Source organism: Haloarcula halophila (assembly GCF_029278565.1).
GTDB lineage: Archaea > Halobacteriota > Halobacteria > Halobacteriales > Haloarculaceae > Haloarcula > Haloarcula halophila.
The window spans coordinates 1-56,530 of the sequence record NZ_CP119559.1 but is presented as its reverse complement, the minus strand read 5'-3'; the positions used below and the strand labels follow the sequence as shown (position 1 = coordinate 56,530).

51 protein-coding genes, 1 tRNA gene and 7 pseudogenes (1 of these 59 cut by a window edge) are annotated in these 56,530 nt (G+C 64.2%); 24 read left to right on the top strand and 35 right to left on the bottom strand.

All coding sequences use genetic code 11. The features are described 5' to 3' along the window. Positions 1–2,676 carry the 3' portion of an adenosylcobalamin-dependent ribonucleoside-diphosphate reductase gene (locus P0204_RS00290; RefSeq protein WP_276220809.1) on the top strand. The gene continues 471 nt to the left of window position 1, outside the view, so the window shows 2,676 of its 3,147 coding nt (coding positions 472–3,147); its start codon lies beyond the left edge, outside the window; the stop codon is at positions 2,674–2,676. Between the two features lie 75 nt (positions 2,677–2,751). Here the strand turns inward: P0204_RS00290 and P0204_RS00285 are convergent, their stop codons facing one another. Both P0204_RS00285 and P0204_RS00280 read right to left on the bottom strand, forming a co-directional pair. Further along, positions 2,752–2,892: a hypothetical protein gene (locus tag P0204_RS00285; RefSeq protein ID WP_276220806.1), complete on the bottom strand. Its 141-nt coding sequence runs from the start codon at positions 2,890–2,892 to the stop codon at positions 2,752–2,754. 112 nt (positions 2,893–3,004) lie between these two features. Then, positions 3,005–4,504 carry a sulfite oxidase gene (locus P0204_RS00280; RefSeq protein ID WP_276220804.1) on the bottom strand — a complete coding sequence of 500 codons (1,500 nt, stop codon included), beginning with the start codon at positions 4,502–4,504 and terminating at the stop codon, positions 3,005–3,007. Positions 4,505–4,589: 85 nt separating this feature from the next. Between P0204_RS00280 and P0204_RS00275 the strand changes: the two genes are divergently transcribed. Both P0204_RS00275 and P0204_RS00270 read left to right on the top strand, forming a co-directional pair. Beyond that, the gene (locus P0204_RS00275) at positions 4,590–4,718 is read left to right on the top strand and encodes an HVO_2523 family zinc finger protein (protein WP_276220789.1); all 129 of its coding nucleotides are present in this window, start codon (positions 4,590–4,592) and stop codon (positions 4,716–4,718) included. 57 nt (positions 4,719–4,775) lie between these two features. Further along, a complete protein-coding gene (locus P0204_RS00270) occupies positions 4,776–7,760 on the top strand; it encodes a hybrid sensor histidine kinase/response regulator (RefSeq protein ID WP_276220802.1) in 2,985 nt (994 codons plus the stop codon). On the opposite strand, the gene P0204_RS20975 is transcribed toward P0204_RS00270, so the two are convergent. Next, positions 7,735–7,992, bottom strand: coding sequence for a TVP38/TMEM64 family protein (locus P0204_RS20975; RefSeq protein ID WP_336406462.1), 258 nt, complete (start codon positions 7,990–7,992; stop codon positions 7,735–7,737). The genes P0204_RS00270 and P0204_RS20975 overlap by 26 nt on opposite strands. Continuing rightward, positions 7,884–8,396 carry a TVP38/TMEM64 family protein gene (locus P0204_RS20970; RefSeq protein WP_336406461.1) on the bottom strand — a complete coding sequence of 171 codons (513 nt, stop codon included), beginning with the start codon at positions 8,394–8,396 and terminating at the stop codon, positions 7,884–7,886. The genes P0204_RS20975 and P0204_RS20970 overlap by 109 nt, the downstream gene beginning before the upstream one ends. A gap of 75 nt (positions 8,397–8,471) precedes the next feature. On the opposite strand from P0204_RS20970, the gene P0204_RS00255 reads away from it, so the two are divergent. Next, complete coding sequence (locus P0204_RS00255; RefSeq protein WP_276220780.1) at positions 8,472–8,843, top strand: DUF5830 family protein; 372 nt, start codon at positions 8,472–8,474, stop codon at positions 8,841–8,843. A gap of 8 nt (positions 8,844–8,851) precedes the next feature. Here P0204_RS00255 and P0204_RS00250 read toward each other — a convergent pair whose 3' ends face one another. Then, a complete protein-coding gene (locus tag P0204_RS00250) occupies positions 8,852–9,787 on the bottom strand; it encodes a DUF7115 domain-containing protein (RefSeq protein ID WP_276220779.1) in 936 nt (311 codons plus the stop codon). 112 nt (positions 9,788–9,899) lie between these two features. Here P0204_RS00250 and P0204_RS00245 point away from each other — a divergent pair. Both P0204_RS00245 and P0204_RS00240 read left to right on the top strand, forming a co-directional pair. Beyond that, positions 9,900–10,043: transfer RNA gene (locus P0204_RS00245), tRNA-Met, on the top strand. A 152-nt stretch (positions 10,044–10,195) separates the two neighbouring features. Then, positions 10,196–10,492: a hypothetical protein gene (locus P0204_RS00240; RefSeq protein ID WP_276220778.1), complete on the top strand. Its 297-nt coding sequence runs from the start codon at positions 10,196–10,198 to the stop codon at positions 10,490–10,492. 472 nt (positions 10,493–10,964) lie between these two features. Here the strand turns inward: P0204_RS00240 and P0204_RS00235 are convergent, their stop codons facing one another. Beyond that, positions 10,965–11,159, bottom strand: a complete 195-nt coding sequence (locus P0204_RS00235) for a hypothetical protein (RefSeq protein ID WP_276220777.1) — start codon at positions 11,157–11,159, stop codon at positions 10,965–10,967. A 154-nt stretch (positions 11,160–11,313) separates the two neighbouring features. On the opposite strand from P0204_RS00235, the gene P0204_RS00230 reads away from it, so the two are divergent. Next, positions 11,314–11,568 carry a hypothetical protein gene (locus tag P0204_RS00230; RefSeq protein ID WP_276220776.1) on the top strand — a complete coding sequence of 85 codons (255 nt, stop codon included), beginning with the start codon at positions 11,314–11,316 and terminating at the stop codon, positions 11,566–11,568. 463 nt (positions 11,569–12,031) lie between these two features. Here the strand turns inward: P0204_RS00230 and P0204_RS00225 are convergent, their stop codons facing one another. The 3 genes and pseudogenes from P0204_RS00225 to P0204_RS00215 form a co-directional block, all read right to left on the bottom strand. Further along, positions 12,032–13,576: a methyl-accepting chemotaxis protein gene (locus P0204_RS00225; protein WP_276220775.1), complete on the bottom strand. Its 1,545-nt coding sequence runs from the start codon at positions 13,574–13,576 to the stop codon at positions 12,032–12,034. Between the two features lie 238 nt (positions 13,577–13,814). Next, a complete protein-coding gene (locus P0204_RS00220) occupies positions 13,815–14,354 on the bottom strand; it encodes a type IV pilin N-terminal domain-containing protein (RefSeq protein WP_276220774.1) in 540 nt (179 codons plus the stop codon). 102 nt (positions 14,355–14,456) lie between these two features. Next, a pseudogene (locus P0204_RS00215) lies at positions 14,457–14,736 on the bottom strand (toxin-antitoxin system TumE family protein). A 177-nt stretch (positions 14,737–14,913) separates the two neighbouring features. Here P0204_RS00215 and P0204_RS00210 point away from each other — a divergent pair. Together P0204_RS00210 and P0204_RS21035 are read left to right on the top strand one after the other, a co-directional pair. After that, positions 14,914–15,672 carry a creatininase family protein gene (locus P0204_RS00210; protein WP_276220772.1) on the top strand — a complete coding sequence of 253 codons (759 nt, stop codon included), beginning with the start codon at positions 14,914–14,916 and terminating at the stop codon, positions 15,670–15,672. A 401-nt stretch (positions 15,673–16,073) separates the two neighbouring features. Next, positions 16,074–16,250, top strand: a pseudogene (locus P0204_RS21035) (DUF7692 domain-containing protein); the annotation flags it as partial. Between the two features lie 183 nt (positions 16,251–16,433). Here the strand turns inward: P0204_RS21035 and P0204_RS21030 are convergent. The 3 genes and pseudogenes from P0204_RS21030 to thsA form a co-directional block, all read right to left on the bottom strand. After that, complete coding sequence (locus P0204_RS21030; protein WP_379801861.1) at positions 16,434–16,679, bottom strand: DUF7861 family protein; 246 nt, start codon at positions 16,677–16,679, stop codon at positions 16,434–16,436. A gap of 275 nt (positions 16,680–16,954) precedes the next feature. Further along, the gene (locus P0204_RS00200) at positions 16,955–17,860 is read right to left on the bottom strand and encodes a hypothetical protein (RefSeq protein ID WP_276220770.1); all 906 of its coding nucleotides are present in this window, start codon (positions 17,858–17,860) and stop codon (positions 16,955–16,957) included. After that, positions 17,860–20,525: pseudogene (gene thsA / locus P0204_RS00195) on the bottom strand (thermosome subunit alpha). The gene P0204_RS00200 and the pseudogene thsA overlap by 1 nt, the downstream one beginning before the upstream one ends. A gap of 289 nt (positions 20,526–20,814) precedes the next feature. Here thsA and P0204_RS00190 point away from each other — a divergent pair. Beyond that, positions 20,815–21,399: a Cdc6/Cdc18 family protein gene (locus P0204_RS00190; RefSeq protein WP_276220767.1), complete on the top strand. Its 585-nt coding sequence runs from the start codon at positions 20,815–20,817 to the stop codon at positions 21,397–21,399. Between the two features lie 247 nt (positions 21,400–21,646). Here P0204_RS00190 and P0204_RS00185 read toward each other — a convergent pair whose 3' ends face one another. Both P0204_RS00185 and P0204_RS00180 read right to left on the bottom strand, forming a co-directional pair. Continuing rightward, positions 21,647–22,870, bottom strand: coding sequence for an ABC transporter substrate-binding protein (locus P0204_RS00185; protein ID WP_276220766.1), 1,224 nt, complete (start codon positions 22,868–22,870; stop codon positions 21,647–21,649). Between the two features lie 79 nt (positions 22,871–22,949). Then, on the bottom strand, positions 22,950–24,188 hold the full coding sequence (locus tag P0204_RS00180; RefSeq protein WP_276220764.1) for an ABC transporter substrate-binding protein: 1,239 nt from the start codon (positions 24,186–24,188) through the stop codon (positions 22,950–22,952). A 277-nt stretch (positions 24,189–24,465) separates the two neighbouring features. Between P0204_RS00180 and P0204_RS00175 the strand changes: the two genes are divergently transcribed. Beyond that, positions 24,466–25,017, top strand: a complete 552-nt coding sequence (locus P0204_RS00175; RefSeq protein WP_276220763.1) for a hypothetical protein — start codon at positions 24,466–24,468, stop codon at positions 25,015–25,017. Between the two features lie 206 nt (positions 25,018–25,223). Continuing rightward, positions 25,224–25,699: pseudogene (locus P0204_RS00170) on the top strand (FKBP-type peptidyl-prolyl cis-trans isomerase). Here P0204_RS00170 and P0204_RS00160 read toward each other — a convergent pair. Next, positions 25,696–26,277 (bottom strand): GNAT family N-acetyltransferase, encoded by a 582-nt coding sequence (locus P0204_RS00160; RefSeq protein WP_276220759.1) that lies wholly within the window; start codon positions 26,275–26,277, stop codon positions 25,696–25,698. The pseudogene P0204_RS00170 and the gene P0204_RS00160 sit on opposite strands and share 4 nt — an antisense overlap. Before the next feature lie 105 nt (positions 26,278–26,382). Here P0204_RS00160 and P0204_RS00155 point away from each other — a divergent pair, with 105 nt between their 5' ends. Continuing rightward, positions 26,383–28,425: an AMP-binding protein gene (locus P0204_RS00155; RefSeq protein WP_276220757.1), complete on the top strand. Its 2,043-nt coding sequence runs from the start codon at positions 26,383–26,385 to the stop codon at positions 28,423–28,425. A gap of 16 nt (positions 28,426–28,441) precedes the next feature. Here the strand turns inward: P0204_RS00155 and P0204_RS00150 are convergent. Beyond that, positions 28,442–29,607: pseudogene (locus P0204_RS00150) on the bottom strand (MFS transporter). A gap of 114 nt (positions 29,608–29,721) precedes the next feature. On the opposite strand from P0204_RS00150, the gene P0204_RS00145 reads away from it, so the two are divergent. Then, complete coding sequence (locus P0204_RS00145; protein WP_276220799.1) at positions 29,722–30,174, top strand: type IV pilin domain-containing protein; 453 nt, start codon at positions 29,722–29,724, stop codon at positions 30,172–30,174. An 89-nt stretch (positions 30,175–30,263) separates the two neighbouring features. Here the strand turns inward: P0204_RS00145 and P0204_RS00140 are convergent, their stop codons facing one another. Next, complete coding sequence (locus P0204_RS00140; protein WP_276220753.1) at positions 30,264–30,869, bottom strand: PH domain-containing protein; 606 nt, start codon at positions 30,867–30,869, stop codon at positions 30,264–30,266. Further along, positions 30,866–31,417: a PH domain-containing protein gene (locus P0204_RS00135; protein ID WP_276220752.1), complete on the bottom strand. Its 552-nt coding sequence runs from the start codon at positions 31,415–31,417 to the stop codon at positions 30,866–30,868. The genes P0204_RS00140 and P0204_RS00135 overlap by 4 nt, the downstream gene beginning before the upstream one ends. Positions 31,418–31,567: 150 nt before the next feature. On the opposite strand from P0204_RS00135, the gene P0204_RS00130 reads away from it, so the two are divergent. The 3 genes from P0204_RS00130 to P0204_RS00120 all read left to right on the top strand — a co-directional run bounded on the left by P0204_RS00130 (position 31,568) and on the right by P0204_RS00120 (position 33,982). Then, complete coding sequence (locus P0204_RS00130; protein WP_276220751.1) at positions 31,568–31,705, top strand: hypothetical protein; 138 nt, start codon at positions 31,568–31,570, stop codon at positions 31,703–31,705. Positions 31,706–32,018: 313 nt separating this feature from the next. Next, on the top strand, positions 32,019–33,164 hold the full coding sequence (locus P0204_RS00125; protein ID WP_276220750.1) for a glutamate-cysteine ligase family protein: 1,146 nt from the start codon (positions 32,019–32,021) through the stop codon (positions 33,162–33,164). A gap of 98 nt (positions 33,165–33,262) precedes the next feature. After that, entirely contained in the window at positions 33,263–33,982 is a 720-nt protein-coding gene (locus P0204_RS00120) for a type 1 glutamine amidotransferase (RefSeq protein WP_276220749.1), read from the top strand. A 33-nt stretch (positions 33,983–34,015) separates the two neighbouring features. Here P0204_RS00120 and P0204_RS00115 read toward each other — a convergent pair whose 3' ends face one another. Then, complete coding sequence (locus tag P0204_RS00115) at positions 34,016–34,993, bottom strand: phosphoadenosine phosphosulfate reductase family protein (RefSeq protein WP_276220748.1); 978 nt, start codon at positions 34,991–34,993, stop codon at positions 34,016–34,018. Positions 34,994–35,124: 131 nt separating this feature from the next. Here P0204_RS00115 and P0204_RS00110 point away from each other — a divergent pair, with 131 nt between their 5' ends. Continuing rightward, on the top strand, positions 35,125–35,742 hold the full coding sequence (locus tag P0204_RS00110; RefSeq protein WP_276220747.1) for a stage II sporulation protein M: 618 nt from the start codon (positions 35,125–35,127) through the stop codon (positions 35,740–35,742). A 93-nt stretch (positions 35,743–35,835) separates the two neighbouring features. On the opposite strand, the gene P0204_RS00105 is transcribed toward P0204_RS00110, so the two are convergent. The 10 genes from P0204_RS00105 to glmS form a co-directional block, all read right to left on the bottom strand. Further along, complete coding sequence (locus tag P0204_RS00105; protein WP_276220744.1) at positions 35,836–36,438, bottom strand: DUF7110 family protein; 603 nt, start codon at positions 36,436–36,438, stop codon at positions 35,836–35,838. Positions 36,439–36,636: 198 nt separating this feature from the next. Then, positions 36,637–36,969 (bottom strand): 2Fe-2S iron-sulfur cluster-binding protein, encoded by a 333-nt coding sequence (locus P0204_RS00100; protein WP_276220743.1) that lies wholly within the window; start codon positions 36,967–36,969, stop codon positions 36,637–36,639. A gap of 209 nt (positions 36,970–37,178) precedes the next feature. Beyond that, positions 37,179–37,964, bottom strand: coding sequence for an ABC transporter permease (locus tag P0204_RS00095; RefSeq protein WP_276220740.1), 786 nt, complete (start codon positions 37,962–37,964; stop codon positions 37,179–37,181). After that, a complete protein-coding gene (locus tag P0204_RS00090; protein ID WP_276220798.1) occupies positions 37,957–38,529 on the bottom strand; it encodes a DrrA family ABC transporter ATP-binding protein in 573 nt (190 codons plus the stop codon). Before P0204_RS00090 ends, P0204_RS00095 begins: the two co-directional genes overlap by 8 nt. Beyond that, positions 38,420–38,941 carry an ABC transporter ATP-binding protein gene (locus P0204_RS00085; protein WP_276220797.1) on the bottom strand — a complete coding sequence of 174 codons (522 nt, stop codon included), beginning with the start codon at positions 38,939–38,941 and terminating at the stop codon, positions 38,420–38,422. Before P0204_RS00085 ends, P0204_RS00090 begins: the two co-directional genes overlap by 110 nt. 41 nt (positions 38,942–38,982) lie before the next feature. Beyond that, positions 38,983–40,029: an L-malyl-CoA/beta-methylmalyl-CoA lyase gene (gene citE / locus P0204_RS00080; RefSeq protein WP_276220795.1), complete on the bottom strand. Its 1,047-nt coding sequence runs from the start codon at positions 40,027–40,029 to the stop codon at positions 38,983–38,985. Beyond that, complete coding sequence (mch, locus tag P0204_RS00075) at positions 40,026–41,126, bottom strand: 2-methylfumaryl-CoA hydratase (protein ID WP_276220737.1); 1,101 nt, start codon at positions 41,124–41,126, stop codon at positions 40,026–40,028. The genes citE and mch overlap by 4 nt, the downstream gene beginning before the upstream one ends. After that, on the bottom strand, positions 41,123–42,445 hold the full coding sequence (locus P0204_RS00070) for a methylaspartate ammonia-lyase (protein ID WP_276220736.1): 1,323 nt from the start codon (positions 42,443–42,445) through the stop codon (positions 41,123–41,125). The genes mch and P0204_RS00070 overlap by 4 nt, the downstream gene beginning before the upstream one ends. After that, on the bottom strand, positions 42,435–43,880 hold the full coding sequence (locus P0204_RS00065) for a methylaspartate mutase subunit E (RefSeq protein WP_276220733.1): 1,446 nt from the start codon (positions 43,878–43,880) through the stop codon (positions 42,435–42,437). Before P0204_RS00065 ends, P0204_RS00070 begins: the two co-directional genes overlap by 11 nt. A gap of 3 nt (positions 43,881–43,883) precedes the next feature. Continuing rightward, positions 43,884–44,324, bottom strand: a complete 441-nt coding sequence (gene glmS, locus P0204_RS00060) for a methylaspartate mutase subunit S (RefSeq protein ID WP_276220731.1) — start codon at positions 44,322–44,324, stop codon at positions 43,884–43,886. 120 nt (positions 44,325–44,444) lie between these two features. On the opposite strand from glmS, the gene mct reads away from it, so the two are divergent. From mct to P0204_RS00040, 4 genes and pseudogenes are all read left to right on the top strand, one after another. Then, a complete protein-coding gene (mct, locus tag P0204_RS00055) occupies positions 44,445–45,635 on the top strand; it encodes a succinyl-CoA:mesaconate CoA-transferase (RefSeq protein ID WP_276220793.1) in 1,191 nt (396 codons plus the stop codon). 49 nt (positions 45,636–45,684) lie between these two features. Continuing rightward, positions 45,685–48,118, top strand: a pseudogene (locus P0204_RS00050) (ATP-dependent DNA helicase). 86 nt (positions 48,119–48,204) lie between these two features. Next, positions 48,205–48,366 carry a DUF7563 family protein gene (locus P0204_RS00045; protein ID WP_276220728.1) on the top strand — a complete coding sequence of 54 codons (162 nt, stop codon included), beginning with the start codon at positions 48,205–48,207 and terminating at the stop codon, positions 48,364–48,366. A gap of 50 nt (positions 48,367–48,416) precedes the next feature. Continuing rightward, on the top strand, positions 48,417–49,508 hold the full coding sequence (locus P0204_RS00040; protein ID WP_276220726.1) for an ArsA family ATPase: 1,092 nt from the start codon (positions 48,417–48,419) through the stop codon (positions 49,506–49,508). Here P0204_RS00040 and P0204_RS00035 read toward each other — a convergent pair. The 3 genes and pseudogenes from P0204_RS00035 to P0204_RS00025 all read right to left on the bottom strand — a co-directional run bounded on the left by P0204_RS00035 (position 49,505) and on the right by P0204_RS00025 (position 52,129). Next, positions 49,505–50,320 carry an SDR family NAD(P)-dependent oxidoreductase gene (locus P0204_RS00035; RefSeq protein WP_276220791.1) on the bottom strand — a complete coding sequence of 272 codons (816 nt, stop codon included), beginning with the start codon at positions 50,318–50,320 and terminating at the stop codon, positions 49,505–49,507. The two genes, P0204_RS00040 and P0204_RS00035, sit on opposite strands and share 4 nt — an antisense overlap. Positions 50,321–50,374: 54 nt before the next feature. Then, positions 50,375–51,160 carry an endonuclease V gene (locus tag P0204_RS00030; RefSeq protein WP_276223294.1) on the bottom strand — a complete coding sequence of 262 codons (786 nt, stop codon included), beginning with the start codon at positions 51,158–51,160 and terminating at the stop codon, positions 50,375–50,377. 2 nt (positions 51,161–51,162) lie between these two features. Continuing rightward, positions 51,163–52,129 (bottom strand): annotated as a pseudogene (locus tag P0204_RS00025) (rhomboid family intramembrane serine protease). Between the two features lie 107 nt (positions 52,130–52,236). Here P0204_RS00025 and P0204_RS00020 point away from each other — a divergent pair. Continuing rightward, complete coding sequence (locus P0204_RS00020; RefSeq protein ID WP_276220722.1) at positions 52,237–53,277, top strand: zinc-dependent alcohol dehydrogenase family protein; 1,041 nt, start codon at positions 52,237–52,239, stop codon at positions 53,275–53,277. Between the two features lie 2 nt (positions 53,278–53,279). Here the strand turns inward: P0204_RS00020 and P0204_RS00015 are convergent, their stop codons facing one another. Beyond that, positions 53,280–54,188 (bottom strand): response regulator, encoded by a 909-nt coding sequence (locus P0204_RS00015; RefSeq protein WP_276220720.1) that lies wholly within the window; start codon positions 54,186–54,188, stop codon positions 53,280–53,282. A gap of 391 nt (positions 54,189–54,579) precedes the next feature. On the opposite strand from P0204_RS00015, the gene P0204_RS00010 reads away from it, so the two are divergent. Beyond that, positions 54,580–54,714 (top strand): DUF7503 family protein, encoded by a 135-nt coding sequence (locus P0204_RS00010; protein WP_276220718.1) that lies wholly within the window; start codon positions 54,580–54,582, stop codon positions 54,712–54,714. 350 nt (positions 54,715–55,064) lie between these two features. Here P0204_RS00010 and P0204_RS20965 read toward each other — a convergent pair whose 3' ends face one another. Further along, entirely contained in the window at positions 55,065–55,940 is an 876-nt protein-coding gene (locus tag P0204_RS20965) for a hypothetical protein (RefSeq protein ID WP_336406460.1), read from the bottom strand. After that, on the bottom strand, positions 55,877–56,506 hold the full coding sequence (locus P0204_RS20960) for a hypothetical protein (RefSeq protein ID WP_336406459.1): 630 nt from the start codon (positions 56,504–56,506) through the stop codon (positions 55,877–55,879). The genes P0204_RS20965 and P0204_RS20960 overlap by 64 nt, the downstream gene beginning before the upstream one ends. Between the last annotated feature and the right edge of the window lie 24 nt (positions 56,507–56,530).

Sequence of the window (56,530 nt, the reverse complement as noted above, 5' to 3'; positions counted from 1 at the left end):
ATGCCGAATTCGCCGACACTGATGAACGCCGGCGACGAACTCCAGCAGCTTTCGGCCTGTTTCGTCGACTCGCCGGAAGACGACATCGACGACATCCACCAGACCGCAAAGGAGGCCGCACAGGTCTTCCAGTCCGGGGGCGGCATGGGCTATGCCTTCTGGCGTCTGCGCCCGTACGGCGACCAGGTCGGTTCGACCGGCGGCATCGCCTCGGGGCCGATCACGTTCATGCGGACCTACGACCAGATGTGCGAGACGATCGCCCAGGGCGGCGCCCGACGGGGCGCCCAGATGGGCGTCATGCGCGTCTCCCATCCCGACGTCATCCAGTTCATCCACGCCAAGAACAAGGACGTCTCGCTCGCACACACGCTGCGGCTCAACGACCCCGACGACTTCACGCACAACTCCTTTGCCGACGCTTTAGAGGAAGCCCGCGATCTCATCGGCGAAGACGGAAAGGTTCCGAAACACCTCCGAAACGCCGTCGAAGGCCATCTCTCGAATTTCAACATCTCCGTGGGGATCACCGACGCCTTCATGGACGCGCTGAAGCACGGCGAGGAGTTCACGTTCACCAACCCGCGGACCGACGAACCCCACATCGCCACCGAACAGACCGAGGAGCTCTACGAGACGTTCGGCCTCGGCGAGTTCGTCGAGGCCGGCGAAGTGCTCTCGGTGCCCGCAGAGAAGCTCTGGGAGCGGATCGTCGAGGGCGCTCACGAGAACGGCGAACCTGGCGTCATCTACCTCGAACGGGTCAACAAACAGCACAGCTTCGACGTCGAAGAACACCCGGATCACCGGATCCTCGCGACCAACCCGTGTGGCGAGCAGCCGCTCGAAGAGTACGAGGCCTGTAACCTCGGACACATCAACCTCTCGACGCTGGCAGCCGAGGACGCCCCGGACTGGCGCGTCTGGGAGGCCGCCCACGCCGACGAGTACGACACCGAAGCCGAGGCCGTCGGGGCCTTCCTGGAGGAAGCGATCGACTGGGACGAGTTCGACCGCCGTATCGAGATGGGCACCCGGTTCCTGGAGAACGTCGTCACCATGTCGGATTTCCCGGTCGACGAGATCGAAGAGAAGGTCCGGGAGATGCGCAAGATCGGCCTGGGTATCATGGGCCTGGCACAGCTGTACATCCAGCTGGGAATGAAATACGGCTCCGAGACCTCGAACGAGGTCGCCAGCCAGCTGATGAGCCACATCAACCACGGCTCGAAGGCCGCGTCACACGAACTCGCACGAGAGCGCGGGACTTTCGAGGAGTGGGACAAGTCCAAATACGCCGACCCGACGGAGTACCGCGAGTGGTTCGAGCACCAGACCGGCGAGGACGCCGACGACTGGGCCGACGGCTACCCCATCCGCAACCACAACACGACGACGATCGCCCCGACCGGGACGACCTCGATGATCGGCAACACGACCGGTGGCTGTGAGCCGATCTACAACGTCGCCTACTACAAGAACGTCTCCGGCGACGTCCAGGGCGACGAGATGCTCGTCGAGTTCGACGACTACTTCCTCCGGGCGCTGGAGGAGAACGATCTCGATGTCGAGGCCGTCAAACAGGAGGCCCAGGAGCAGATGGCCAACAACGAGTTCGACGGTATCGACGGCCTCACGACCGTTCCGGACGCTATCGGCGAGCTGTTCGTCACGACCGGTGCCCTCCCGGCGAAGAGTCACGCCGGGATCCAGGTCGCCTGCCAGCAGGGCGTCGACTCGGCCATCTCGAAGACGGTCAACGCCCCCAACGAGTCCACTGTCGCGGACGCCGCCGAAGTGTTCGAGTACATTTACGACCACGGCGGCAAGGGCGTCACCTACTATCGCGACGGCACCCGCAGCAAACAGGTGCTGACGACGCGGGCCCAGAACACCGAGTTCGCCGACATGGACGCCGAGGAGATCGTCGCACAGATCGAGGAGGTCTTCGGCGGTATCGAGGGGTTCCTCGACGACGAAGCCGTCCAGGCTGCTGTCGACGACTCCGTCGAGTCACTGTTGGACGCTGCCGACGGCGAGCAGGCGGAGTTCGCCGAGAAGCGCTCGCGACCGGACGTCCTCCACGGCGTCACCCAGCGCATCGACACCGGCTACGGGAAACTCTACGTCAACATCAACGAAGATCCCGAGGCCGAGCGACCGTTCGAACTGTTCGCCAACATCGGCAACTCCGGCGGCTTCACCGCCTCCTTCACCGAGGCGCTGGCCAAGACCATCTCGACTGCGTTACGTTCGGGTGTCGGCCCCCACGAGATCGCCGACGAACTCCAGGGAATCCGATCGCCGAAGGTCGCCTGGGACAAGGGCGAACAGATCCAGTCGATCCCGGACGCCATCGGGACCGCACTCCGGCGGTACCTCGACGGCGAGGTCGACAAGGCCTATCCACAGCAGGCCACACTCGAAGAGACAGCCGAAGACGAGATCAACGGGGAGCAGGCACCCGTCGATAGCACTACCCAGACCGACGGTGGACCGGGTGCGACGGCCGCACAACCCGACACCGATGCCGGGACGGACGCCCGCGCCTCGGGCGACCAGCAGGAGATCATCGACGCCGGCGAGAGTCCGGAATGTCCGGAGTGTAGTTCGCTGTCGCTGTATTACTCGGAAGGCTGCAAGACCTGCGAGTCCTGTGGCTGGTCCGAGTGTTGAACCGGAAACGAGACTGAGACGCTGGAGCGTGTGACAGACGGAGCCGTCTTCGATTCCACCGCCCGCAGCCGGTTTCTACCGCGGAACGTCGACCCAACCGCTGATCCAGGCTTCGTCCTCGGACGGGACGTACGCGACTCCGAGACCGCCGAATTCCGTCACCTCGACCGGTTGGTCGGGCGATAAGTCCGCGTCGTGCCGGTTCCGGCTGGTCACCAGAACCGCCTCGGTTATCGGCTGTAGAAACAACAGATGACAGACCAGCAGTCCGTCCCAGACCGTCCTCGTTATCGTGTCGGTACCAATGGGTAGGGACTTCCTACAGCGATCAGGCGAACTGTCGGGAGACCCAGCCGCTCGGGCCGCTTGGGTACGTTCCGGTCTCCTCGCGTGGCTGGACCGTGCCGTCCTGATCGATCATCCGGACGACGACGGTGTGGCCGCCGGAAGGCGGTTCGTAGGTGTAGGACCACTGTCGCCAGACGTCGTCGTCGGCTAGCGGCTCGGACAACGTCGCCGTCGTCCACGTGTCGCCGCCGTCGGTCGAGACTTCGACCGCCGAGACTCCGCGGGTCCCGGCGTAGGCGTGTCCGCCTACCACCCGCTGACCGTTGTCGAGCAGTTCGGTGTGATGCAGTTTGGCGACAGCTTTGACCGGGCCGGTGCCGTGCCAGCCGCGTTTCTCCCAGTAGCCCTGCGCTTCCTGTTCGAGCACCTCGATCTCGGTGACCCACTTGACGTTGATCTCCCCCCAGTGGCCCGGGACGAGTAGCCGGACGGGATAGCCGTGGCTCCGGGGAAGGAGTTTCCCGTTCATCCCGTAGACGAGCAGTCCGTCCCGGAGCGCGTCGATCGGGAACTCCTCGAAGTAATCGTCGGTCGCTCGGACCATTACACACTCACAGCCGCTCTGGACGCCGGCTTCCTCGAGGAACTGCTCGACCGGGACCCCCGTCCACAGTGCGTTGTCCATCTTCTTGCCGTTGAGCGACTCACCGACACAGCGCAGCGTCGAGAACTGGTTGCGGGCCTCCATCGTCCGGAGCTGTTCGTAGTCGAGGGAGAGTTCCTCCTCGACGGCGCCGGTGACCGACAGTGACCAGTCGGCGGCGTCGACCGAGGGATCGATCGAGTTGATGTCGACCTCGAAGAACTGGTCGCTGACCAGTGGTTCCAGCCCGGCGACGTCCAGCCCGTTCGTCTCGGCCCTGTCGAGTTTCTCCTGGGCGTCCTGACGGTCAGCCCCGGGAGCCTGGAGCGGGGGGGCGTCGTCGGCAGTGACGGTCGGCGACCGGCCGCGCCCGACCGTGACCCCGACGGCAGAGGCACCCAGCGCCACCCCGACGGTCCCCAGTGCTCGCCGTCGCTTCGCCGAGATGGGATCTGTCACACTGCCGGCAGCGTCGAGCGCCTGCGCGAGGACGACGACGCCGGCGGCCGGGAGCGCCGCGCCCGCCGACAGGACGACCTCGTCGGTCAGGATCACGGCACCGACCCAGACGACGATCGCCGTTCCGAGCGCGGGGACGGCTCGGTTGTTCGCCGCGTCGCCGAATATCAGCGCCGCCCGGGCCGCCAGGGCAACGAACAGCACGGTCAGCACGACTGCGAGCAGGAAGTTGAGCTGTTGACCGAGGCTCCCCAGCGTCGTGATCGCAAACGAGAGGATCGCCCCCGGCATCGTTCGGGCGAGGGCGCGCTCGACCGGCGACGCGAGAAACGCCGGTGAAACACCCGTCAGCGCGTACGAGCCGGCGACACCTGTGACGCCTGCAGCTCCGCTGACGAGTACTCGCCCCCAGCGAGTATCGAGTAGGTCGTCGGTCATACCAGCTCTCGGGAGTCGCCAGCAAAAGGTGTTGTTCCAATTTCGTTCCCAAAGAGCAATAGTGGTTCCGCGCCTGAGAGTGGATATGAACGAGGAGGCCGGCGGACGGCCCTGTCCGCGATGTAGCCGGCAGTTGTACCATCGCCACTGCAAGTACGTCTGTCCGGATCACGGTGTCGTCTATGACTGTGCCGATACGTTCTACTACGATTGATGGGCGCGTCTCCCCTGCTGGGCGGATTTATAACGATGGCTCCACTGATCTGTGGTAATGAGTAGCGGACCCGGCGAGATCCGCGTGCTGCACGTCGACGACGAACAGAACCTCGGCGAAGTCGTCGCGATGCATCTCGAACGGATCCACGAGGAGATCACCGTCACCCACGTCAGGTCGGCACGCGAGGGCCTCGACCGACTCGGCGAAGCGGCGTTCGATTGTGTCGTCAGCGACCACGATATGCCGAACATGGACGGACTGGAGTTTCTGCGGTGTGTGCGAGCGGACTACCCGGACCTCCCCTTCATCCTCTTTACCGGCAAGGGGAACGAAGAGATCGCGAGCGACGCGATCTCGGCCGGTGTCACCGAGTACCTCCAGAAAGACGTCGGAACCGACCAGTATACGGTGCTAGCGAACCGCATCGAGCGAGCGGTCAGCGAGCGGCGAGCGAAGACCGCACTCGAAGAGTCAGAGCGGATGCTCTCGACGCTTATCTCGAACCTCCCGGGGATGGTCTACCGGGCCCGTAACGAGCCCGACTGGCCGATGGAGTTCGTCAGTGACGGTGTGAGTGATCTCGTCGGCTACGAGGCCGAAGTGATCGAGAGCGGGGAGGTGCCGTGGAGTTCCCTCATCGACGACACCGAGCTCGACCGCCTCTGGAACCGTGTTCAGACCTGTATCGACGCCGGAGAACCGTTCGAGGTGAGCTACCGCGTCACGACGGCCGAGGGGCGGACACGGTGGCTGTGGGAGCGCGGACGGGTCGTCAGAGAGACGGACGACGGCGTCGAGATCCTCGAAGGGTTCATCACCGACATCACCGCTCGAAAGGAACGGGAACAGGAACTAGAGCGCGAACAGGAGTTCACCGAGGATCTCATCGACGCCATCGACGACGCCTTCTATCTCATCAGTACCGACGGGTGTCTCCTCCGCTGGAACGACACGCTCGCCACGGTGACTGGCTACAGCGACGAGGAACTGGCGGGGATGGACGGCGCGGAGTTACTTCCCGAAGCCTACCACGAGAAACTGGACGCGGCACTCGATCCACACACCGACATCGGCGACGGGGCGTTTCAGGCCCCCTTGTTGACCACGGACGGCCGTGAGATCCCGTACGAGTTCCGGGGCTCAGTCATCAAAGACAGGGACGGCGATGTCATCGGAATCGCCGGCATCGGCCGGGATATCACCGAACGTCGCGAGCGCGAACGGAAGCTCGAACAGTACGAGACGCTCGTCGAGAACGTCGGCGATCCGATGTTCATCCTCGACGAGGACGGGCGAATCCAGATGGCCAACCGAGCGGTGGCCGAGCATCTGAACGCGGATCGTGACGATGTCATCGGCATGCCGGCACGGGCGTACATCGAGGACGACGACTACCAGAAGGGGCTCGAGTTGACGAGAGAACTACTCAGAGCGGGGGGAACGGAGTGGCGGACCTACGAGATGCAGGTCACGACCGCCGACGGGGAGACGCGAGTGATGGAGAACAACATCGCGGTCCTGACTGACGACGAAGCGTTCATCGGGACTGTCGGTGTCGTCCGGGACATCACCGAGCGAAAGGAACGCCAGCACAAGCTCAAACAGTACAAGACGCTCGTCGAGAACGTCGGCGACGCGATGTACGTCCTCGACGAAAACGGGACGGTCCAGATGATAAACGAGGCGCTGGCGGACCACCTGGGATACGACCGTTCGGCGATCGTCGGCGAACACCCGAGCGAGTTCATGCCCGACGCGGATGTCCAGCGTGGAGCCGAGATCATCCAAACGCTGTGTGACGACGACGACCGGATCTGGGAGACCTTCGAGATGGAGACGATCGACGCCTCGGGCCGGCGGACGATCAACGAGGACAAGATCGCACCACTGGTCGAGGACGGCTCGTTCGTTGGGACGGTCGGCGTGATCCGGGACATCACCGACCGAAAGAAACGCGAGCAGGAGTTAAAGCGATACGAGACGATCGTCCAGGCTGTCGGCGACCCCGTCTACACGCTCGACGACGAGGGGGTATTCACGTTCGTCAACGATGCCATCGAACCGTTGACCGGATACGAACCCGCCGAGCTGGTTGGCAATCATATCAGTACGATCATGACCGAGGACGACGTCCAGCGTGGCCAGGAACGAATCCGGGAGCTGCTGGCGGAGCCGGAACGAGACCACGTCACCTTGGAGATGGACATCGTGACTCGCTGGGGCGAACACGTCCCCTGTGAGAACAACATCGTGCTGCTGCCTTCCGAAGACGGGAGTTTCATCGGAACCGCGGGCGTCATCCGAAACGTCGCTGACCGTGTCCAGCGGGAACGACAGCTCTCGGAGTTCGCGAGCGTCGTCAGTCACGACCTCCGAAACCCGCTCAACGTCGTGCAGGGACGGCTCTCACTGGCGGTCGAGACGGGTGACATCTCCCATCTGAACGACGCCATCGACTCCGCGGACCGGATGGAACAGCTCATCGACGAACTGCTCACGCTGGCCCGAGAGGGAGAGATGGTTGGCGAGACCAACCCCGTCGATGTCGGTCTCATCGCCGAACAGGCCTGGGAGAACGTCGACGCTCCGGTTGCGTCCCCGTCGGTAGTCGACTCACCCGCGATCGAGGCCGATGCCGCTCGGCTACGGGAACTCATGGAGAACCTGTTTCGCAACGCCGTGGAGCATGGCTCCACGGGCAACCGGACGGCGTCCGGTGACGCGGTGGACCACGACCCCACGAACAACCGGACGAAGTCCGGTGACCCCGTCGAACACAGCGCCGACCACGTGACGGTTACCGTCGGGCCTCTAGAGGGAGCCGACGGGTTCTACGTCGCCGACGACGGCTCCGGCGTCCCCGAGTCCGAACGGGAGCGGGTGTTCGAGCGAGGGCACACGACCAGCCCCGACGGCACCGGCTTCGGGCTCGCGATCGTCGAAGACATCGCACAGGCCCACGGCTGGACGATCGAACTCACCGAGAGTCAGGCTGGTGGCGCACGGTTCGAGTTCAGGACGACTCCGGACGACCGTTGACGTGTCGGTACGCCGGCCCGGCAATCAGGAGTACCGCCAGCACACCACCGAGAACGAGGACGTGTGGGAGCGCGTCGACCGAGAGGCCGTCGAGCGCGAGCGATCGCATCGACGCGCCGGCGATCACCTCGACGACGACCCAGGGGATCTCGCCGACGAACGTCCCGACGACGAACGCCCGCGTCGAGACGCCGGCGAAACCCGCTCCGTAGGAGACTGGGTCGGCAGGCACCGGCGAGAGCCGCGCGGCCAGGACCCCCGTGTCTCGCCAGTCACCTCGATGAGTCGCCGGCCGGAGTCCCCGAGCCAGCCGAACATCCCGCCTCGCTCGCCGGCTTCCAGGGCGAACCGGTACGGGATGAGACAGGTGACCAACGCGCCCATCAGTGCGACCGGGATGCCGTACTCGATTCCGAGGACGAACCCGACAAACGCCGACAACGGCATCGTCGGCCACGCGAACAGTGGCCGGATCAGATAGAGACCGACGATGACGCCCGCGAGATAGACGGGGTGGTCCGCGAGATGCATCACCTCCGAGACCACCCGCGCCGGCGAGAGCAACAGGGTCGCCAGCGCGACTACCACCACCAGTCCGGCGCTCCCGACCAACTGTCGTTTCGCGAGACGATCCATCTACTACTCGTACCGACTGGGATCGGCAAACCTCTTGTGGTAAGGGTTAATCCGCCGGGGGTCCCACAGGCGGGTGTGCCAGCCGACGACCAGGACCCCGTCGAACTCGGGGTCGAACTGCTCGCTCACCTCGAACACGCCGAGCTATCGGTCGCGGACGCGATCGACCGCATCGAGACGGTGACGACGAACCCACAGCTCCAGCGGGAGATCCTCGATACCGCGGTCATGCGTGGCGTCGTCGATCGCGAGGACGGGCTCGTCCGCCCGCGTTCACAGGGCACGTACGTGAACTTCGAGGCCGACGTGATCGTCCGCGAGGGGTCGTTCTCGTGTGCGCGCTGTGGTGCGTCTATCAGTACCGGGCACTTCGTCCAGCTCGACGGCGGCGAACTCGGCCCGTTCGGCTCGACGTGTATCAGGAAAGTCCTCGGGCGTGAGAACTGAACCGCGGACTAGCGGCCCTGCCGGAGTTCCGCGATGAGTTGTTTGATGACCTTCTCCTGGCGCTGGAGCTGTTCGTTCTGTTGCTCGACCAGCTCGGCCAGTTCCTCGACCTGTGCTTCCAGCGCGGCGAAATCGCCGTCGGTCCCGGACCCGGAGGCGCCCGCGTCGGCCGAGTCGGTCGGCTCCCAACCGCTCTCGTCGGGTCCACTCGCCTCCGTCCCCTCGGCCGCGGCTTCGTCGTCGCCGACCAGCGGATCGATCCCAGCGTCGAGTCCCAGTCCCGACACGTCCGACTCTGAGTCCTCGTCCTCGCCCACCTTCTCGTTGAGCGCATCGAGCGACGATACGTCGTGGTACGCAAACAGCGCTTGCTGGAGCGTCCGGCGCAACGACGGCGCCTTGTTCGACGGGGCTTTGATCCGCTCGGGGCGGCCGTCGACCGAGAGGACGATCGCCGTGGCGACGCTCCCCTCCTCGAACTCCAGACCCGTCACCGCTTCGAAGGCGAACTGCTCGAAGTCGCCGTCCCAGGTGACGCTGCCGACGTGTTTGAGCAGTTGTGCGGACGTGACCACGAGCGTGAGTTCGCTGAACCGATAGACGCCAGCGACCGTCTCTTCCTCGTCGAGGACGCCCGCTGCACTGAGTGAACTCTCCAGCAACCGTTCGAGGACCCCCTCGCTGCGTTTGACCGGGACCGAGAACTCACGTTTGGTGTCGACGTAGGCGAGCGAGAACGTCGCCTTCCGCCGTCCTTCCGAGACGGAGAGACGCTCGAACTCGTGGGGGAACGCCTCGACCCCTTCGTCACTCAGCAACCCCTCGCCTCGGTAGACGAGCGTCCGGGACGGCGTGAAACAGACGATATCCTCGTCGCCGAGGCTGACGCCGGCCTGGACCTCCTCGTCCCCGAGTTCTTCCCGGACGAGGTCTGGTATCTCCATGGTCAGTACGTCCGGGTCCGGTGGCTTAAATCCGCGGGTGGGAGTGTCCCACAGGACCGACGGAGATGGGAACCTTCAAGACGGAAAGCGGCCAAGCAGGCATTGCACCCGCGCCCGGGTGGCTTAGCTGGACATAGCGCCGCACTCATAGGGTCGTCAGACTCATGCGGTACCAACCGGCATGACCCGTGGGGTACTCGTCACACCCCGGACCTGGGCCATGCGGAGATCGAGGGTTCGGAGCCCTCCCCGGGCACTTATCTGAAACGTTACATCCCCAGAGATATCGGTCCGTAGATTACCGAATATTGGCGTTGTCCGCACTGCCGCGCCCGTATCTCCGCGTCACCGACCGCAGCCGTCGAGTACGGGCACCTCGGGGGCTGTCCGAACCTGCTCGACGAGTCGGTGACGCCAGCAAAAACGCGCTCTCACGGCTGTGGGACCACGCTCGGTCCGATCGACCCGGTGCTGCTGGACTACGGCCGCGACGACGGCCTGCTGCTGGCCTGTCGGCTCTGCGAAGACTGTCGGGAGATCGTGCCGACGCACACTGCCAGTAACCCGGATCGGCGGGAACGCTGTGGAGTGGCGTATCCGTACACGACGCTTCGGCTCTACGAGTGTTCACGGGGTCGTGACGACGCGTATCCGCAGTGGGACCTGGTGTCGCTAGATCTCGATGGCGAGCGTCGGGAGAGGTAGAGCCGGTGAGTAGTGTTCGAAAGTGTGTATCGGGGCCGAGGTGCCGCGCTCGGCGAATCAGCGAGACAGACTGTAGCTGTCACTGTCCACGACGTCCCATACTGCAACCGCTGTCGGTCCCGAACACATGGGAAGCCAGGCTTTGCTTCCATGTCAGAGGCTCCTGGTCCCCGGCCTGTTGTCTCGGATACAAGTATAACAACCCCTGTATTCACCAGCATCCTCACAGGCGGTCAACGTACAGTCCTGCAATTTGGGTAAGCGGTGACCGATGCCCGCCACCACACAAGGGGGCGCCCGCGACGAGCGACTGCGCTGTGCCTGAGCGCAGGAGCGCATCGGCGAGGACCCGGCGAGCGGGCTCGATCGGGATCTGGGTACCGACGCCGATCGGCGCCGGATCGTCCTGACGCTGATCGACAGGATGGACTCCATCGAGCGGGTGCGTGCCTGGAAGGCATGTGTGCGCCGGCTATCGAATCCACTCCCGAAGGGCATACCGCGGAACCCGCTGGCAGAACCGCGAGCGATGATCGTACAGCGGTTGGACCAGCGCGAGGCGTGGCTGGAGCATGGCGAGCGGCGCGAGCGCCTGCCACGCGGTCCAATCGGCCGTGTGACTGCTTGGCAAGGACGGCAGTGTCTGGCCGGCGTCGGTCGGTGGCATACCTGTGGTATCCCTCGCGGCCCGTCCGCGGGTTGGCCGCGTGTTTCTGGGCTCTACAAAAGCCGCGCCGCTCTGTACAATTTTTTGGCCAAAGGTTCCACAAACTCTGGTATCGTCGGGGCCATTTATCAGCGAATAGCTGGGTGGTTCTGCTATGCCGCAGAAGCTACAGGACAAGAACGGCTCGGGGCTGGTGCCGATCCCGAAAGACTTCCCGGAGCGAGACGGGTTGCTCACCGAGGACGGTCGCCGGAGGATCGGACGTTCTCGGTCGAACGCCTCGACTCAGGAGCCTCTATCCTGCGCGTGTGCGACGAGCGCGGTGACCTTCCGGTGTGACGCGATCCAGCGGATCGCGGCCCAGCAGTTGCTCACCGACGACGTGTACGGTGGCCCGACTGACGAGTGAACTGTCCCGCCCTACTCACTCGCCGCTAACGCGGCTCGTTCCTTGAGCGAATAATCTTCGTGGTATGGAATTTTTACAGGATCTGTCGGAATTAGTGTGCGCGATAGGAGGGTGAATATCACGAGGAGAGCGTGTCGTAGAACCGTTCCCAACCCCGTACCAGTCATCCGTGGGTGGTCAGTACAGGTTGCTCACTTACTGATCCCACCGACTACTTCTCAGAAGTCTATTAGAAACGCCATGCAAGATATAGAGGGTGTAGTCAGCACAAGAGCAGTGACACTGCAGGTGTCGCTGTAGCCGAGGCCAATATGTGAGAGAACTCGGCTCTCAGGTTTCCCCTTTTACTAGCACATCTTGATACGTATTCCTCAGCATCAACACTCATTTCGAGACGAGGGCGACAGGCATGCAGGCGATGGGATCAGGATAGCTTCCGGATAATGGGGCTGCGTTAGCATCGCTATCGGCCAAGCGTTGATCTAGTACCGTTTTGTCGTTGCTGTGTGCCGTCAAGCCGGCAGCTCCGGTCGGCTGCCCCGAGGTAGAATGAGGTGAGTTGCTCGGGAACAGTTGCTTCGTCTATGACGTTGACAACGAGATCGTCGTCGCTCAACACGTCACCATCATTCTCGTAGGTATTTTCCCTGACGGCCTCTTCGCCCATGAGGTCCAGTTCGCCGGCGATATTGCCGATGACAAACAGCGGGCGGTCGCGCCGTCTATCGACACGTGAGTTAGCCGTATCAAGCCCGTGTTCTGTGACATTGATTACGTTCTCATCGTGATTCCACGATCCGAACAGATCAAGCACGAACAGTCGGTTGCCTGCTAAAGCGTCGGTGAGTGTCACGTCGGCCCTCGCACCGAGGGCATTGTCAAGGGTGTGACGGTCAAGCGTAGCCGTCGGCGACAGTGAGGCGGCCCATCCAGCGTCGATAGCCGCCGCACAGCAGGTGGCGACCGCACTGTCAACGACATCAGTGGAGACCGACTCGTCGCCTGTGTCAGCCGCGATTACCGACCGTGAACCGGCTGGGAGACCACCCATTCGGTCGAACTCGTCGATGCCGGTTGGGACAGTGTCGGCGTTGCTGAGTCGGGCTTCGCGCCCTTCGCGGGCATCCGATAGCGCGTCGTCGATTTCGTTGAGGAGGTCAGTGGTGTCGGCGCGTTCGTCACCAATATCGTCGACCGAACCGCTAATTTCCCGGGCTGCGTCAGCGGTTTCGTCGGTTACGCCGGCGACGCGGGTCGCTGCCTCGGCGCCCTCTTGTACGGCCATTGAGACCTCGTCGATCCCAGTGGCGGCCGACTGAATTTCGTCGCTCACGAATTCGAGTTTCTCATCGGTCGTCTGCACTCGATCGGCTCCGTTTTCGACCGCTGTGACGGCCTCGTCGAGCGCCTCGGTCACGTCAGCGGTCAAATCCTGAATTTCAGTGAGTGTTGCTTCGATTTCTTCAGTGCGGGACTGAGACTCTTCGGCGAGAGATTTGACCTCGTCAGCGACGACCGCGAAGCCATCGCCCGCCTCGTCTGCGCGGGCGGCCTCGATTGAGGCGTTCAATGCGAGCATGTTGGTGCGCTCGGCGATCTGGTTGATCATATCGACGACCTCGTTGATCTGGGTGACTTTCTGCTCTAAGGCTTCGACGTTCTCTTGTACCTGCTCTGTCGAGTCGGAGGCCGTTTCCATCGCGTCCGTTGCCTCGTCGGCGGCTGAGCGGCCTGCATTGGCCATCTCGGCTGCGCGGTTAGTTGTCTGATTGACCTCTTCGGCAGACGAAGAGATCTCCTCGATGGTGGCACTCAGCTTGGAGATATCGTTGGCCACGGCGTCCATCTCCTCAACCTGTGTGGTGGCTGCGGTTTGAATCCCTTCGAGCTGATCGTCGACCGATTCGGAGGTTGTGAGCACGACGCTCACTGCGCCCTGCGCGTTGGCGATCATGCCGTCATTTACATCGGTGTCTCGGTCGGCAGAGGATTTTCCGCTGCTTGGCATTATACACAAAGGCAGGTGAGGGCATAGCAATTAAAATTTTGTCCGTACCATCTAATGAAATATTAACACATAATTATTTCAGATTCACTCTGTCGTCAGTATGCACGCTTACTGACCGGGTGATTCAGCCAGATGTCGGTGAAAAAATATCGTGAGGATGTTTCTATGACAGGCTCTACATTCCACGAATTTCGTCACTCGGGATCGAACTGGCCGTCACCAGTTGGTATTCGCAGCCTTAGTATCTGAGCGTCCGCTTGACCAGCGTATACGACTCGCCGGTATCGGGTTGTGTCCAGACGACACGGACGACTTGCCCCTCCCGGAACACTGGCTCCGTAGCACTGGCATCCGCATCGTCTTCGAGAATCAGTTGTTCACCGGCCGCGATTTGGTCGCTCGACCAGCGAAGATCGTTGCTGGCGGCGCCATCGTAATTGGCAGGCTGGTAATACGCCGCACTCCCTGTCTTCGACGGGTCGAACAGGATTTGTCCCTCCAAGTAGACAGCTACGTTCTCGGCGTCGAGTGTCTCACCGTGGGTGAACGTGATATTCAGGAAGTTCGTCGTTCCACTCCGACTGGGATCGTCGGCGAGCGCCAGGCTTCCACAATCAGTACAGGTATCGACCTCGAACTCAGCTGTCGGCGCGGACCGCGTGGCTGAATCACCGATCTGGAGTGCGAACACGGAGAGCAGCCCTGCCACGATGACGGTCACACCAACCAGTAACAGTACCCCGATTACCGACGACGCACCACGACTTCTGCCACCCATTGCAGTCGTCTTGGCACGTGCAGCATAAAATCGTTTGATCAATTTCACCGACAGATATCGGCACCGGCCACTGTCAGGACGACCCGTTACCGGTGAGGCGGGTCAGGGTGCAGCCTCGACATCGCTGCCCGACTCGAGGCCACAGAGTCCAACGTCACCCGAGAACTCGAGTTCGAAGACCTGGCCACCGATGTGCAGCTCGTGCGTGGTGGTTGTCGAAGCGGATGATGTGGTCGTCTGCGCCGGCTTCGCCGTAGTGGAAGGCGTACTTGCCCTCGGGATACTGCTCCGAGGCCGGCACATCGAGGATGCGTATCCGAACGACGGTGCCATCGTCGTAGGCCTGAATCTCGTCTTCGAGCACCTCGACATCATCGGCCATCGATGTTTGTTAGTGTGTTCCCTAACAGTTGGAGTGTTAGGGTGTGGCCTAACAAGTAGACGGTGACGACCGACTAGACGGGCCGGTTCGGCCGGCCCACCTAGTTCGCAGGCGCCTATGTGAGCCAGTCCCACACCACCACAACTGATTTTGGTCCGACAGGACAGGTGTTGATGCATGCCTTCTCGCGAATCAGTATGTCTTGAGGAGATGGTCTGGCCAGAAGTCGAGTCCGCTATTGAAGATGGATCCCGGACGGCAATCGTAGCCGTGGGTTCGATTGAACAACACGGTCCACACCTCCCGTTGAATATGGATACACTGGACGGGGACGAGATCTCACGTCGAATTGCGACAGAACTGGGTGATGCCCTCGCAGCCCCGACGATTCGCCCTGGCTGTTCAGGCCATCACATGGAGTTCCCCGGTACGATCACCGTTCCACCGGAGACACTCATGAACGTGATCCGGACGTACTGCCGATCTCTCGATGAACATGGCTTCGAATACATCGTCCTTATTCCGACTCATGGTGGGAACTTCGGACCGGTCAAGACCGTCGCTCCCGACATCGCCCGCGAACTTAACGCAACGGTAATTCCGCTTGCTGACCTTGACGAACACATGAACTTACTGAACGAGGGGCTTAGCGATGCAGGTATCGAGTACGATCAGGACGTGATCCACGCTGGCGCTGCCGAAACCGCGATGGTGATGGCCATCGATCAGGACCTCGTCAGAGCAGAGGCCATTGAGTCCGGACCCGAAGGCGATATCTCGCCAGCTCGTCTCTTGAGTGAGGGATTCGAATCAATCACCGAGAACGGTGTCCTTGGCGATCCGACACAAGCAACCGCTGAGGCAGGAGAGGTGATTATCAAGAATGTCGTTGAGACGTACGTCGACCAGATCAAAACCGAACGTGACGCAGTGTGACTGACCCTTCCTGCGGGACACGGATAGTCAGGATCCTGCGGGTGGTACCGAAGAGAGTGAGAATACAGTAGCGACGACTTGTCTGATAGATCGTAATAGAAACCGTCGTTTTCACTCGAAACACGGTGTGTCGTCGAGACTCGAACCCGGTTCGTAGTGACGAAGGGAACCGAAGAATCCCGGTCTTCGCGGTTTCGGCGCGACCGCCCGCGGTTGTGCGTCGACGCGAGCGCTCGCAGCAATATGAACACGAACCCCGGCATCGATGTGTTCATATCCAGTTGGTGGTCGTAGTTCGCGGTCGGTGTTGTCTCAATCTAGTGAAAGGTCCCCGGTGTTTCGAGTGTTCTGGGGGGCCAGGTAGGCGAAAAACTGGGATTCTGGGGGTCGTGTTCACGAGTATGGCCGAGGAGATACCAGGGTCGATCCGGATTCGGACCGGTGACGGGAACGAGTATCGGTACCACGCAGTCGAGGGGGCCAGTGAGTTCTACGGGTGCAACCGGTCGGACGCCGTGGCCTACGCGTGTGACAACGTGCCCGCACCGGTCGAGGCGATCGAGGATGTACTGAGTCGAGAGGATATGACGCTCGAGCAAAAGCGGGAGATCGCTGAAACGTGCGCGGTTCACTGGCTGGAGTTCGAGGTCGATGAACTACTTCACATCCAGTGTAAGTTGCCACGGCCGCAGTCGATGAGGCCGGTAGCGAATAGGGCTCCTCTTTCTTCGATACTAAGCGCTGGACGCTATAATTGTCCCCTACGTCCCACCGTGTTTCCGATACCAGACCCGTTCGCCGATCGGGGAGTCGTCGTCGAGGTCCAGTCGTCGGAGGAAGAGATCGCGAACGGCCAGTGTGACGACGAGTTCGACGGGGCCGCCCTCGGGTGGGCGGACAGTGACGTGGCAGTGGCCATCTCGTTGTTCGAGTGTTTCGATCGTGCCTTCGGTCCAGCGGTCGGCATGGTGGGTCGGTCGTCGAGCGTGGATGCGGTCGTGGGTCATGGGCAGGTGGTAGGTAACCGCGAGTCAGCGGGAGCACTTCGGTGTCGGTGTGTAGGATAGCGGGTGGGCGTTCTGGTCCGATTGACAAGTTCATAAGCAGTGATGGTAGTGTTGACTATCTGCGTGTCACTCTCTCGAAGGTCCGTCTGTAACGGTGTTGACTACTGCAGGAGTTGTCCACCTACGTTTCGCTTCGATATTCTGTAGTATTTAGAACGTACAGGTAAACAGTGATTTATGATCGCCGGGAGTATCTCCGATATTATTCAACGCAGTCACCGTACTGCATCGAGTGTCGTGTCGAGATGGTCCCAAAACTCGGACTTATCGAAGGTGACCTTCTCTCTGGTAACCACCGACTCGTCTCCTAAATCAGTGACGACCGTGACTGTGAAAGACTTTGGCAGTCCAAGTTCGTTGCGCTCGAAGGTAGTGTCGTCGTATTCAAAGTAGTCACCAGGGACTTGGATGTGAGCTTCTATATATCCTTCTTCCACCCGGTTTCGGAGTTGATCAACGAGTTCGACAACTGCGTCGTCGTCCGACGTCGTGGTGTTAGCGCTGTAAGACTGCCCACTACCGGGGTGTGTCCAGTCGTCGGAGAGGGATGCCTCGTCCAAGTCGACTTCATCCAGACGCTCTCGTACTTCTCTGAGTAGATACCGGTTGTCGAACTCCGTTGTCCCGGTACACCACTCGATGAGGGTTTCGGTATCAGCAAGTGGCGTGTATTTCAGTCTGACTTCGTTGGTGTATTCGGTCCTGATCGTCTTCCGTTCCCGGTCATCAGTCTCCACGAGCGTCTCGTAGAATTCCGCTGAGATCGGACCGGTGATGGCAAGCGTATACTCGCCGGGATCGGGCGCAGGGATTTTCCACTGGTATGTGCTCGTGGTCGGTGGATCGACTGGCGACGGCTTTGGATGGACGAGCCGGTCGTCTCGGCGGAGGTATTCGAACTCGTATTGCTCCGGGATTTCCAGCGTAATGGCGCTGCCAGCACGATCGAGTACACTCCGTGAGATTTCGACCGTAAACTCCAGTTCGGCTGTTAGCCGCTTACCATGAATAGCGACCCTGTACAGCTCAGGGTGGAAGTCGGCAAGCAAGTCTTTGATATCACCAAGCAGTCTGAACACCGTCGACGCCCGAAGTGTCCCCGTCCCGGTGACGTCGGTCATTATTCCTCCTCCGCGTGGATTCCGCGAATTCGTGGGTCGATACGGAGCGGTTCAACTCGGTCGGTTGTCCCCGGTATAGTGACCGTGTGGCTATGTGGTGGGTACGGGTTACCGGCACTATCCGAATACCAGATCATAATCTCGAATTCCGACGTGTCGGGCGGTAGCCGAAACTGGTCGACAATTTCGTTAAGCCGGATCGATTCGGCTGGATACTCACGCCCTTCTACCCGCAAGACGCTCCTGATTACCTCCGGGTAGAAGTCCGACAGCGGCGTCATATTGTCTTTGTTGAGCATCGATTGCAGTGATTCCAGCAAATCGGCTAAGACTGGTTGCTCGTACGGTTCTGGCGGATCGACGGTGCCCTCGGCCAGGGCTTGTTCGACGGAACGGACAGCGTCGGATAGCGTCGCCTGCTTCGTCTCATCGTCAATGAGCGGTCCAGCAACCAGTTCCGCTGCAGTCAACCGGTGGAGTCCGATGTTGAGGAATCCGGTAACCAATTCCTTGACTGGGCTGGTGTAGACAGCAACCGGGCGGCCATCGGCGAAGGCCTTGATATCTACGTCGAGCCGGAGAGGACTGGTGTTACGTAACTCGATCGCCAATTCCCGAGTCTCCTCGTCAGATTTGCGGGCGACCGTTGACACCCGGGTGTCTAACTCCGGCCGTTGGATTGTTACAGACTCAGTATACGTTCTGACTTCCTGTTCGCTACTTCTGAGCCTGATCTCGATTTCGACAGACGCTGTGGGTGAGTCAGGGAGCCGCGTATACACGCATTCCAGCTTCCGGAAGACGTCACGCTCGTCTGTAGTTTCGACCTGAAGTGACCTTGCTCCAGTCGCCTCCACAGACGGCATCTCCTCTGGATCGGTTATGTAATCGATGCCCTCGGGGAGTACGACGGAGAGCGTATCAAACTCCCCGTCGACGTGAATATCGAGATCAAACGGATCGTTCGGAAGCACCTTGTCGGGCGCTTCGACAGCAGCAGTCGCTGGCTTCGTCGCTCGCTGTCGGGCCTGCCGGACGCCTTCTTCGGACTCCTGTCCGACCGGTTGTGCTGTACCACCCTGGGCACCGGATATGTCGAGCTGTTCGCCCGCACTGATGACATCGTCGATGCGAACAATCATCCCAGCGGCCTCGGTAGCGTAGTCGATGGCCCGGACGAGTACCGAGAGCGGCTGAACGACACCAGCCGCCCCCATATCAACAACCTCGCCGGTCCCAGCATCCACCCCAGCGGTGAGCACCCCATCGTCGTGCTGTGTGCGGAGTTCGACAAGTGTATCTATCGAGTCACTGCCTGCGTTCTCGGCAAGTGTTTGCGGAATGGTATCGAGGGCGGCGGCGACGGCTTCGATGGCCTGTTGCTCCTGCCTGTCAATAGTCGTAGCATACTCACGCAAACCCATCGCGAGTTCCGTCGCTGCGGCACCACCACCAGGGAGGAGCCGCTCATCCGCCACTGTTGTGGCGACCATCGAGACGGCATCTTGTACGGCCCGTTCGAGTTCGGTGACGACATGTTCGGTGCCCCCTCGGATCAGCAGCGTAACAGTCGCAACGTCAGCAGCGCCCGTGACTACGAGCCGCTCCGCCTCACCGAACTGTTCCTGTGCGATATTTCGTGCGAACCCAGATCTTCAGTCCCGATATCGGTGGGCGCGCCGGCGATGCGAGCGCCCGTTACCTGCGAAAGGCTCTCGAGGTCGGCTTGGTCCACATCGCTCACTGCCAACAGACCCGCTTGGGCCAGATATGCCTGGGCCAATCGGTCAATCATACCCTGACAGACAACGACATCCGCCCCGGCATCCACCAGTGCCTCGGCTCGTGATTCGAGTTGGGCAGTTTCCTGATCGAGAAAGGCCTGTAGTTGATCCGGGTCGGAAACCGTGATTTTGGTATCCAAATCCGTCTGAGGGACTTCGAGGGCTGTGTCCAGCAGGGCGACGTTGGCGTCTGTGACCGCGGTTGGCATGGTCTCGTGGGCTGGACTCGCATCTAGCACGACGCCCTCGAGTAGCTCAGAGTCTTCACTGGTTCCACTGGTTGTCTCGATCCGGATGCTGTCGGAGTCGACTGCCCCATTCACCTGCACTGTTTGGACCGCACGGGCGACCAACTCGCTCAAATGGTCAGCTGTGGCACCCTTCCCAGTCATGGCAGTCCTGGCCACACGCCGAAGGGGTGCCCTGTCGGTCGTATCCACGTGAGTCACGATACGTTCGAGAAGCTGTTCGCTTTGGCTGGCGGCCTGTCGATATCCCGAGACGATTGTCGTGGGGTGGAGACCCTGGTCCAGAAGGGTTTCAGCCTGAGACAGTAACTCACCGGCGAGAGTGACGGCAGTGGTAGTTCCGTCACCGATCTCGTCAGCCTGCGTTTCGGCTACCTCAACGAGCATCTGCGCCGCTGGATGCTCGATATCCATCTCCTCGAGAATCGTGAGCCCGTCGTTCGTGATAACGACCGTGCCATCATCGTCGACGAGCATCTTGTCCATGCCATTTGGCCCAAGCGTGGTGCGTACTGCCTCTGCTACGGCCGTCCCGGCTGCGATATTGCTTGATTGGGCTGTCTCGTCGGTCGTGCGACGCGTCTCTTCGGATAGAATGAATAGGGGTCGGTCGTACCGATGTCGTTCAGCCATACGTCGGGTTGGCGCGGACGTCTGCCTTGCTACCGATTCTATCGCTTCGAGGGTACAAAAAATTACAGGGAACTATCATTTTCTTTTGGATTCACAGCGGTTAGTGGGACCGCTTTAGGATACTCTCGAGAGCCAAGGGCGGGCCAATCAGTAATTTGAGGTGTGCAACGGGATACCGACGGAAGCCCCACTCGTGTGGGCTGGCGACGAACTCTTCGGCTGCTTCGAACGGCTCGGGATTCGTTGGGCTTACGTGAACTGTCTCTCGGTCAACTCTCGGACCGGTGTCTTGCACGAAGCAGTTCGGGACGCCGACCTCGGTGCTGACCTCCGGCGTGAGGGGACGCCGGCCGTCGAGGCGGTTCGGCGGCTCCGGAACTACGACGATCAGGTCGTGGTCATCCTCGACGAGGTGAGCGTCGTCGACGAGAGCGCGCTGCTGGCGCTGGCGGAGGTCTCGAACGTGTCGGTAGTAGCGATCACAACCGACGAGGATGAGTGGTTCTCGGCGCTGTCAGGGCAGGCGACCTCACGGATGCGGTCGGCCGCGACGATCCATCTGGACAAGTACAGTCACGAGGAGTTGTGTGATAGCCTTGCGAGCCGGGTTGCCCAGGGGTTGGTGGGGTCGCAGGTCGACGACGTGGTGCCGTTTGTCGCCGATCTAGCAGCCGGTGACGCTCGACACGGGCTCGCGCTGTTGCGTCGCGGGGTCAAGCACGTCCAGGACCACGATGATGAGCGGCTGACGACAGATGTGATTGAGGAGAGACCGTTGCTGAGCTGGAGTCCTCTGCCAAGTGAGGATCCTCGGACGGCTGAGTCACGCGGAGTCTTCCTCGCTCCTCGCTCTCTGAGACAGATATATCACTAGACCGACTAACCCGAGAGCCCCGTATGCAACACCCCGAGCTTTCGGCAGTGATAGACTACGCTTCGTGGCGTCGCTATAGATATAGTAACCGACTGTCGGCCAGAAAATCAAGAGGTACAGGGCAACACGGATGGGGACGCCATTGTACGCGGTGAGCCAATCCATGGGTAAAAGAGATGGCTGTCAGTGAAAAAGAATCGCCTCGATCAGTGGGCAATGCGTTCGGGTAGAGGACGAGAGGGACTGTTTAGAACTCCCCGTTGACGATGGCTGCGAGCTTCTGGCGGTCGAACAGCCGTTCGTCCTCGGGGATGTCCGGGTAGGGTTCTCCAGCGACGTACCCCGGCCACTCGCCGAACCGGTCCGGATAGAATTGTTTCGCGGTCATCTCCAACTGGAAGAGGTTCATCAGCGGACCCTGCCGTGGGTTGCCGGACCCGTAGAGACGATCGTTCTGGACGGCGGTCAGTTCCGCTCCCACGCTGTGATCACGGATGGCCTGTTTCGTCTCGGGGACATCGTAGTACGAGGAGATGCCGTGGTTCATGATGATGACGTCCGGGTCGGCATCGAGCATCGCTTCGTAGTCGATGAGTTTCCCACCGTATTCGTCGGTCTCGATGTCCGTGAATACGTCACCGGCGCCCAACGGGCGAGTGTGTGCGAAAAAGTACCCTGGCTGGTTGAGTTTGTGGACGTAGAACGAATCTTCCGACAGCCGGGGGTACACCATACCGACTGTCGGTCGGTCGTTCGGTGACGGGAGGTTCGATCGGATGTCGCTCAGAAGGGTCTCTTTGAGAGCGAACAGTTGCTCGAAGCGCTCCCGTTCCTGTAACAGTTCGGCGTACTTTTCGGTGAGTTCCCAGACCGTGTAGTACTGATACGAATCCCGCCAGGATTCGGGCGGTTGACGGTGCTTTCGGCTGTACAAGTTACCGAAAAACGGCCCGACGTTCCCCTCGACCTCTTCGATATCGGACCTGTTCCATCCGTCGAGTGAATCGACGTACGATGGATCGAGGAAGTGGGCATCACTATCCAGTTCGTACAGTGTCTCCTTGCTGTAACCCCCAGCATCCGTGAAATCGATCCAGTCAGTTGTAGTGTCCAGCGTGGAGTAGTAGAATTCCAGCGCAGGAACGGAGGTCGACGGACGTGTCGTTGATTGTACCGCAGTTCCGTGACCGAGCGCCGCCGTGATATCGATCGTGGCCGTCGAACTCGCCAAGACGTTCTGTGGAACCGTCTCAAACGTGACCGTCCCCATCGGGGCCATCGTCACCGAATACGATCCGTCTTCAGACGCGGGCGTCCCAGTTGTCGGCGTCTCAGTCGATGTCGATCCCGATCCCGATTCGCTGGTGGTACTCGAACAACCGCCGAGCAGCGCGCTGCCGACGATCGCTCCGCTATACTTTACGTAGTCCCGCCGCGTCGGCCCTTCGTGACTGCACTCATCGGCTCCCATGTTTTTAGGCTAGCCTAAATATTGATAACTGCTTCGGTTCTTCGGCCGACCGGACTCACTGCTGTGGCACGGTCGCCGTTCAGTTCCCGGTGACGATGCTCGCGACCCGATCCCGGTCGAACAGTTGTTCGTCCTCCGGGAATTCGGGATAGTGGTTGCCGTCTTCGTAGGCGGGCCACTCGCCGAAGATATCGGGATAGAGCTGTTTCGCGGTCATCTCGATCTGGAAGAGGTTCATGATCGGCCCTTGGTAGCGCATCCCCTGTGCGTGGACACGGTCGTTCTGGACGGCGGTCAGTTCCTGCCCGACCGGATGAGAGGTCAGCGTCTCCCGGACAGTCGCCATGTCGTAGCGCGGCGTCATCCCCCAGAGATGGAGGACGACATCGGGATCAGCCTCGAGCATCGTCTCGTAGCCGACAGAGCCCCAGAGCCCGTCCCACTCCGCACTGCCGAATGCGTCGGTGGCAGCGAGCGGGCGGGTGTCGGCGAGCCAGAACCCCGGACGGTTCAAGTGGTACGTCCAGAACTGTCCGTCACCGAGGGTGACACGGACGGCAGTCGGTCGGTCCGATTCGGGTGGGAGGTTCGACTCGATCGTCGCGAGGAGATCCTCGTGGATTGTTTTGAGCCGCTGGTATCGGTCACGCTCCTGAAAGACGTCGGCGACACGTCCGAAGAGTTCCCACAGCGTGTAGTACTCGTACTGGCCGCTGTAGGACTCCGGCGGGGTATCGTTTGTACCGCTGTAGAAATTCCCGAAGAACGGGCCGAGCGTCTCGGAGATCTCCTCGATGTCACTCCTGCTCCAGTTGTCCTGCGTGAGCGCCCACGCGGAGTCCAGAAGGTGAACGTCGCTGTCGAGACCGTAGAAGAACTCCTTCGTGAAGTTGTTGAACGGGTTCGGGAGCCCCTCCCAGTCGAACGAGACGCCGTCGAGCCGTTCGTAGTAGTGGTTCATCGTCGGGCCGGCCATATCGGGGACGAACATCGAATTGACGGCGTCGGCGTGGCCGAGCGCGACCAACATATCCGGGTACTGGTTGTAGATCGTGAGGACGTTCTCCGGTACCGAATCGAACTCGACCTCGCCGACCGGTGACAGCGTCGCGGTGTAGGAGCCGTCAGCCGTCGCTGTGGTCCCAGGCGTCGCGGTCTGGTCCGTTTCGGGAGTCCCCTCCGTCTCAGCGGACGCGTCGGGAGCGGAATCCCCACTGCTGCCCGTACAGCCTGCGAGGAGTGCGCTGCCCAGCAGCGCACTGCCACCAGCGACGTAGTTCCGCCGCGTCAGTTCGTTTGCATCGTCGAGAAAGTCCATAGTTTGGCAAGCCTGGTGCAGGTATAAGTCGCTTCCGGATTTTAGGCCAGCCAAATAATAGACGAGCGGCCCCTCCACAAGAGCCTTACCGGAATCGTCACGAAGTTCGCGTATGAATCGCCGTGCCCTCCTCGCCGCTGTCGGTGCTGCCGTCCCGTCTCTCGGTGGATGCCTCGCGAGTGCGCCAGGCGGATCGCAAGCGCCGGAACCGACAGCGACTCCCCAGGCCCGAACAGAACAGTCGCCGTCATCGACAGATTCACCCACGGAGACAGCCGTGTCGACCGAAGCCACGACGGACGATCAGCCGACGCTCTCGGATTCACGGGGTCCGACGCGCGGTGAGAGCGATGCCGAAGTGACGACCGAGGTCGTCGAGACCGACGAGAACGTCGAGTACGTCGAATCGGAGCACGCGGTACGGTACGTCGCTGCCTGGAAGCACACGAACCACGAGGAAGTCAAGGAGGGTGCGAAGCCGGAACGGGAACCAGTGTACGAGACGGTCCCGTTCGAGCAGTGGGCTCGGACGGAGGCGTTCACGGCCGCGGCCCGCGCTGCTGCGGAGCACGCGAACGGGGCGCTCGGGACCGACGAGGTCGGTAGCGGGATCACGAGCAGTGTCGACGGGACGGATCTCGCGCCTTTCGTCTCGGTAGAGACGGTTCTGGACCGTGAGGGCGAGATCGTCAGTGAGACGTCGGTTACCTTCGACCGACTCGTTGCAGTCACACCCGCGACCGTCGGCGTGACCTACCGTCTCGACGACCAGTCGGTCCAGTCGGAAGCGCCTATCTATGCCCGCTACAGCGTTCTCCAACAGGCGTAGCGGAACGGGAGACACTCTCGCGTCGATACAGTTGCACGACCCTGCGATCCGGTTGGGATCCCAACCCGGTAGCTGAACGGAGAGCCAGAGACGGGCCGAACAGTTCACCTTCGGCGGTGTGTGGATCGACTCGTCTGCTACCGCAAACGTCTCCGGGACCGGCGTTCGACGGGACGTTTATCCCGTTGGTCGCCACAGATCCACCCATGACCATCGAAGCGGGCGACGGCGTCACCATCGAGTACGTCGGGCGGTTCGAGGACGGGACGATCTTCGACACCTCCCGGTACGAGGTCGCAGCGGAACACGGGCTGGCCGAGGCACAGGACGCCGATCCCGACAGCTACAAAGCCCTCTCCTTTCGGGTCGGTAACCGGGACGTGATCGCCGGGCTCGACGACGCACTCGTTGGCCGCAGCGAGGGCGAAGAAGCCACGATCACGGTCGACCCCGGGGACGCCTACGGACCGGTCGAATCCGAGAAGATCAGGAGTACGATACCGCCACGTTCGAGGCGATGGTCGGTACGGAGCCGGAGGTCGGGATGCACGTTCACGCGGAGAACGACCTGCACGGCGACGTGACCGCCATCCGCGACGACGCCGTCGAAGTCGACTTCAACCACGAACTCGCCGGAAAGACGCTGGTGTTCGAAATCGAAGTGGTCGACGTCTGGGGCTAGCTGGTATCGTACTTGTAGGTCGCCTCTTCCGGATCGATCCCGAAGTCCTCCGCCGACTCGTCGGGCTCGGATTCGGCCGCTTCGTCGGCCGACGCGGCCTTGAACCGCTCCCGGAACCGGTCGGGCATCCAGAACCGCTCGACCTGGAGCCGGAGCGGGACCGCCCCGGGCTGGATGTTCTCCTGTTTGGTCACCAGCCGGTCGCGGAGCTTCGCCGGCAGCTGTTCGGGCTCGATCGGCTCGAATCCGAACTGCGCGAGGTAGTCGGCTGCGTTCGTCAGCGAGTACACCACGTCGAACCCCTCGTCGGCCGCGTACTCGACGAGCCGTTCGATGACGTGGGCGCCGACCCCCTGGCCGCGCCACTCTTCCAGGACGCCGATGCTCGTCAGTTCACAGTAGTCGCCGTCGTCGGTCTTGTGGATACGGATGCGGCCGAAGCCGGCCTTCTCGTGGCTCTCCTCGTCGATGGCGACGACGTAGTCACGGGAACGGAACGCTGTCTCGTCGAGCCCCATCGCTTCGATGTGGTCCAGCAGCCAGACCTCCTCGCGGTTTTTCGCGTCCCGGACGTACATATCCCGACGTTGGCCGGCCACGGCAAAAGGGTTTGCTGGTGGGCGGTCGGACCGGTCGGTGCAACCCCACACAACTACTTTGGGTCGTGTCATCGAGAGACACGTATGGGCAGCGACGGCGGCGACTACCGACACGTACCGTCCGAGGCGTTCGTCGAAGCGACGAACGTCCGTGAGTTCATGCGGACCTACGGGATCGAGGACTACGAGGGACTCGTCGAGCGGACGACCACCGAACTGCCGGACGAACCGGACTCCGGCGTCGAATGGTTCTGGGACGAACTCGTCGACTACCTCGGCATCGAGTTCTTCGAGACCTACGACAGCGTCAGGGAGCGCCAGTCCCGGACGGTCGCCGGCGAGACCTACGACGGCCCGCAGTTCACCGACTGGTACCCCGGCGGCCGGATCAACGCCGCTCACAACGTCCTCGACAGACACGCCGCCCGGGACAGCGGGTCGCGCAACCACGCCGCGCTCGTCTGGGAGGGTGAACCCGGCGACGTCCGCGAGGTGACGTTCCACACCCTGAACAGGCAGGCCAGCCGGGTCGCCAGCTACCTCGACTCCGTCGGCGTCAGGACCGGCGACACCGTCGGCCTCTACATGCCGATGGTCCCGGAGGTCGCGGCGGTCCTCTATGGCTGTCTGAAGGTCGGTGCCGTCGCAGTCCCCATCTTCTCGGGCTTCGGCGTCGACGCGACCGCGACCCGTCTCGCGGACGCCAACCCCTCGGTGCTGTTCACCGCCGACGGGTTCTACCGCCGTGGCTCGGTCATCGATCTCAAGGGGACGGCCGAGGAGGCCATCGCCGACGCTGCCGACCGTGTCGACGGCCCGGGCGTCGAACACACTGTCGTCTACGACCGGGTCGGGACGGCGGAGCATCCCGATCGGACCCTCCAGTGGACCCGTCGCGACGAGTGGTGGGACGACGCCGTCGGGGAGCAACCCGACAGCTACGCGGCCAAATCGCTGCCCAGCGGCCAGCCCTCGATGCTGTTGTACTCCTCGGGGACGACCGGGAAACCGAAAGGGATCGTCCACACCCACGCCGGCGCGCTCCTCCAGGCGGCCAAGGAAGTGTACTTCGGGTTCGACCACGATCCCGCCGATCGGTTCTTCTGGGTCAGCGATATCGGCTGGATGATGGGTCCCTGGACACTGCTGGGCAACCACGCCTTCGGCGGCACCGTCTTCATGTACGAGGGTGCACCCGACCACCCCGAACCGGACCGCTTCTGGGCGATGATCGACCGTCACGATCTGACCGTCTTCGGCGTCTCGCCGACCGCGATCCGGGCGCTACGCAAACGGGGCGAGGAGTGGCTTGCGGGCCACGACCTCTCCAGTCTGCGGATGCTGGGTTCGACCGGAGAACCCTGGGACGAGGAGAGCTGGGAGTGGTTCTACGAGCACGTCGGCGGCGAGTCGTGCCCGATCGTCAACATCTCCGGCGGGACCGAGATCATGGGGTGTTTCCTCATGCCGTTGCCGATCCAGCCGCTCAACCCGGGCACGCTCGGCGGTCCGGGACTGGGGATGGACGTCGACATCGTCGACGATGCCGGCGAGTCCATCCGCGACACCCACGAACGGGGCTACCTGGTCGCCCGGGACTCCTGTCCGTCGATGACGAAGTCGCTGTGGGGCGGCGACGAACGGTACGTCGAAGAGTACTGGTCGACCTGGCCCGACGTGTGGGACCACGGCGACTGGGCTCAGCGGGCCGAGGACGGGCTCTGGTACCTCCACGGACGAGCCGACGACGCACTCAACGTCGCCGGCCGGAAGGTCGGCCCCGCGGAGGTCGAAGGCGCGGCGATCGAACACCCGGCGGTCAACCAGGCGGCCGCCGTCGGCGCACCCGACGAGACGACCGGGACTGCAGTCGTCCTCTACGTGGTCCTCGGTCCCGACCACGAGGCCGGCGAGGACCTGGCCGACGCCATCCGGGAGACCGTCGGCGCGGAGTTGGGCAAACCGTTCCGGCCCAGGGAGGTACTGTTCGTCGACGCCTTCCCGAAGACCCAGGGCGGGAAGATCGTCCGCCGGGCGATCGCCGCAGCCTATCGGGGCGAGGCCATCGGCGACCGCTCCAGCATCGAGAACCCGGCGGTTCTGGAGGCTATCGGCGACGCCACGTAGCTCCCGCGGCTCACCGTCAGTCGGCCGGCCGTTCCTGACCGGGAAGCTCCAGGCGCAACAGCCCCGGGAGCGCGACCAACGCGACCACCAGTTCCGCGCCACCCGCGACGACGAACGCGGCGAGATAGCCGACCTCGCCGGCGACCAGTCCGCCCACGAGAATGCCCGCCAGGAACCCGACGCTTCCGGCGGCGTTGAACCCGGCCATCGCCCCGCCCCGTTCCGCGTCGCCGGCCAGATCGGAGACGAGCGCCATCGTCGCGGGTGCCATCAGCGCCCCGATGACACCGACGACGACCATCCCCAGACCGGCCGTGAGAGCGGTCGGCGCCAGGCCGACGGCGACGACGGCAAGTCCGTACAGCGAGGAGCCGACGGCGACCGGGACCGTCCGTCCGACCCGGTCCGAGAGGACCCCGAAGGGGTACTGCAACAGCGCGAACGGCGCGAAAAACAGCGCGAGCATCACCCCCGTCTCGGCGGGCGTCAGCGAGAACACTGTCCTGAAATATAGTGTACCCACGAGGGCGAAAAAGCCCGCTGTCATTCGGTCGACGAAGCCGAACGTGTAGGGAATCGCCAGCGTCGGCGTCGTTCGGAGACCGGTCAGCGCGTCGCCGATCCGGCTCCCGTCTGCCGGGGCGCGATCCGTCGCTAGGGTGGCGAGAGCGGCGACGACGAACAGGAGTCCGCCGGCCACCGCCAGGGAAGCGTCGGTGCGACGCCGTACAACTGGCCGCCCAGCGGCGCACCCAGGGCCGTCCCGGAGCCGATGGCGATACCCGCCGCGCCCATGTTGCGCCCGTGGCCGCCGGAGAGGTCCATCAGCATCGTCATCGACAGCGAGAAGGGAGCGATGGTCGCCGCACCCTGGAGCGCGCGGACGAGGAGGATCGTCTCGAAAGAGACGCTGGCCACCCCCGGGAGCCACGCCAGTAGCCCGTACAACAGCCCACCCGTGACGGCACCGCCGACGATAAAGGGGAGACGGCGACCGCTCGCGTCGCTCAACACGCCCCAGACCCCGGCGAAGGCCACGAACGCGGCGAACTCCGCGGCGAGGAACCACATGCTGGCGTCGAGGTCCGTCTCGGCACCCAGTGCCCGCACGAGGGTGTCGACCCCCGGGTAGAGCAACACCTGTGCGAGCAGGACGGCGAAGACCACCCCGGCGAGGACCATTCGCTCCCGGCGGACGCTCACGCGAGAGCGTACGGCGAGGAGGGAAAATACGTGTCGGCGAACGGTCGGCTCCGAGTGTTTTTCCCTGAAGCCGCACGAACGGCGCCCACGGAGATGGTTCCAGCCACGGAACGGGGGGTATCGCCGGTCGTCTCGACGGTCCTGTTGGTCGCGGTAGTCGTCATGCTCGCCTCGACGGTGTCGGTCGTCACCCTCGGCTTTCCGAGCCAAGTCGGCGAACCGGCGCCGGTCGTCGCCCAGTCCAGCGGCCAGCTCGTCCGGGACGTCACTGGTCCCGGTGGTCGTTACGACCAGGTCGTCAACATCACACACGAGGCTGGCGATACCATCCAGGTCGAACACGTCGAGGTCGCCGTCGACGCCACCGACGCCTGTGGCAAGCGCGGTCGACTGGTCGACCTCCCGGACGAGGCTGTCGGCTCCGGTAGCCCGAACCATATCGAGGGCGACCACATCTTCGACTACCACTCCCCGGAGGAGGCGCGCTCGATCCGACCACGGGCGACACCGCGTTCAGCGCGGGCGACACCATCCGCTTCCGGCTGACAAACGGGGCTTGCTCCCTCGCCGACGGCGACAGGATCACCGTCCGTATCGTCCACACCCCCTCGGGGGCTGTCGTCGTCGAGAAGACGCTAACTGCCTCCTGAGTCCGCGTCAGCGGTCAGCCGCCTGATCCGCCGTGTCTCTCTGAGGACGGCACGCCACTGGTCGAGCGTCCCGGGAAGGTCGTCAGTACCACCCTGAAACCGCTTTAGATACGCACTGATCTGCCGGTGAACGTCGTCGGGGTCGTCCAGCGCCCGCAGTGTGAGTTCCGCTCCCTCACTGCTGGCTGTATCGACGGTGACGGTTCCGTGGCCGAAGACGACGCCGAGCATCCACAGGTCGTAGGCGGTGTTCTGGATCTTCCCCAGTGGGAGTTCGGTCACCGTGACCGAGAGGACGCCGGTTCGGTGATAGAGCGCCCGTTCAGTCAGAACGTAGTGGGTCGTCCGTCGCCAGAGCCACACCGCTCCGGTGGGCACGGCGACCGCCAGTACCGCGATCGGGACCCCGACAGCGAGGCCACCGACGAGCGAGAGTGTCCCGGAAGCGACGAGTTCGACGGCGACAGCGGCGACGACGGCCCCAGTGAGGACACCGACGGCGAGTCCCTGGAGGACGACCCGGTTGCGGGGCCGACCCTGCCAGACGATGTGTTCGTCGCCGGCCGCCGGGAGCCACTCTACGTCGCTCATCTGTCCCGCGGCTGGTCGCCGGTCGGCGGCCGTGAGCCGTCGTCGAGCGACTGGCGGATCGCGCGGAGTTCGGCCAGGATCTCGTCGAGAACGTCGGCGGTCGACTCTTCCTCCTCGGACTCGGTCCCCTGGACCTGCGTGACACGCCGAGAGAGTTGCTTCTGGACGGCCTGTGGGTCCTCGACACCACGGAGCGTCATCTCGACTCCGGAGCCACCGGCGGTGCTGATCTCGACGGTCCCGTACCCCAGCGAACGACCGATCGGTCCCGCGGAGTAGGCGGTGTTCTGGACCTTCTCGTACTCGATCTCGGCGACCGAGCGGCTGAGGATGCCGCTTTTCTTGTAGACACCCTTTGTCGTGATGACGTAATCGGTGTGGGTCATCGTCAGGTACCCCCCGAAGATGACGAGCAGTCCCAGTCCGACGAGCGGGATCAGGAGCGCACCGACGATGTAGGTGCCGTACAGCGATTCACTGGAGGGCTGGCCCTCCCAGACGATCTCCTCGTCGTCGTCCAGTGTGAGCCAATCGTACGCGGCGGACATGGGAGAGGGTGCGCCCCGGACCGAGTTGAGTGTTTCCGTGACACGGCGTCAGGCTGTCGTCGTGACCTGCTGGAACAGCCCCAGGAGGCTGATCGCCAGGCCGACCGCCACGCCGAAGAAGCCGACGTTGCCCTACGGGTAGCCGATCGTGTGGCCGATCACGACGACCCCACCGGCGAGGATGGCCGCGGTGCCGAACGACTGGAGGGCGTAGTCGTCTATGGGGGCGACAGCGAACGCGAACGAGATGACCGTGGCGGCGACAGGCCGGTCGAACGCCGGCGGTAACCGTAGCTACGGACGGTACGTACGAAAAGAACCAGACAACCAACTATCGCGGTAATCGTTGTCCGGATGAGCGAGTTTTCCCGCGAACATGAGTTGTATATAAGGTATTGTGAAGAAATTAGTCGAAGAACTCTTACCGGAGTATCGTGGTACGATTTGACATGCACCACCGAGTGAGCGCCACACGATAACCCAGCGACCGGCGTATCACTGGTGAACGGCCGCTGCCCGCGGGCCGAGCGTCGGTTGCGGTCCCGGGTCGACGGATGGAGACCACACGCGTCCTGCGGGACGGGTGCTCGCTGCGAGACGAATGCCACAGACTGTGCCATCGAGAGATCAGATCAGACGGAGCATCGAGGTCGAGTATTGGGTGATCGACGAGGACGGGCGCCTCGTGGAACCGGAGGGACTGGTCGACGCATCCCCGGGTGCAGAACGGGAGTTCGTCCGGCCGATGCTCGAAGTCAAGACGACACCCTGCGAGACGACCGCACAACTCGAAGCGGAACTGTTCGAGCGTGTCCAGCGCGTGCTGGACCGCGCTCGTGAACTCGACAAACGGCTCGTCCCGCTCGCGACACCCCTCAACGCCGAGGAGGTCCGGGAACTCCCCAGCGAGCGGACACGGATCCAGAACGCTGTCGTCGGGACGGACTTCGAGTACGTCCGTCACTGCGCTGGGACACATCTCCACTTCGAGCAACTCCCCGGACGGAAGGTCGACCAATTGAACACGCTCATCGCGATGGACCCCGCCCTCGCACTGGTCAACTCGGCGCGGCACTTCCGGGGACAACCCGTGGCGAACGGCGCCCGGTCGAAGCTCTACCGCTGGCTCGCCTACGACGGCCTCCCGAACCAGGGCGTACTCTGGCCGTACGTCGAGGACGCTGCGGAGTGGGAGGGTCGTCTCGACCGCTGTTACGAGGCGTTCGTGCAGTCGAGCCTGGACGTGGGGCTGGACCGGGCGACAGTCGAGGATAGTTTCGAACCCGAGAGTGCAGTGTGGACCCCGGTACAGCTCCGGAGCGAGTTCGGGACGGTCGAGTGGCGCTCGCCCGACACCGCGCTACCGAGCCAGATCGTCCGGCTCGCCGACGATATCGGTTCGATCGTCGAACAACTCCGGGATGCCGACGTCGTGATCCACGACGAGACCGACCCCGACCTCGGAGCAATCGGGCCGGGCGGCGACACAGTCGGGCTGCCACCGTTCCAGACTGTCGTGGACCACACCGAGGCCGCGATCCGGGACGGCCTCGACTCCCGGGCGCTCCGGTCGTACCTCGGAACGTTCGGGTTCGATCTCTCGGCGTACGAGCCACTGTCCGGGGCGATAGAGCAAGAGACGGTGACGGTGAGCGAAGCACGGGACCGCCGGCTCGCACAGGCCGACAGACTGGAGCGTGATATCGGGGGGTCGGGACCGTCCAACAGCGTCTCTAGGAGGGTCTGATCCGTGAGACGGGACGGAGACCACACTGTCGATCACCGGTGTGGCAAGTTGTGACAGAACACCGGGTCACTTGTGCGTCGAGATCGTAAGCACAGCCGATGCCCTCGCCACGGCTCGCACTCCTGAATGCCGCACACGCCGCCGAGGACACCCGACGCAACTTCCGGCGTGAGATCGACGCCGAACTCGTCGAGTACCACTGTCCGTCCGGCGAACTGCCCGAGACGTTCGCCTTCGACGGATGCGTCGTGACCGGCTCGTCGGCCTCGGTCTACTGGGACGAGCCCTGGATCGGGCGGCTGAAAGAGTGGGTCGGCGAGGCCATCGAGACTGGGATGCCGTTTCTCGGTGTCTGTTACGGGCACCAGCTCCTGGCGAACGTCCTCGGGGGCCGTGTCGAGCCGATGGGGGAGTACGAAATCGGGTATCGGACGGTCCAGCAGGACGGGCGAAACCGGCTCCTCGAAGGGGTCGACGACGACTTCGTCGTCTTCACGACACACTCCGACAGTGTCACCGAAGCACCACCCGGAGCGACGGTGTTCGCCCGGAACGACTACGGGATCCACGGGTTCCGGAAGGGCCGTGTCTTCGCCGTGCAGTTCCACCCGGAGTACGACAGAGCGACCGCCCGTACCGTGACCGAGGGGAAAGATGACCAGTTGACCGACGAACGGATCGCTGCCGTGCTGGACGGGATCACCGACGAGAACTACGACGCCGCCTGCGAGGCGAAACAGTTGTTCGATAACTTCCTCGCGTTCGTCAGAGAGGTCGGGCGGGAGACGGACCGAGCCGTGCCCGACGACACCGACTGACCGCGCGGCCGGATCTCGACAGGGCCGGCAAGCTTACATGTAGCCGAGATCGCGCAGGCGCTCCATCAGGTCCTCTTTGTCCTGGGCGCGGCCGGCGCGCTCGGTCGTGTTCGCCATGTCCTGGAGCCACGCGGGCTCTTCGGCGGACTTGTCCGTGCTGACCTCGCTCCCCAGCGATCGGAAGCCAGCGAAGTACTTCGGCGAGACGGGAACGTCTTCCTTCTCGATTCCCTCGGGCAGGTCGTCCTGCCCCTGCGGGACGTAGCCGTCGTCGGGGTACCCCTCGACGGTGTCCGGCACGACGAAGTTCCAGAAGGCTTCCCAGACGTCCGGCTCTGCGAACTGAAGGATCGACTGGACGCGGTCGTGGGGCGGGTAGATGTCGGGGTCGTGGCGCGGCGAGAAGAACGTCTCGTCGGCGCGGGACTCCTGTTCGTCCCAGCGGATACCCGAGATGATACCGTCGACGTCGTGCTCCTCGATGGTGTCGTTGAGCGCGACGGTCTTCAGCAGGTGGTTGCCGACGTACGTGTCGAGCAGGAACGGGAACGTCTCTTCCTCGTATTCGAGGATGTTCCGGATGTGGTGCTGGTTGTGTTCCGAGAGGGCGTCGACGGGGATATCGTCGCCAGGTTCGAGGCCGTTCTCGTCGACGTAGTCGCCGACGTCGGTGTTGCGAGCCCAGATGACATCCAGATCCCACTCCTCGGCCCAGTGCTCGACGAACTCGATGAGTTCGTCGAAGTGCTGATAGTGATCGATGAACACGACCGGCGGCACTTCGAGATCGAAGCGGTCCGCGACCTCCTTGACGAAGTACAGCGTGAGCGTCGAGTCCTTCCCGCCGGTCCACATCACGACGGGGTTCTCGTACTGTTCGAGGCCCTTTTTGGTGACCTCGATGGCCTTCTCGATCTTGTGGTTGACTGTCGGGTAGTCCGCTGGCGACTCGCCCTCGCCGTCGCTGTAGTCGACGTCGAGATAGTCCGGGAACTCAGTTGTCTTGGACATCGTGTAATGAGATATAATTAGACGTAGTAAGTATTTTTTGTTCCGTCGACAGATGTGTGAGCGGGAGGCACGCGTCGTTGGGCGGTAGACCCCGAAACCTATAGCTGTCTACGACGTATTCCGAGAGCGTAATGTACGGGCCGCAGTCCTCTCCCGGCGAGATCGCTCGGCGGTGGCTGGCGCTGTACGTCCCCGCTGCGGCGTTGATCCTCGGTGGAAGTACGCTGTTGGGGTTAGTGCTTGGTAACGCGATCCCGCTGGATGCGCTCCCTGCCGGGGGCGGGGCCGGGTCGACCCCCTTTCTCCCGTCGGAGATCACCACCGTCTCGATCGCCGTGAACAATCTGACGGCGGTGTTCGTCATGTTGCTCGGGGCCGTCTCGATCGGTATCGTCACGATCCTCGGCCTGGTACTGAACGGGCTTCTCATCGGTGTCGTCGTCGGACTCGCCGGTCAGGAACTGTCGCCGATCGTGATCCTCGCGCTGCTTTTGCCACACGGTATCATCGAGATCCCGGCGTTGCTCGTCGTCGCCGCGATCGGACTCCGCTTCGGTCGCCTGACGGTCCGCTACATTCGCGGGACCGAAGCCGAGTTACTGACCGAACGAGACCTCAGAGAGGCGGGATGGCTCGTCGCCGTTTCCTGTCTGCTCATCGTCGTCGCCGCCTACATCGAGGCGAACGTCACGTTCGCGATCGCCGAGCGTGTCGCCGACGGGTCGCTCTCGGGACTCCCATCGTCGTGATAGCCACGAGTGGACGGGTCTCGATACTGAACGAGAACGTCGCGGAGACCGTCACCGAGCGACAGAGCGAAAAGCCGACCAGAGGAGGGCGTCTCAGTTGATGAACTCGTTGTCGCGCCAGTTGACGCCGTCTTTATCCTCGTCGTCTCGTGGCTCTTCGGCGACGTTGATGACAGCAGGGCGCTCTTCCCCGTCGACGATCCGTACCGCTTCCAGTTCCTCGTCGACGGCGGCGATCGCTGTCAACGTCCCTTTCTCGGCGATCTTGGCGACCTCACAGAGGACCTCGAACATCTCGTACTGGAGCGCGGTGTTCTGGAGCACCGTCTCGCGATCCCCCTTGAAGCAGGCGTACTCGACGAGTTCCGATTCGATCTCTTCCTCTTCCTCTTCGAGAGCTCCCCACTGTGGCCCACCGCCGGTACTTCCGGTGCTTGCCGCGCCGGGCGGCCCCATCTCGTCGGGGTCTTCCTCGTAGACACGGTTTTCGGTGACGCTGGCTTTGAGCTGTGCAGTCGGCGTGTACTTGCTCATGCTGTCGTCGTCCGCGACGGCACTGACGATGAGAGTGTTGTTCCGTCGGGTGATGTCGACGTCAGCGACGCCAGGTGGCAGGTCTGGATCCTCAAAGAAATCGTAGGCGTCTTCGAGTGGCAGTTCGAGTGTCGAATGAAGTCTGTATACGCGGCTGGTCATAGTTGGGAACGTGTGTGGGTGGTCGACGGCCGTCCGCTGACGCTACAGTCAGCATGATATACGAGACACTCGCTTATATCATCTGTCCTTCGCAACTCGACCGACACGAACAGGCAAGAACCGAACGGACACGTCGATCGACCGCCGAAGAGTTGCTACGTACGTGACTTGAAGGGGAGAAACGCGACGTTCAGTCAGTTAATCGTCGGCGGCCACAGTATCGGTATCATCCGCCACACCGGCCTGATCGATGCTCGGCGGATACTCGCCACGATCCAGCACGAGATCGGAAGCCGGGCGGGCCATACACGTGAGCGCGTACGACTCCCGTTCCTGCTCTGTCAGTCCGCGTGCGGCCGGCTGGACGACCTCACCTTCGAGAATCTCGGCTGAACAGGCCAGGCACATTCCGACCCGACAGGAGTACTCCTGTGCGATACCCTCTTCGAGACAGCGCGAGAGGATCGTCTCCTTGTCTGAGACGGTGAGCTCCTCGCCTGTCCCCACGAACTCGACGGTGTAGTCGGTCATAGATGGCCGTTCGGAACCCCGGGACAAAACTCTTTATCGGTCAGTGTCCGTGGAGCGCGACGGACCGCCGTCGTCCCGCTTCGAGCGGCCGACGCGTCGACGACGGGGTCTGGATCGCCCCGAGGAGTTCCCACCCTCTGCACCGCGATCGGGGCGACGCCACTCGACAGCGAGATGCAGCAGTCGAGAGCAGTCCAGGCTCCCGGCGATCAGACCGCCTCGACGCGGCGGAACAGCGCCGCCCCCAGGGCGACCATCATCACGCTGGCGACGAGCATCGCCGCGAAGTCCAGCGACAGGGATCGCTGTGAGACACCGACCAGCGCCCCCCGAAGCCCGTCGACACCGTAGGTCAGCGGGTTGAGGTAGCCGACGACACGCAACGGTGCCGGGAGGTTCCCGAGCGGGTAGAACGCCCCCGAGAGGAATGCAAGCGGGAACAGCGCGAAGTTGACGATGAGATTGTATCCCTGGGTGTCTTTGAACTGTGAAGCGATCGCAAGCCCCAGACCGATGAACGTCGCGGCGATCAACACGAGGAACCCGACGGCGACGGCGACGCCGACTGCCGAGACCGGCCGAAACCCCAGGGGAATCGCCAACACGAGGATGAGCAGCGACTGCAACAGTGTCGTCGTCGCGCCCCCGGCGATACGCCCGACGACGATCCCGGTCCGACTGACGGGCGCGACCAGGATCTCCTTGAGGAAGCCGACCTCCCGGTCCGAGAGGACGGCCAGGCCGGTGAAAGAGGCCGAGAACAGCATCGTGAACCCGAGAATACCCGGGACGAGGTAGTCGAGGTAACTCACGCCGGCCGGGACGGAGCCGAACTGTACGTCACGGAAACCGAAGCCGAAGAACACGAGGATGAAAAACGGGCCGAGCAACAGGCCGACGACGCGGCTCTTCGCTCGCCAGAAGCGAACGAGATCCCGCCGCCAGAGGCCGTAGACGGCGACAGCCTCACGGCGGAGCCAGCTGTCTTCAGTCACTGTCGTCGCCCCCGGATTCCGTCGCCGCTTGCTGCCCGTCCGCCGCCTCTGCCTCCGTGACCGTCCGCCCGGTCAGCGACAGAAAGACCCGTTCCAGCGTCGGTCGATCCACCGAGACCGTCGTCACGTCGGTGACCCCGCTGGCAGCGGTGACCAGTGCCGCGACGCGGCTCGGCCCGTCGTCGACACCGACGTCGAGGCCGTCGTCGCGGCCGGTCAGCGACCGGACCCACGGCGTTCCCCGGACCGCTTCGGCGACCGCGTCGGGCCGGTCAGTTCCCAGTCTGACCACGTCGCCACCGAGGTCGGCTTTGAGCGACGCGGGCGTGTCCAGTGCGACGATACGCCCGTCGTCGACGATCGCAACTCGATCACAGAGGGCGTCCGCCTCCTCCATGTAGTGTGTCGTCAGAACCACGGTAACGCCGGCCTCGCGGTTGAGCCGAGCGACGTACTCACGGACGGTCTTTCGGGTGCCGGCGTCCAGGCCCACCGTGGGTTCGTCCAGAAAGAGGACGGCAGGTTCGTGGAGGAGTCCACGGGCGAGTTCCAGTCGGCGAGCCATCCCCGGAGTACTCGCCGACGCGCTTGTCGGCGTCGTCCGCGAGATCGACGAGGCCAAGGACCGTCCGGACACGCTGGCGGCGGTGCTCGCCGCTGACGCCGTACAGCCGAGCGTGAAAACGCAGGTTCTCGACGCCGGTCAGCTCCTCGTCCAGGGCCGGTTCCTGGAAGACGACGCCGATGTTCGAGCGGACGGCGTCGGGGTCGGCCACCACGTCGTAGCCGGCCACGCGGGCGCTGCCCTCGCTGGGCCGGAGGAGCGTACAGAGCGTGTTGACGAGCGTCGACTTCCCGGCTCCGTTGGGTCCGAGCAACCCGAGAATTTCGCCCCCGGAGACGGTCAGGGAGACCTCGTCGACGGCGACGAGGTCCCCGTAGCGTCTGGTCAGCCCGTCGACCTCGATAGCGTTCATACCACCCTCTCGGACCCGGACGGGCTTGAGAGTGGTCCCGGTCAGTTGAACCGGAGTTCGACCGACAGCGCCCGGTCGAGCAGGCGTTCCTCGTAGTACTCGGCAGTCTGTTCGGGATGGGTCTCGTCGACCGCCCGAACCGTCTGGACGGTGTTGGCGAAGTTCCTGTAGGTCGCCTCGTCGACCATCTGTCCGTCGACGACGACGGCTCCGGTCCCCTCGCGTTTCGCCTCGTTGAACGCCTCGACCTTCCGTAGCGCCTCCGTCAGTTCGTCGCTCCGTGGCATGTGGATGCGGTTGGCCTGGGCGGTCTGTTTCGGATGCAGCGACCACGAGCCGTCGATGCCGATCGTCGCCTCGTGTTCGACCTGGTCGGCGTACCCCTCGGCGTTGTAGTAGGTGACGCCGGCCCGCTCGTGGAACAACTGGTCGAACGGGCCGCCGATGGCAGCGACGCCGGCGGCGCTGGTCTCGTTCGAGAGCACCTCCAACAGGCCGTCCCAGCGCGGGCGGTCGCCGTCCAGCGCCCGCCCGCCCAGTTCGGCGGTGTAGTCGACCGGCCCGAATATCAGGGCCTCCAGCCGCGAGTCGGCCGCGAACTGGCAGATCTCTCGAAGGTCAGAACGGGCCGTCGCGGTCTCGAAGATGATCGCCATATCGAGCGCGCCGTCGTCCAGGCCTGCGTCGCGTTCGGCCGCTGCCAGGACGCCGGCAGCGTCGCGCACGTCGTCGATCCGTCCCACTTTCGGGACGACGAACCCGTCGAGGTGGTCGCCGACTTCGGCGGCCAGTCGGCGGACCTGCTCCCGGCCCCGGTCGCGGAACCGCTGGTCGTCGTAGGCCCACTCGACGCGGGGGAGGACGTGCCCGGCGAAGTCGGGGGCGTACTCGGGGAGCTGTTCGACCACGTTGTCGACGGCCTCGGCCTTCATCGACGGGGCGGTCCCGTCCTCGATGTCGGGGACGAGCCAGTCCGGCGTCTGGAACCCGTCGCTGGTGAGGCCGGAAGTGAGGAACTTCGCGCTGTCGTCGCGGGGGACGGCAGCGGGTGCGGTCTGGAACGTTCGGCAGAGTCGTGTGGCTGTCATCGGTGGGATCGCTGAAGCAGTGCGGTTCGCCGGCCGGAGTAGACCGGGGTGCGGTGCTGGTTGTACGCGACGTGTTCGAAGGTGACAGCGCCGGCCCGCTCGGGGCCGGCGTCGGCGTCACAGTCGAGGACCCGAGTGAACCCGTAGATCGTATCACCCAGCGTGACGAAGTCGTGGAACCGCTCGGCGTCGTAGCGCCACTCGCGGTAGGTCGCTTCGTCCGACCGGGCGTGTGCCAGCGCGATGGATCGGGTAACGTCGCCGTAGGCGACGATGTCCCCCGACGGCGAGTCGGTCATCACGTCGCGGTTGTGGTGCTGGCGGGCAGTGTTGAGCGTCGAGAGCGGGAGCCCAGAGACCAGCCCATCGTCCATCGTTCGACCGCGTTCGTGGGCGTACGCGACGGCGGCGTCGGTCTCGTCGGCCCGGTTGAGCGCGGCCCGGAACTCCTCGAAGTGACCCCCCTCGGGGGTGACAAGCGTGTCTGGAACGGCTGGACCCGCGGTGCTCTCGTCCTCGCCGTCACCGGAGTCCGTGACGGTCCCGCTCCCGTCGGTGGCGGTCGGTTCGCGCCGCGGGATCATGTTGGTTCGTTCGTAACTGACCAATCGGTCGCCGGTCTCGCGGTTCCGTCCCACCGTCTCCCAGGTGACGATCCCGTACTCGGGCCGCGACGACGACGGGGTCGTCTCGACCACCGTGGAGGAAACTGCCAGTTCTGTCCCGGGTGTCGGGCTCCGGTGGATCGTCACGTCGTCGCGGCCCAGGAAGTAGCCGCCCTTCTCCGAGAGGTCCTCGACGGTCGCTCCCATCACGCAGGCCAGGAGATAGTCCGGGTGGACCGGGACCGCCTCGAACCCCCGGTCGCGGGCGCGGTCGGGCCGCCAGTAGGCCGGGTCGTGGTTGAGCGTCTGTCCCATCCAGTCCTCGCTGCCCGCCTTCGAGAGGACGAGCCCGGGGTCGTGGGTCAGTTCGTCGCCGGGCTCGAAGAACTCGAAGTAGTGGCCCTTCTCGCGTGTCTCGGCGCGGTCCAAGAGCGTCTCGAACGTCTCCTCGTCCGAGAGATCGACAGCGTCGGGGTCAGTCCAGTCGGTCATCGGCGGGTCCCCCCGTCAGAGGCCGTCGGGCGGGTCCCGTCGTATGGTCCGTCAGCGTGTTCGCTGTCTGTGGTCTCTCCGCCTGTCCGGGCCAGCGTCCGGCGCATCTCGTTCGTCACGATCATGAACCCCTCGTCGAACCCCATACCGGGCTTCGCGAGCACTTGGGCCGCATCGGTCGCCAGCGCGACGTTCGCACAGGCACGTGCGGAGGTGGCCGTCTCGTTGCAAGTCCCGCCCAGATACGCCCGAGTGTCGGTCCCGTCACAGTACAGCACGGCCTCGGCCGAGCGGTGGATGCCGCCCAGGTCCGGCGTCTTGATCTGGACCACGTCGGCCGCGCCCGCGTCGACGAACGCCCGCACGTCGTCGAAGGTGTTGCACCACTCGTCGGCGACGATGTCGACGTCGACGCCCGCGTCGGCCAGCCCGTCCCGGAGTTGGGCCATCCGACGGATCTGGTCGGCGCGGTCGCCGGCGTCCATCGGTCCCTCGACCTGGAGCGGGTACGGCCCCGCCGCCTCGGCCAGCGACCGGAAGTAGTCGACGACCTCGTCCCGGTCGTACGGCGGTTCGAACACCTCACCGAGGATGCCGTAGACGTCGAGGTGAAAGCGTGGCGAGTACGTCGCCGGCCCCAGTTCGTCGGTCCGCTCGCGGAGCCAGGCGACGTACTCCCTGAGCCCCTCCCCGTCGGCCCCGACCTTCTCGACGCTGTTGAACAGGCCGTGCGGGAGAACGGGGACACCCTTTATTAGCATCTTCTCTGCGTTGATCCGCCGTTCGTCGCCGGACTGTCCGAACACCGGGACGGGCGATCCGGCCATTTCGGACCGGTAAGCGGCCGAGACCACGCCGGCGGGCGTCTGTCCGGTCGCCCGTGCCGCCGCGTTCAGGAGCGCCTGGGAGACGCCGTACCGGACCGCGGTGTGGAGGCGGTCGCCGTCCGAGCGAGCGGGATCGAGATCCTCGACGACGGTCGCGTTCTGGCGGAACATCGTCGCGTCCCGCCCTCGCAGTTCGTCGGCGACTTTCTCCTCGACCACGGGACGGTACTCGCTGGCCCGGAAGAGCGGGTCGCGTCCACCGGCCCCGGAGTACTGTACCGCGGCGCAGTCGCCGGTGACGACCGTGCCGTCGGCCAGTTCGAGTTCGACGATGAGCGACTCGCCGGCCTCCCGGATGCGGTCGAAGCCCGCCGTCGCGGGCTGGCCGTCGTAGTCGAACCCCTCCCGGGTCGCACCTTGCTTGATCGCGCGCTGGTCGTCGAAGAAGAACCCGGAGAGCCCGGGGACCGCGCGGACGGTATCAATCCGCATCGCCGGCACCCCCCTGGGGCCGCCCGATCAGCCGGCCGTCGCTGATGGCGTCGACGTCGTCGGCGACCATCCGGAACGACTGGTCTCTCCCCTCCGTCTCGGCGCGTTCGCCCAGCCGAGCGGCGTGTAGCTCCCTGATCTCGGCCGACAGCGCCAGGTCGCCGAACTCGAAGATCCGGACCCGGCCGTCGTCGTCACGCGCCGGCAGGACCGCGCCCGCCGCCGCGTCACTCGGGGCGAAGGGCACGTCCAGCGCACCCGAGTCGAAGGCTCTGACGACGCCCTGTGCCACGTCGCCGTCGCCGGCGTCGATGACGGCGTCCATCAGGTCGCGGGTCGCCCGCTCGATGAGCCGCTGTTCGTCGTCGATACCACCCAGGTCGATGTCCTGTTCGATGAGCATGTCGATGAGTTGTCGTGTCGTGCGGAGGCCGGCCGCGTTGGCCTCCTTCGTCGGCACTCCCTGGAACTCCTGAGGAGACTTCGTGATGACCTTGTCCGGTTGTGCGACGGCGGCCGTCGCGCCGCCGAGGCCGATGACGCCGCTGGCGCGGGCCTCGTCGGGCGGGAACCCGCCCATCCACTCGTGGAAGACAGTCGTGACCGTCACGGCGTCGGGGAGATACTCCTCGCCCAGCGAGCGCAACGCTCGCAGCGCGGCCACGTCCTGGACGAGGTTCCCGACCTGGCCGTAGCCCAGCGTCAGCGAGCGAACACCCTGCGTGGCCGCGAGTTTCCCCTCTATCAGCATGACCGCGATAGCGATACAGGGCGGGACCAGGGTCCCGGTCAGCGGGCCGAACGGCTCGCGGTTGATCGTGACGCCGCGCTCGGTGTAGGCCCCACAGAGTCGGTCGACGAACTGCCAGTGTTCGATCGTCGTCGCCAGGTCGTGGCGCTTCGTGTAGGGAATGTTGTAGGAGATCGGGCCACCCTCGAAGCTCTGGAACCCGCCGGCGAGCGTGACCATCGCCAGCAGGCGGGCGTCGGGCGTCCCGTGGCGCACCTCGATGGGGGCGTCAAGGGCCCGGACGAGCCGCCGGCAGTCCTCGACCCCGTGGTTCACTGCCGGGAAGCCGTTTAGTTCGTCGGCCTCGCCGTTTCGGGAGGCCGCGAGTCCCTCTTCCGCTTTCTCGTACTCGTTGTCCCGCGTGTACGAGTCGATCGTCGTCGGCAGGAGGTCCGCGCCGCCATCCTCCTGGAGGTACTCCAGGAGCGAGATCTGATCTTCGAGGCAGGGGACGCCGGCGCGTGGCTGGAGCAGCGGCCGATCCGCGGATTCGAGAACGGGGGCGAACTGCTTGCCGGCGGGTAGCGACTCGTGGAAGGCGACGGCCTCCTCGAAGTCGACTTCCCGGCCGGTGTGCCAGTTGTCCCGCAACTCCGATGCGATGCGCTGTAGCTCGTCGGCGGCGAGCCGGCTGTCTGTGGGCATCGCTCAGCCCTCGACGCTGACACGGTCTGTCTCTGCCGTCGTCAGCTCCAGGTCTTGGCGGAGCGCCGCGATGGCCTCCTCCGGGTCGGTCTCGGCGTCGAAGACCCGGTCGAAACCCATCCCGCGGAACGTTCGGCGGGTCTCCTCGAACTCGTCCTGACCGACCGCGAGGTTGCCGCCGACGTACGTCCAGACGTCGAGTCCGGCCGCTTCGAGGCGGTCGTGGAACCCCTCGCAGTCCTGCCGGGCGTGCCCGTACAGTGAGGAGACCAGTACAGCCTCGGCGTCGTGGGATTTGGCGGCGGCGACGAAGTCGGCCTGTGCGGTCTGGACGCCGAGGTTGACGACCTCGAAGCCAGCGGCCGAGAGCGCCTGCTCAAGAATCGTGATACCGACGACGTGTGCGTCGGAGCCGATCACGCCGAGGATGACGGTCCGGGGCATGTACCCTGTGGTGGTGGAGGGGGAGAGATAAAGTTAATGGTTTATAATGATAAAACCACCTTATACAATCTATAATGATTTATCACCAAGATTTATCAGGAGTACTCTCCTCGCTCCGCTATGGGTGCGCTTGCCGACCTTCGGGTGCTCGACCTGACCCAGGTCCTGGCCGGACCGTACTGTACGATGTTGCTCGCGGATATGGGCGCAGACGTGGTAAAAATCGAGCGCCCCGGGGGGGACCTCATCCGGTCGAACCCGCCCTACGCCGAAGATCCAGAGTCGGAAGCCTACGGCGGCTACTTCCAGAGTGTCAACCGCGGCAAGCGCTCGCTGGAGTTGGATCTGCGGACCGACGAGGACCGCGACGCGTTCCGCTCGCTGGTCGAACGGGCCGACGTGGTCGTCGAGAACTTCAAAATGGGGACGATGGAGCAGTTCGACTGTGGCTACGAGACGCTGCGGGAGCACAACCCACAGTTGATCTACTCCTCGATCCGGGGGTTCGGTGATCCGCGCACGGGCGAGACCGAACGACAGGGGCAGCCCTCCTTCGACCTCATCGCCCAGGCGCTCGGCGGCGTCATGGAGATCACCGGCCAAGAGGACGGCCCGCCGACGAAGGTCGGGCCGGGCGTGGGCGACCTCTTCACCGCCGCGCTCAACGCCGTGGGCATCCTCGCGGCTGTCCACCACCGCGAGCGGACCGGCGAGGGCCAGTACGTCGACACCGCGATGTACGACGCGATGATCTCGCTCTGTGAGCGGACGGTGTATCAGTACTCCTGTGACGGGGACTCCCCCACACGGCGGGGCAACTCCCACCCGACACTGTTCCCCTACGACGCCTTCGAGACCGCGGACGGGTACGCCGTCGTCGCGGCGTTCTCCGACGGTCACTGGCAGACCCTCTGTGAGGCGATGGAGCGGCCGGAGTTGGCTGCCGACTACCCCGACGCGGCGTCGCGGCTCGCGAACCGTGACCACCTGCGGGGAGAAATCGCCGACTGGACCCGCCAGCACGAGACCGACGCCGTCGTCGACCTGCTCGACGGTCGTGTCCCGGCTGCACCGATCCAGACGACCGCGGATATCTTCGAAGACCCCCACGTCCACGCCCGCGACATGCTCGCAGACGTCTCCCAGCCCGGTGTCGACGCGGAGATGACTGTCGCGGGCAGCCCGATCAAGATGACCGAGACGATGCCCGAACCGCGTGGTCGCGCTCCCAGGCTGGACGAACACCGGGCGGAACTGCTGGAGGACCAGCAGTCGGGAGGCGACCCGCGCCCGGCCGAGAGCGACGACTGACGGGACCGAACCCGGCGGTTCAAATACCGGGACGCCCAACCCCGTTCCGATGCGAGAGACGGCCTCGACCGGCGACCAGTCCTGGCGCGAGTACTTCGGCTTCGCGGAGCCGTACGAAAACCAGGCAGACGCCGTCGAACGCGCTATCGAGGCCGGGAAGTCCCGGGGCTTTCTCGCCATGGAGGGTCCCTGTGGCACCGGAAAGACGATGGCGGCCCTGACCGCCGGCGCCCACCTCGTCCGCGAGACGGAGCTGTACGACCGGATACTGGTTGTGACACCCGTCAAGCAACAGCTCCAGCAGTTCGTCGACGACCTGCGGACGCTCAACGCCGGTATCGAGGACCCCTGGACGGCATCGCGCTGGTCGGCAAGCGCGACCTCTGTCCGTACGGCCGCGAGGGGAAGTTCCCCGATGACGCGGGCACACACGAGCGCTGTGAGGACCTGCGGGAAGCGACCGCTCGCCTCGTCGAGGACGACGGCCGCAGCGACGGGACCGCCGTCGCCGAGACCGCGATCGACGCCGAGATCGACGACGAGGACCAGTGGTGGGACCCCAGGAAAGGACAGGACCTCGCCGCTGCGGCCCGCCCGGACGCCGCCACGCAGACGCGCCTCGGGGAGGACACGCTGGCGACTGCGGGGGCCGCTTCCCCGTACCGGCCAAGCCAGCCCAGCGCCCCCGAATCGATGGCCGAAGGCGACGATCCGCCGCTGTACTGTCCGTTCGAGGCCGACTGGTACGCCCGGAACAAAGGGTCGCCCGTCGACTTCTCGGCCGGGCCGGAGAACGTCGTCACTATCGAGGACTACCTGCCGGCGGCCGTCGAGCGGGGCACCTGCCCCCACCGGGTGATGAGTGTGATGCTGGATCAGGCCGACGTGGTCGTCGGGAACTACAACCACCTGTTCGATCCCGGTTCCCGGCCCCTGCTGTCTGGCGTGCTCGACGACTCGACGTTCGTCGTCGTCGACGAAGCCCACCGCCTCGAAGAACGGGTTCGGGACCTGCTGTCGGACCGGCTGGGCAAGCAGACGATCAAACAGGCCCGCAACGACTGCGATCTACTGGTCCAGCGCGCCCAGCAGAGCGCCGACCACAAACGGCAGGTCAGGGACGTTCTCTCGGCACGGGAGGTCCCTCTGGACGCGGTCGACCAGGCCCGGAAATTCTACGACGACCTCCTGCGGTGGCTCGACGACCGGATCGAGTCGTTCCTCGACGCCGAACACGAGGGGTGGCGGGCCGACCCGGCGACGCTCCCCGACCGGGACCGGGAGATTCCCCTCCGGGACCCCGAGGCCGTCGAACGGGACGAACTGACCGAGTGGGCCGAACGGAAGGGCTACGACGGCGGCGTCTGGCGGACGCTTGCCCAGGTCGGCGCGGCCGTCGAGGACGTCATCGACCAGTTGGGACTGACGCGCCAGCCGGTCTGTGCCGCCGTCGGTGCGCTGGCCGGCCAGTGGTGGGAACGGGACCACTCGACGTTCCTCCGGGAGATCGAACTCGAACACTCCCCCGCCGACACCCGACAGACGGACGCCGACTACGAGGCCGTCTACACGCCGGGACTGCTCTGTTACAACTGCATGCCGGCGACGGCGCTGCGGGACGTCTTCGACGATCTGGGCGGCGGTGTCCTGATGAGCGCGACGTTGGAACCGCTTGACGTGTTCACGCGGGTCTCGGGACTGGACGCGCTGGCAGCGGCCGACGGCGATGACGAGGACGCGCGCCCGGTCCGGTCGACGACCTACGACCTGCCGTTCCCGCGGGAGAACCGGGCGTCGTATCTCGTCGACGCGCGGCCCTTCACGGCTCGCAACCGCGGGGACCCCGAAGCGATGGAACCGCTCGGCGAGGAGTGGAACCGGACCCGCGACGAGTACGCCCAGGCTCTGCGGGCACTGGCGCGCTCGCCGGGCAACGTCATGATCGCGATGCCGAACTACCGAGAAGCGGCGTGGGCCGGGGCCTACCTTCGGGAGACCGTCGACAAGGCCGTCCTGGTCGACGAAGCCTCCAGCAACGAAGCAACGGAAGACCGAAAACAACGGTTCTTCCGCGGTGCGGGGAAGGTCCTGGTTACCTCCACTCGCGGGACGCTGACCGAGGGGTCGACTACGACGGCGAGAAACTGTCGACCTGTGCGGTCGTCGGCGTCCCGCTCGTGAATATCGGCTCTCCCCGCGTCCGGGCGGTCCAGCGGGCCTACGGCGACGCTTTCGGCGAGGACAACGCCTTCGAGTACGCGCTGACCGTCCCCGCGGTTCGTCGCGCTCGACAGGCCATCGGGCGGGTGATCCGGGGGACCGAAGAGGTGGGCGTCCGGGCGTTCGTCGGCCGACGCTACACCCCCGACGCACGACACTCCGTGTTTCCGTATCTGCCCGCCGGCGAGCGCGAGGAGTTCACGCGGATGACCCCGGAGTTCCTCGCGGACCAACTCGACACGTTCTGGCGTGACCGGACGTGAGCCGCTGGATTCGACAGTTGTCGCTGAATCGGAGTATGTCGCGGGCAACAGAAAACATATATTCTTTGAGGAAAGCCTTTCATGAGATGCCCGAGTGTCAGAATTGCGGTGAATTCGTGACGGAGCAGTACGTACGGGTGTTCACACCCGAGGCAACCGAGGCTCACGGGCCACGCGTCTGCCCCAACTGCGAGGACAAACTCCGGGACGGTGCCGAAGTCCGCGAAGCCCGCTCCTCCAGGCAATAACGCGGTCTGTTTTCGGGACATACTCAAGGCCAGCAGTGCCTACCTCGCGCATGGACCACGAACTCGATGTCGAAGCTGTCGATCGTATCGACGCGCCGACCGGCGTCGACGCCGCCGAGTACGTCCTCTACGGCGGCAAGGGCGGCGTCGGGAAGACGACCTGTGCGGCGGCCACGGCACTGGCGTCTGCCCGGGACGACACCGCGACACTCGTCGTCTCGACGGACCCCGCACACTCCCTCTCTGATACGTTAGAGACAGATATCCCGGCGACGCCGACCCGCATCCGCGAGGAGATCCCGCTGTACGCCGCCGAGATCGACCCCGAAGCGGCCGTCGGCGAGGGGCCACTCGGGATGGACGACGACGCGCTGGGTGGCCTCGGCCAGATGCTTGGCGGCGACGGGCCGATGGGTGGTGCCGGCCAGATGGGCGGTGAGGCCGGAGCGGGCGAAGACGTGCTCGGCGACGAGGGCGGCCTACTCGGCGGATCGATGCCCGGAGCCGACGAGGCTGCGGCGATGCGACTGCTGCTCGATTACGTCGACGACGACCGCTTCGATCGGGTGGTCATCGACACCGCACCGACCGGCCACACGCTCCGACTGCTCGAACTCCCCGAGACGATGGACTCGATGGTCGGGAAGATCCTCCAGATGCGCGAGCGGTTCTCGGGCATGCTCGGGAACCTCACCGGGATGTTCGGCGACGACGAGGAGGTCGACGCCGAGCAGGGGATCGAGGACCTCCGGGAACTGAGCGACCGGATCGAACACTTGCGGAGCATCCTCCGTGACCCGACACGGACGGACTTCCGCATCGTGATGGTTCCCGAAGAACTCTCGGTCGTCGAGTCCGAACGGTTGCTCGGTCGGCTCGGTGAGTACGGCGTCCCCGTCAGCACTGTCGTGGTCAACCGCGTGATGCAGGACCCAAGCGAGGTGCTCGGCGAAGCGGTCGACATCCCCGGGCCGAACCACGCGGAGTGTTCGTTCTGTGCGCGCCGCTGGGAGGTCCAACAGCGCGCCCTCGCCCGGTCACAGGAACTGTTCCAGGGCCACGACGTCCGTCGGATCCCGCTGTTCGCCGAGGAGGTCCGCGGCGAACGCCTGTTGAACGTCGTCGGGGCCTGTCTGGACTAACCCATCAACTGCCGGAGCAGACCGAAAGCGGTGTCGCGCCACCGCTCGGGGACGTACTCGGCGAACAAAAGGAGTTTCGCACCCTCGCCGACGGGGTAGCGCGGTTCCGGGTCGCTGTTGTTGGCCGCGTCCCGGACGGCGAGCGCGACGGTTCCGGGAGTGACGCCCAACGCGTCCTGGACGCCGGTCAGTCGGGAGTCCTCGCGTGCCCGGTAGAGCCAGTCGTAGGCGCCGCTCGCGCTCTCGGGTTCCGCTTCGGCCGGTTCCTCGCCGTCCCGGATCGGCCCGGGTTCGACCACGACGACGTCGACGCCGAACGAGTCCGCCTCGACGCGCAGTGCGTCGCTCACCCCTTCGAGCGCGGACTTCGCCGCGGCGTCGGCACCGCGACCGGGCGTCGAGAGCCGGCCCGTGATGCTGGAGACGTTGACGACGGTCCCGTTCTCGCGAGCCCGCATGTGGGGCAACGCTTCCCGAATCAGTCTGTGTGGTCCGTAGACGGCGACGTCGAACTGCTCGTGGAGTTGTTCGGTCGAGATATCCTCGACAGCGCCGAACCGGGAGATCGAAGCCGCGTTGACCAGACAGTCCAGTCGGCCGGTCTCCTCGATCAGGTCCTCGACGACCCGTTCGCACTCGCGGGCGTTCGTCACGTCTGGTTCCGCCGTGGTACAGCCCTGTTCGGCCAGGTCGGCGATCGCCTCCTCGTCGGGGGCAGTCGCCCACACTGTCCAGTCGTCGGCCAGGAACGCCTCGGCTGTCGCCGACCCCACTGCCGCGGACGCACCCGTGATCAGCACCGTCTTCGCCATTGTCTGTCCGAGGGGACACGCCGCGGGCAGTTAAGCACACCCGGTCGCCGTCGGTCACGGGACCTCGGTTTTCGCCTCGTCGGCCGCCCGGTCGGCCAGCCGAGTCGGCTCCGGGAGTTTGTACCCCGCTGCCGTCGCGAGCACCAGATCCGTCGCCGTCTCGGCGCTCACGCGGTGGCCGGGACTGACGATCAGCGGGTTGACGTGGCGGTTCGGCGAGTCGTACTGTCGCGTCTGGACGGCGTCGCCGACGTGGGTCCCTGCTGTCGCCGTTTCGATCGCGTCGTCGGCGTGGATCGGGACGCGGGTTCCCTCGGGAAAGCCGCCGTCGAGCGGTCGCTCGGGCGCGCCACAGAGGAGGTTCTTGGCGACGCCGACCGTCGGCACGTCGACGGTGACGCCGACGTGTGTCGCCAGCCCCGCCTCCCGGAAGTGGATCCGACCGCTGCCGTCGACCAGCAGGACGTCGGGGTCGTGTTCGAGTCGTTCCAGTGCTGCGAGGATCGCACCGCCCTCCCGGAACGAGAGCAAGCCAGGAATGTAGGGGATCTCGGTTCGCTCGACGGCGTGAGCCCGTTCGACGACCGCACCGCCCTGCGTGACGACCACCGCCGAGACAGCCCGGTCGTCGACGAACGCCTGATCGACGCCGGCCACCAGCGGTGCGCTCGCCGCCTCACCCGAGAGTGTCGTCTGCTCGCTGTCGCTGGACGCGGTCTCGGGATCGACCGACAGATCGTCCTCGAAGACGGCCGTCTCGGCTATCTCGCGCTGGAGCGTCTCCATCGCTTCGCGGGACAGCGACGGGTCCGGAACGAACCCGGGACGGACGACCCGCATCGTCACGGCCGCCGGCGTCCAGGCCCGCCGGGACCACCTGGACCGCCCGGGCCGCCGCCACGGCCCACCTGGAGTTGCTGTGGGACGCTCGTCTGGCCCTTGATCCGGTTCCCGTACCAGAGCCCGATCCCGAGGCCGATGAGGTGAGCGGCGTGTGCGATGTTCCCGCCGAGTAACCCGCCGGTCCCCGGTGCGAACGTTCCCAGGACACTGAGCAACAGATAGAAGCCCGTAATCGCCCAGATCGGGACCGGGATCAGGAAATACAGCAGGACACGTAGGTCGGGGTTCAAGACGGTGAGGAAGGCGAGAATCGCCAGTGCAGCGCCGCTTGCCCCGAGGACGCCGTAGCCCCCACCGGACTGGATATACTGGAGCCCGACCTGTCCCAGTCCCGCGAGCGCGCCGGAAGCGAGGAAGAAGACCGTGAACCGTTTCGACCCGAGCTGTCGCTCGACGATGCGGCCGAAGAAGTAGATGATGATACCGTTCCCGAGGATGTGGAAAGCCCGAGGGGTCGTGCGAGAAGATCGACGTTACCCACGTCCAGACGTATGCAGGGTTGTCCGGGTGGAGGACGAAGATCGACTGCCACAGCTCCGACCGGGAGTAGAAGAGGGGGTTCGAGATGCCCAGGACGAGCCGCCCGACGATGTGTTCGAGGACGAACGTGATCGCCATCGCCGCGAGGAACACGTAGGTCATGTTCCCGCGGAAGTAGCCGAACACGCCGCCGGGGCCGGTATCGATCCCGAGCCTGTCGGCGAGACCGGCCGATTGCTGGCGGCCGGGGTTGTTCACGCTGTCGTCGAACCCGCTCTCGAAGACCGCCTGCGGATCGTTCCAGTTCTCCAGGCCGGGGCAGTCGTGGGCCTCGGGGAGCCGGTGCTCCGAACAGTAGGTCCCGCCACAGTGCCCACACTGATAGGGCATACTCTCTGACTTGCCACAGGCGTCGCACTCCGACATTACCGGGGGTACGTGCGGACGGGGCAAATGAATTGTGACTGTGCGTCTCCGGACCCTGACCGGCAGGTCGCCGTCGGGCTTTTGTGGGGCGGTTCCCAACGACTGGCATGCGCGCTGCCCGCTATCACGGCCCGGGAGAGATCAGCATCGACGAGGTGCCGGACCCGACCATCGAATCGCCGACCGACGCCGTCGTCCGGGTGACACACACGGCAGTGTGTGGCTCGGACCTGTGGTTCTACCGCGGCGAAAGCGACCGCGAGGAGGGCTCTCGCGTGGGTCACGAGCCCATGGGAATCGTCGAAGAAGTCGGCGAGGAGGTCCGCCACGTCCAGCCCGGCGACCGAGTGTTCGCCCCCTTCTCGATCAGCTGTGGCTCCTGTGAGTACTGCCGGAAGGGGCTACACACCTCCTGTAAGAACGGCGGGTTCTGGGGGAGTACGACCGACGGCGCACAGGGCGAACAGATCCGTGTTCCACAGGCCAACGGGACGCTCGTCCGGGTCCCCGACCGGTACGCCGACGACCAGGACGTGCTGAAGTCGGTCCTCCCGCTGACGGACGTGATGTGTACCGGCCACCACGCGGCGGTCAGCGCCGGCGTCGAGGCCGGCAGCACGTGTGCGGTCGTCGGCGACGGCGCGGTCGGGCTCTGTGCCGTGCTGGCAGCCAGACGACTGGGAGCGAACCGCATCGTCGCGCTGGGCCACCACGAGGACCGCCTGGAGATCGCGGAATCCTTCGGCGCGACGGACACCATCTCCGCTCGGGGCGAGGCTGCCGTCGAGGAACTACGGGCGCTCACCGCCGGCGGCGTCGACCACGCCATAGAGTGTGTCGGCATGGGCGCGGCCATGGAGACCGCGATCGACATCGCCCGGCCGGGCGGGACCGTCGGCTACGTCGGCGTCCCCAACGGGGTCGAGGACGGCGACCTCGTCGATTCGCTGTTCGGAAAGAACGTCACGCTCGCCGGCGGTATCGCCCCGGTTCGCGCCTACGTCGACGACCTGCTGGAGGACGTCCTCCAGGGGACGCTCGATCCCTCACCGGTGTTTACGAAGACCGTCGATCTCGAAGGTGTTCCCGAGGGATACCGCGCGATGGACGAGCGGGAGGCGATCAAGGTGTTCGTCGATCTGACCTGAGGTCAGTCTTCGACGGCCCGGAGGACGCCGATCCAGGCCGGTTCGCCGTCGTACTCGATCGAGCCGCCTGAGACCTCGGCGGTCACTGTCTCCCCGCCCTCGCGGACACCCGTGAACTCGGTGTCGAACGACTGCGGATCGTCGTCCTCGGCGCCACGAACGGCATCAAGGAAGCGTTCGCGGTCCTCCGCGGTCGTCAGCCGCTCGGGACTGGCGCCGATGAGTTCGTCCTGCGTGTAGCCGAACGTCTCCGCGAGTTTCTCGTTGACGTAGACGAACTCCCGGTTCTGTATGATACAGACCCCGGCAAGCTCCTGCTCGACGAGTCGCTGGTACCAGGACAGCGCGTTCCAGAACTGCTGTTCGGTTCGGTACTGCTCAACCGCGTTCTCGACCCGGTTTGCAAGCACCTCGTACTGGTCGGTGCCCATCTCCTTTTGCATGTAGTCGGTGACACCAGCAACGATCGCCTCGCTTGCGATCTCCTCACTTCCTTTCCCGGTAAAGAGGATAAAGGGGAGTTCGGGGTACTGCTCGCGGACGATTTCGAGGAACTCAAGCCCGTCGGTGGTGGGCATCTGGTAGTCGCTGACGATACAGTCGAACTGCTCGTCGCTGAGCCTGTTCAGCGCGGCGACGACGCTGGTCTCGGTCACGACGGTGAAGTCATCGTTGATGCGTTCGAGAAACGTCTCGACGAGGTTCCCGATCTGTGGATCGTCGTCCACGTGAAGGATGCGGGTGGCCTCTCTGTCGTCGATCTTCGCCAGCGGAATCGGGACCTCGGTCCGTGTCGGATCGGGCGAGTCGGACGATTCGGTACGGATCAGCGGGACGGAGCGGTCGCCGGTGGCGGAGCTTCCCCGGAGGACGGACCGGGAGAGGTCGACAGTCGTCTGTCGGTCCGGCATTATCGACCCATCCCCAGCAGCTGATTCAGGGCGTCTCGCCGTCGGAGCTGGCCCCGAACTCCTGTCGGGACCACACCGCGCTCGGAGGTGTGCCGTCTGTTCATCGATGCGTGACTCTACTACCGTACAGAGTTGCTAGTTACAAAACGATACTGGTGGTCGCTATTATATATCGCTCCGCTATCATTCCCGGCAACCCAGCGAGGGGCGGTGACAGTCCGGGCAACAACACGCGTCGGTGACCGCCCTGAAACGCACTCTCAGCGCCGGAGCCGCCCCGTTGATAAATAAGCACGTATCTCAGAGTTGATTAATCGTTAATCTTATCTATAATATGTACGTTCTATTCAAATATTTTTACATATCCTCCCCCTGACAGAGTTCCTGTATCATGTCCGATACCACCATGAAGGAGTACCTGGCTGACCACCCACGAATGATCGGCGCACTGTTCACCATCCTGCTGTTGCTGTCACAGGCTGGGAACGTGGCCGCGAACAACGGTGCGACCATCAGCGGCCCGTAGTAGCATTCATAAAGACGGCGTGAGACGATGCTCCGGTTCGCGGTTCTCGCTCGTCCACCGGATGAAACGCTACAACAACTCCCGCAGTTCTGCTGACGTGCTCCAATATAGTTTATCGGCTATCCGCACAGGTACCTCTTCTGATTCAGAAAGCGTAGGAGCTCGTCGTGCGATACGTGGAACGTGTCTATCGATCCAGAGCTTAGGAAGTATTTCTGATTGTCGTCAACGAACGGCATGAACACGCTCCTGAGTCCTGTCGTCAGTAGCATAGGTAACTATCTCGGCCTCGTAACCAGCGTCGCATTCAGTGATATCGAGTAGGTTCGGTGTCCCGCTCGGAGCCTGTGTCACCGTGATTCCGCCGTCACCGACGACGATGTACTGCCCACCCATCGGACTGACCTCACGGGAGACGGTGAGGGCGGTCCGGCAGGGAACCCGCTGTTGAGCAGCCGGGCGGTCGAACTCCCGATCTCGATGGCGGCGTCGTTGAGGATCTCGTTGAGGGTGACGATCCCCCCGATCGCGCCGTTCTCTATGAGCGTGAGCCCCTGGTGATAGGAGTTACACGCGTTCAACAGGAACGTATCGACGCCGACGGTGTCGACGGTCGCGGCGTCGAGTTTCCCGTCCTCGCAGGTGAACCCCTCGTGGTCGGTGTGGCCGATGTAGTGGAAGAAGTCCGTCTCGGTGGCCATCACGTCGGCCAGTTCGTCGGTCGTCAAGTTCTCGCGGACGGTCACGTCGAACGGAAGGTCGGCGCGGTTGCCGTACACCTCGTCGGCGACGCGGCGCTCCTGGTCCATCCGGGCGTCGTTCTGGACGACCGTGATCGAGATATCGCCGGCCGTCTCGTCGCGATCGAGGCGGTTGCGGAACGCGTCTGCGGTCAGTTTGCTCGCGCCGATAGGGATGCTATCGCCGATCCAGGCCTGTTCGAGCGTGTCCGCCGACCCCGGTTCGACGTACTCGGCCTCCGTGTCGGTTCCGGTGCTGGTGGATCGGGTGATAACGTCGTCCCGGGTGAACTCCCCGTCGAGTTCCGCGGGCACACTGGGTTCGCTGGGGCCGGTCCCCTGGCGCGTCCGGACGATCGCGAGGTCGTCGACGACGAACGGAAGCTGCTCGGCGTTCGCCGCGACCGGGTCGATATGGGTCGTCAACCGCCACTCGGGAACGTGGTCCGCGACCAGTTCGTAGGGAACGTCGAGATACGCCGCCACCTGTTCGGTGAGCGGACGGTCGTACAGCGTGGCGAAGTCGATATCGACGAGGGTTCGATCTCCCGGCGCTCGTGTAGATCGAGTTCGTAGTACCCTTCGGTTCTGGTGACACAGTCGAAGAAGAACAGTTGTTTGAGCGTCTGCTCGACCGTGCGTTCGTATCCGTCTGGTCCGGAGAGGGAATACTCGAACCCGTCGTCGGTCGTCAACCGCGGCGTCGGCGCCGGCTCCAAAGAGGCGCCGAGGTAGTACGCGAGCGGTGCGGCGACGAAGGCGGCCGAGAGCGTCGGCGGGAGTTCGAGGGTGATCCCCGTCTCCGGGCGCGTGATCGTCTCGGGGATATCGAGTGAGTCCCCGAGTTCGAGCGCCGGCGGGTGTCCCCGAAGCGTCGGGTACGACCGCTCCGGATCGGTCGTCTTGAGCGCCGAACCGAACGTCTCGATGGCGGCCAGCATATCCATCGGGTCAGTCGTCGTCGTCACCGTGGCGGCCGGCCGCTCGTGGCGCGAACGTGCGCCGACCGCCACGGTCGTCGGCGCGTCGAACTCGATGCGGGTCTGGTCCATGTCGACGCTGACCTCGACGGCCGC

Coding starts and splice junctions, on each gene's coding strand:
- P0204_RS00280 (WP_276220804.1), bottom strand. CDS start 4,504: ATGACCGACGACCTACTCGATACTCGCTGGGGGCGAGTACTCGTCAGC.
- P0204_RS00275 (WP_276220789.1), top strand. CDS start 4,590: ATGAACGAGGAGGCCGGCGGACGGCCCTGTCCGCGATGTAGCCGGCAG.
- P0204_RS00270 (WP_276220802.1), top strand. CDS start 4,776: ATGAGTAGCGGACCCGGCGAGATCCGCGTGCTGCACGTCGACGACGAA.
- P0204_RS20970 (WP_336406461.1), bottom strand. CDS start 8,396: ATGGATCGTCTCGCGAAACGACAGTTGGTCGGGAGCGCCGGACTGGTG.
- P0204_RS00250 (WP_276220779.1), bottom strand. CDS start 9,787: ATGGAGATACCAGACCTCGTCCGGGAAGAACTCGGGGACGAGGAGGTC.
- P0204_RS00235 (WP_276220777.1), bottom strand. CDS start 11,159: ATGCCACCGACCGACGCCGGCCAGACACTGCCGTCCTTGCCAAGCAGT.
- P0204_RS00230 (WP_276220776.1), top strand. CDS start 11,314: ATGCCGCAGAAGCTACAGGACAAGAACGGCTCGGGGCTGGTGCCGATC.
- P0204_RS00225 (WP_276220775.1), bottom strand. CDS start 13,576: ATGCCAAGCAGCGGAAAATCCTCTGCCGACCGAGACACCGATGTAAAT.
- P0204_RS00220 (WP_276220774.1), bottom strand. CDS start 14,354: ATGGGTGGCAGAAGTCGTGGTGCGTCGTCGGTAATCGGGGTACTGTTA.
- P0204_RS00210 (WP_276220772.1), top strand. CDS start 14,914: ATGCCTTCTCGCGAATCAGTATGTCTTGAGGAGATGGTCTGGCCAGAA.
- P0204_RS21030 (WP_379801861.1), bottom strand. CDS start 16,679: ATGACCCACGACCGCATCCACGCTCGACGACCGACCCACCATGCCGAC.
- P0204_RS00200 (WP_276220770.1), bottom strand. CDS start 17,860: ATGACCGACGTCACCGGGACGGGGACACTTCGGGCGTCGACGGTGTTC.
- P0204_RS00185 (WP_276220766.1), bottom strand. CDS start 22,870: ATGGGAGCCGATGAGTGCAGTCACGAAGGGCCGACGCGGCGGGACTAC.
- P0204_RS00180 (WP_276220764.1), bottom strand. CDS start 24,188: ATGGACTTTCTCGACGATGCAAACGAACTGACGCGGCGGAACTACGTC.
- P0204_RS00160 (WP_276220759.1), bottom strand. CDS start 26,277: ATGTACGTCCGGGACGCGAAAAACCGCGAGGAGGTCTGGCTGCTGGAC.
- P0204_RS00155 (WP_276220757.1), top strand. CDS start 26,383: ATGGGCAGCGACGGCGGCGACTACCGACACGTACCGTCCGAGGCGTTC.
- P0204_RS00145 (WP_276220799.1), top strand. CDS start 29,722: ATGGTTCCAGCCACGGAACGGGGGGTATCGCCGGTCGTCTCGACGGTC.
- P0204_RS00140 (WP_276220753.1), bottom strand. CDS start 30,869: ATGAGCGACGTAGAGTGGCTCCCGGCGGCCGGCGACGAACACATCGTC.
- P0204_RS00135 (WP_276220752.1), bottom strand. CDS start 31,417: ATGTCCGCCGCGTACGATTGGCTCACACTGGACGACGACGAGGAGATC.
- P0204_RS00125 (WP_276220750.1), top strand. CDS start 32,019: ATGCCACAGACTGTGCCATCGAGAGATCAGATCAGACGGAGCATCGAG.
- P0204_RS00120 (WP_276220749.1), top strand. CDS start 33,263: ATGCCCTCGCCACGGCTCGCACTCCTGAATGCCGCACACGCCGCCGAG.
- P0204_RS00115 (WP_276220748.1), bottom strand. CDS start 34,993: ATGTCCAAGACAACTGAGTTCCCGGACTATCTCGACGTCGACTACAGC.
- P0204_RS00110 (WP_276220747.1), top strand. CDS start 35,125: ATGTACGGGCCGCAGTCCTCTCCCGGCGAGATCGCTCGGCGGTGGCTG.
- P0204_RS00105 (WP_276220744.1), bottom strand. CDS start 36,438: ATGACCAGCCGCGTATACAGACTTCATTCGACACTCGAACTGCCACTC.
- P0204_RS00100 (WP_276220743.1), bottom strand. CDS start 36,969: ATGACCGACTACACCGTCGAGTTCGTGGGGACAGGCGAGGAGCTCACC.
- P0204_RS00090 (WP_276220798.1), bottom strand. CDS start 38,529: ATGGCTCGCCGACTGGAACTCGCCCGTGGACTCCTCCACGAACCTGCC.
- P0204_RS00085 (WP_276220797.1), bottom strand. CDS start 38,941: ATGAACGCTATCGAGGTCGACGGGCTGACCAGACGCTACGGGGACCTC.
- citE (WP_276220795.1), bottom strand. CDS start 40,029: ATGACAGCCACACGACTCTGCCGAACGTTCCAGACCGCACCCGCTGCC.
- mch (WP_276220737.1), bottom strand. CDS start 41,126: ATGACCGACTGGACTGACCCCGACGCTGTCGATCTCTCGGACGAGGAG.
- P0204_RS00070 (WP_276220736.1), bottom strand. CDS start 42,445: ATGCGGATTGATACCGTCCGCGCGGTCCCCGGGCTCTCCGGGTTCTTC.
- P0204_RS00065 (WP_276220733.1), bottom strand. CDS start 43,880: ATGCCCACAGACAGCCGGCTCGCCGCCGACGAGCTACAGCGCATCGCA.
- glmS (WP_276220731.1), bottom strand. CDS start 44,324: ATGCCCCGGACCGTCATCCTCGGCGTGATCGGCTCCGACGCACACGTC.
- mct (WP_276220793.1), top strand. CDS start 44,445: ATGGGTGCGCTTGCCGACCTTCGGGTGCTCGACCTGACCCAGGTCCTG.
- P0204_RS00045 (WP_276220728.1), top strand. CDS start 48,205: ATGCCCGAGTGTCAGAATTGCGGTGAATTCGTGACGGAGCAGTACGTA.
- P0204_RS00040 (WP_276220726.1), top strand. CDS start 48,417: ATGGACCACGAACTCGATGTCGAAGCTGTCGATCGTATCGACGCGCCG.
- P0204_RS00035 (WP_276220791.1), bottom strand. CDS start 50,320: ATGGCGAAGACGGTGCTGATCACGGGTGCGTCCGCGGCAGTGGGGTCG.
- P0204_RS00030 (WP_276223294.1), bottom strand. CDS start 51,160: ATGCGGGTCGTCCGTCCCGGGTTCGTTCCGGACCCGTCGCTGTCCCGC.
- P0204_RS00020 (WP_276220722.1), top strand. CDS start 52,237: ATGCGCGCTGCCCGCTATCACGGCCCGGGAGAGATCAGCATCGACGAG.
- P0204_RS00015 (WP_276220720.1), bottom strand. CDS start 54,188: ATGCCGGACCGACAGACGACTGTCGACCTCTCCCGGTCCGTCCTCCGG.
- P0204_RS00010 (WP_276220718.1), top strand. CDS start 54,580: ATGTCCGATACCACCATGAAGGAGTACCTGGCTGACCACCCACGAATG.
- P0204_RS20960 (WP_336406459.1), bottom strand. CDS start 56,506: ATGGACCAGACCCGCATCGAGTTCGACGCGCCGACGACCGTGGCGGTC.